This is a genomic window from Chryseobacillus diguaensis, assembly GCF_049220665.1.
Classification (GTDB): domain Bacteria; phylum Bacillota; class Bacilli; order Bacillales; family Bacillaceae; genus Metabacillus_B.
The window spans coordinates 1-56,958 of record NZ_JBMKNV010000015.1 but is presented as its reverse complement, the minus strand read 5'-3'; the positions used below and the strand labels follow the sequence as shown (position 1 = coordinate 56,958).

The window sequence follows — 56,958 nt, the reverse complement described above, 5'->3', positions numbered from 1 at the left end:
GCAGAAGAGAAGCCATCTCCTGAAAGAGAAACCGGTATTTCAGAAAAAAGCCGCATCGAAAACAAAAGCTTTCCTGTAAGCCCGCTTACTGGATTAAAGGCTGATCAGACGGATCACAGGCCTATAGCCGTTGTGATCAATAATCATACAAAGGCGCGCCCTCAATCAGGGATTTCTGAAGCAGATGTGGTTTATGAAATGCTGGCAGAAGGAAATGTAACGAGGTTTCTGGCTATTTTCCAAAGCCATAAGCCTAAGATTATCGGCCCAGTCCGAAGTGCAAGAGAATACTTTGTTGATCTAAGCAAAGGATACGACGCCTTGTTAATTTGTCACGGATGGAGTCCAAGCGCTAAGAAAAAGCTCGAAGCAGGTGAAGCAGATTACCTGAACGGATTATTTTACGATGGTACTCTTTTCAAACGGGATTTATCCAGAAAAGCACCGCATAACTCGTATATCTCATTTGTGAATATTCAAAAAGGTGCTCTGGAAAAACATTTTTCGTTTGTGGAGAAAGTTGAGCCATTGCCGTTTTCCGCTTCTGCCGAAAGTGAAGGAAGCCAAAAAGAATCAGCCCCTCATGTCTATGTTCAGTACAGCAAAGATGATGCTTACAACTCCCTTTATCAATATGACTCGAATAAAGGGAAGTACATACGCTCAAGCGGCGGTGTACAAACGGAAGACAGAGAAACTCATCAGCCTATCACGATTGATAATCTGCTCATTGCAGAAATGCAGCATAAAGTCACTGACAGTGCAGGCAGACGGGAAATTGATCTAACCTCTGGAGGAAAAGGCTTGCTCTTTCAAAAAGGATCCTACCGGAAAATTGAATGGAAAAACTATAACGGAAGAATCCTTCCTTATCTTAATAATAAAATCGTCCCGTTTGTTCCGGGGAAGACATGGATCAATATTGTTCCAAGCCTCGAGAAAGACATTCTGTTTGGACAAAGGAGAATAGCACATGCAAATTGAAAAACTACGAGGAAAAGAACTCGACCAGCTTTTTGAGTCGATTTTATCTTTAAAAGATCTTGAAGAATGCTATCGATTTTTTGACGATCTTTGCACAGTAAATGAAATTCAGTCATTGGCACAGCGCCTTGAAGTAGCAAGAATGCTTCGCGAAGGCAACACTTATCATAAAATTGAAACTCAAACAGGTGCAAGCACGGCTACGATCTCAAGAGTGAAGCGCTGCCTTAATTATGGAAATGATGCCTATACAATGGCACTTGACCGCGTTCACAAACAGCCGAGCGAGTCTTGAGGAAAGCGGAAAGAAAGGTCCAAAATGCAAAAGTGCATTTTGGACCTTTTTTTCGCAACAAGCACTTAGCTTGCGGATTTTGAACAAGAGGATCAGTGGTGTAAAAAGGTTCCGGCTCGTAGAATTAGGAGTTTGGACAGAAGGTAGCCCTCTTTGGACAGTTAAACCGCTGTTCCTGACAGTAAGCTCTTTTATAAGGAAAAAATAATCGTGAAAATTCTATTATCGGGCTTTAAAAGACAGGAATAAATACGAGGCAGCTAGTCTCAGTTAGAACCTTGCTCCTTTTGGTGAAAAAAGAGTTTAAAAAAAGGTGAAAAAGTGACGTTTATAAGCAGGTTCATTAACCTTGTCCCTCCAGTTCGCATTTGCCATTTCAACCATTAAGCTAAATCTAAAGAAAAAGTTAAACGTGAAAATCCCCTTGCAACACCTCAAAAGTCAGAAATGAACTCCCGTTTTTTTTCACATCCGCTTCTATATGTCATTTATCAAGTTTAGAAAAACAGAATAACTCAATTTTCCACTGCTTAGAAATTTCAGCCAGTGATGTTCCTGCTTAGTGAATTTGATATAATAAACGAATGGAAAAGCTCTTTTCTTTCTTTTGAAAAGAGATTGGAGGTATTTATGTACGATGTTAAAGAATGGCGCCATGTGTTTAAGCTCGATCCCGATAAAGAGATCAGCGATGAACAGCTGGAGCTTGTTTGTGAATCAGGCACTGATGCCGTTATTATTGGCGGAAGTGATAATATAAATGAGGAGAATGTGCTGAATTTAATGGCCCGCGTTCGCCGTTATCTGCTTCCCTGTGTCCTGGAAGTGTCAGCTATTGAGGCCATTGTGCCAGGATTTGATTTGTATTTCATCCCAACAGTATTTAATAGCCGTGATCCGAAATGGATAGTGAATTTACATAAAGAGGCTGTCAAAGAGTTCGGAGAGCTGATGAATTGGGAAGAATTGATTGTAGAAGGCTATTGCATCTTAAATCCTGATTGCAAAGCAGCAGCGATGACCGACGCTGAAACGGAATTGACAGCAGACGATGTAAAGGCATATGCCCAAATTGCTGAGAGGTTTTTCTCCTTGCCTATCTTTTATCTGGAATACAGCGGAGCTTATGGAGATCCACAGCTTGTAAAGGAGACGAAATCCGTTTTGAAGAACACAAGGCTGTTTTACGGGGGTGGCATTGAGAGAGCAGAACAGGCTAAGGAAATGTCCGAGTTTGCTGATACAGTCGTTGTAGGAAATATCATTTATACCAATTTTGAAGCAGCACTTAGCACAGTCACCGTTTTAAAAGACTGATTGCATAAGGCTCTTTTCATAAAAATTTGTTATTTTTTCATCTCCATCCGTGAATACAGATCATGAATATACATCTGGAAATTTTAAGAAAAGATGCCGCGAAGCCTATAATTTGTGTATTTTTTATGCCCATACAAATAGCAGCTATCTTAGCGGAGACAGCCTTGCATTAAGGACTGCTGTCAAGCTATTCTAATATATAAGAACATATGTTTGATATAGGATGTGAAACTATGCAATTCATTACAAATCAATTATTGAACGGGCTGAATGAAATGCAGCAAAAAGCGGTAAAGGCAACAGACGGACCGCTTTTAATCATGGCCGGGGCAGGAAGCGGAAAGACAAGAGTGCTGACCCACAGAATTGCCTATCTCATGGTGGAAAAACGGGTAGCCCCTTGGAATATTCTTGCGATTACATTCACCAATAAAGCTGCAAGAGAGATGAAGGAGCGGATTTCGACCCTGCTCGGCCCTGGTGCTGATGAAATCTGGATTTCAACATTCCACTCCATGTGTGTGCGCATTTTAAGAAGAGATATTGACCGTATCGGCTTTAATCGGAACTTTACCATACTTGACTCAAGCGACCAGCTGTCTGTCATCAAAACGATTTTAAAAGAGCGGAACCTAGACCCTAAAAAATTTGACCCGAGAACACTCCTCGGTGCGATCAGCTCTGCGAAAAATGAGCTGAAAACGCCTGAGGATTATGAGAAAACGGTTGGCGGCATGTTTGAACAAGTCGTTAATACCGTTTATCAGGACTATCAGAAAAAACTGCGGAAAAATCAGTCGCTCGATTTCGATGACTTGATTATGACGACAATCAAGCTGTTTCAGAGAGTGCCCGAAGTTCTTGAATATTACCAGCGCAAGTTCCAATACATTCACGTTGATGAGTATCAGGATACAAACAGAGCGCAGTATATGCTTATTAAAATGCTCGCATCCCGCTTCCAGAACCTTTGTGTAGTAGGGGATTCAGACCAGTCCATTTACAGGTGGAGGGGAGCGGATATTGCGAACATCCTCTCATTTGAAAAGGATTATGCACAGGCAGAAGTCATTCTTCTGGAACAAAATTACCGTTCCACACAAAGAATTCTGCAGGCAGCCAATGAAGTCATTAAAAACAATGCCAACCGGAAAGCGAAAAATCTGTGGACAGAAAACCTTGAAGGACAGAAAATCTTCTATTACCGTGCAGACTCGGAGGCCGTTGAAGGCCAGTTCGTTGCAGGAAGAATCAAGCAGCTCTCAGACAGCGGTTCAAGGAAGCTATCAGATATTGCCATTTTATACAGAACAAACGCCCAGTCCCGTGTAATAGAGGAAATATTGCTGAAGTCAAATATCAACTACACCATCGTTGGCGGTATCAAGTTCTATGACAGAAAAGAGATCAAGGATCTTTTAGCTTATTTAAGACTTGTATCCAATCCTGATGATGATATCAGCTTTGCCCGCATCGTAAACGTTCCGAAAAGAGGTGTCGGGGCCACTTCTGTTGATAAAATTGCTGCCTATGCAGCGGAGCATGATCTCTCTTTCTTCCAGGCAATTTCTGAGATTGAGCATATTGGTGTCAGCGGACGCGCCATTAATGCTCTGACAGAATTCAAAGCGTTAATTCAAAACCTGGTTAACATGCAGGATTATCTGACGGTTACTGAGCTGACAGAAGAAATTCTTGATAAGTCAGGGTATAGGGAAATGCTGAAAGCAGAAAAAACAATCGAATCCCAAAGCAGGCTGGAAAACATCGATGAGTTTTTATCCGTTACGCAAAACTTTGAAAAACAAAACGAAGAAGATAAGAGTCTTGTCGGCTTTTTAACAGACCTTGCTTTAGTGGCAGATATTGATCAGCTTGATAAGGATGATACAGGCAAGCAGGATGCCATTACCTTGATGACTCTCCACTCTGCCAAAGGGCTTGAATTCCCGGTAGTCTTTTTGATCGGCCTTGAGGAAGGTGTCTTCCCGCACAGCAGATCTCTTATGGAAGAAGCGGAAATGGAAGAGGAAAGACGGCTTGCTTATGTTGGGATCACCCGTGCTGAGCAGGAGCTTTACATGACCAATGCACAGATGCGGACTCTTTATGGCCGTACTAACATGAACCCTGAATCACGTTTTATCGGCGAGATTCCGGAAACACTAATAGAGAATTTAAATGAAAAAACAGATAAACAGCTGCACAACCCGTACAAGCGTCCGGAAAAAAGACCGCCTGTATCCAGACCTGCTTCAACAGGTGGAGACGGCATTGACTGGTCTGTCGGAGATAAAGCCGAGCATAAAAAATGGGGTACCGGAACAGTTGTTAGCGTAAAAGGAGAAGGTGAAGGCAGGGAGCTTGATATTGCATTCCCGAGTCCTACAGGCGTGAAACGGCTTATGGCGAAATTTGCGCCGATAACGAAAGTGTAGATTGAACTTATGGAAAGGGCTGGAGTAACAATGGATATGGAAGCGGCTCAAAAGAAAGTTCAGGAGCTTCATGAAAAGCTGAATCGATACAGCTATGACTATTACGTCCTGGACAAGCCAAGTGTTCCGGATTCGGAATATGACCGTCTGCTGCAGGAACTCATACAGCTTGAAGAAGAATTTCCGGGACTCAAAACCCCAGATTCCCCGACGCAGAGAGTCGGCGGAGAGATTCTGGAAGGATTTAAGAAAGTAGAGCATAAAACACCGATGCTAAGCCTTGGCAATGCATTTAATGAGCAGGATCTCCGGGATTTTGACCGCCGTGTCCGCCAGGCAATCGGAGATGATTTTCAATATGTGGCAGAGCTTAAAATAGACGGTCTCGCTGTTTCCCTCCGGTATGAGGACGGGCTTTTTGTACAGGGGGCGACACGCGGAGACGGAACGATCGGAGAAGACATTACTGAAAATCTTCGCACCGTTCATTCCATTCCACTCAGACTGAAAAGAAGCGAATCGATTGAAGTTCGCGGAGAGGCCTTCATGCCAAAACGGTCGTTTGAACGGTTGAATGAAAGCAAAATTGAAAAAGGGGAAGAGCCCTTTGCAAACCCGCGCAATGCGGCTGCAGGCTCTCTGCGCCAGCTGGATCCGAAAATTGCCGCGAAACGAAATCTTGATATTTTCGTCTATGGTATTGGAGACCTTGGTGACACAGGAGTCCAAAGACAAAGTGAAGGCCTTGATCTTTTGGATGAACTCGGGTTTCGAACAAACCATGAGAGAAGAAAGTGCGAAACAATTGATGAAGTGATTGAGCTTTTGCATAATATGCAGGAGAAAAGACAGTCTCTTTCTTATGAAATTGATGGGGTTGTTATTAAAGTGGACCTGCTTGAGCAGCAGGAAAAGCTTGGGTACACAGCAAAAAGTCCTCGCTGGGCAATTGCCTATAAGTTTCCCGCAGAAGAAGTGATGACGAAGCTGATTGATATCCAGCTGAACGTTGGCAGAACGGGTGTTATTACACCGACAGCGATCCTAGAGCCGGTAAGGGTAGCGGGTACGACAGTCCAGAGGGCATCCTTGCACAATGAGGATCTGATCCGTGAAAAGGATATAAAAATCGGAGACTATGTGGTTGTAAAAAAAGCCGGAGACATTATCCCTGAAGTGGTCAATGTGCTTGAGGATCAGCGGACTGGGGATGAAAAGGATTTTCACATGCCGGCCGAATGTCCTGAATGCGAAAGCGAGCTCGTGCGCATTGAAGGTGAGGTTGCGCTCCGCTGCATCAATCCGAAATGTCCAGCTCAGATCCGCGAAGGGCTGATCCATTTTGTATCCCGCAATGCGATGAATATTGACGGCCTTGGAGAGCGCGTTATTGCCCAGCTTTTCAAAGAAGGATTAATTACAGATGTAGCAGATCTTTATGAACTATCAAAAGAACAGCTGATTCAGCTTGAACGCATGGGTGAAAAATCAGTTGAAAACCTGCTGAGGGCGATTGACCGTTCAAAAGAAAATTCCCTCGAAAAATTGCTTTTTGGTATTGGAATTCGCCATGTGGGCTCAAAGGCCGCAAAGACCCTTGCCCAGCATTTTGAGACAATGGACAGATTGCAAAATGCTTCAAGGGATGAGATTATAGCGATTAGCGAAATCGGCAACAAAATGGCAGATTCCATCGTTACTTATTTTGAAAAGCCTGAAGTGATGACGCTGATACAGGAACTGAAAGGTCATGGAGTAAATATGGAATACAAAGGGCCGAAACTTGCTGCAGCGGCAGAAAGTACGTCCTATTTTGCTGGGAAAACAGTAGTTTTAACAGGGAAATTGGAAGAACTGACGCGCGAGGAAGCGAAGGAGCAAATTGAAGCCTTAGGCGGTAAAGTTACCGGAAGTGTAAGTAAAAGCACGGATCTTGTTATTGCCGGGGAAGCGGCAGGCAGCAAACTGTCGAAAGCGCAAGAATTGAATATAGAAGTCTGGAACGAAGCCAGACTCGTAGAAGAGTTAAAGAATTAGGCTCTTTTCTTATAGCATCTGGAACTGATAGAAGGTTTGCAAAGAGGGCATATCTGGATTGATCACCTGATTGCCCTGTAAACCTGTTTATTTCTCAGCAAGCTTTTGAAAAAAGCTATGAATTAAGAGGAGTGTTAACCCTTGAAAAAGTGGGCCATTTTATTGGCATGTATGCTGATGCTTTCAGCATGTACGCCGAATTTTGGAAATCAGGATGAAGTTGTAAAAAATACTGAAACTGATTCCAAGCAAAAAGCGTTTATACCAAAGTATAATATTTCAGATTCCTACTATAAAACCATCCTGCCTTTTACTCCTTCAAAAGCTAGAGGCTTAACAGCAAGCAGACTTAATACTCGCTATGATGTAAGCGAGTTTGAAACAGGATTAATGAGAATTGCCCAGGAATCCTTTCCAGCTGATAAGTATGTGTATCAGGAAGGCCAGAAAATAGACAAAAATGTGATCAGCGGCTGGCTTGGAAGCGAATTGAGCGGAAAGGAACTCGCAAACGCCCAAAAAGATAAGAAGTTTGTCAATGGATTAAATCCTCCTCAATCCACTGGTACAGATAAAAAAAATCCTGCGTACCTGGCAAGTGTTATGGAACAGGATTACCTTGCCAAAAAGGATCAGGATACAGTCGAACTTGGCGGAGTAGTTATCGGCCTAGCGCTGAACTCGATTGATTACTCAAGGGACGCTCAGTTCAATACACATCAAACCCTTCTCGATGATAAAACTGTTCGGGCAGAGGGCGAAAAAATCGCAGATAAAGTGCTTCAGCAGGTGAGACAGACAAATGGCCTAGAAAATGTTCCGATCGTGATAGGCCTTTACAAGCAGGCACCGAAGTCCTCCATCGTACCGGGTAATTTTATCGCAAAGGCAGAGGCGCGTCCTGGAAGCAGCAATCTAGGAAACTGGAATTCTATTGATGACCGATACTATTTCTTCCCATCGGCAGAAGCGACATCCAAGTACCGCGATGATGCCCAGAACTTCAGCCGGTTTAAAGATGACGTCGCAACGTTTTTCCCGAACTACACTGGTGTCGTTGGAAAAGCATTTTATAAAGGCGGAGAAATGAAAAGCCTGAAAATTGATATACCAATGCAATTTTACGGTAAGGCAGAAGTTATTGCCTTTACTCAGTTTATTACTGGCAAGGTCGTGGACTATTTCCCGAATTACATTGATTTGGAAGTAAATATTTCTTCGACTGATGGTCCTGAAGCTCTAATTGTAAGAAATGCAGGGCAGGACAAGCCGGATACTCATATTTATCAATAAAAAAGGGAGCTGACCCATCTGTGCTCAGGCACAAATGGAACAGCTCCTTTTTTATTGGCTGTTTTCGCATAGATTGTTTTCTTAAAGTTCTTGCAAAAATTGAGGGTATTGTAAAAGATGTTTATTGTGAAAAGCAACAAAGTTTAAGGAAAGAGCCTTTTTATTTTGTTTTGCCGTTTTTCATTTAGGTAATTTAATTTAGAGCTTGAATACATCTGAGAAGTTTACTATCCTCGAGATATCGGCGGTAATCTGGAATATATCGGCGGGAAACTTTAAGATATCGGCGGTGACAAGGAATAACGCTGGATACCCCGAATTAATCGGCGCCAATCCCCAATTTATCAGCGGCAACTCAGAAGAAATCCGCTCAGCTCTAATCATAAACGTTAAGTTCAACAGCAACGCTGACAATTCTCTTCAAAGAATACAATATCAAATGAAAAGGACATGGGGACGACAAACATAAAGCAAGGCAGATAATTATCCTAAAAAACATAGGGCCAATTCAATTGCTGTGGAGGATAAAAAATAAATAGAAAGAATTTTACTTATAAATAGACTTAAAATTGCGACTATTCTTCATTATTTGAAGGCTTTCATTTTATAAGTTAAAATATAAATTGTAAACGTTTTAGTTTAAGAGGAGGCGTATTCAAATGGTATTACCTTACAAACATGAACCTTTCACTAACTTTTCAGACGAGTCTAACAGGAAAGCGTTTGAAGAAGGATTGGAAACTGTAAAATCCTACTTAGGCAAGGATTACAACCTGGTTGTCGGCGGAGAGCGCATCTCTACGGACGAAAAGATCGTTTCTATTAATCCTGCAAATAAAGATGAAGTAATCGGCCGCGTCTCTAAAGCCAACAAGGAAATTGCCGAAAAAGCAATGAAAGCTGCTGACGAGGCATTCAATACATGGCGCAAATCAAAGCCCGAAGTTCGTGCGGACATTCTTTTCCGTGCTGCAGCGATTGTGCGCCGCAGAAAACACGAATTCTCTGCTATTCTTGTAAAAGAAGCAGGCAAGCCATGGAATGAGGCTGATGCAGATACAGCTGAAGCAATTGATTTCATGGAATACTATGCTCGCCAAATGTTGAAAATAAAAGACGGTCATCCTGTTGAAAGCCGTCCTGGCGAATACAACCGTTATGGCTACATTCCAATGGGAATCGGAATCGTTATTTCTCCATGGAACTTTGCTTTTGCGATCATGGCCGGAACAACAGTTGCTGCTCTTGTAACAGGAAACACCGTACTATTAAAACCGGCATCTTCAACTCCGGTTGTTGCTGCAAAATTCGTAGAAGTGCTTGAAGAAGCAGGTCTTCCAAAAGGCGTCTTAAACTATGTACCTGGAAGCGGCGCAGAAGTGGGCGATTATCTGGTAGACCATCCTCGCACACGCTTCATTTCCTTTACTGGTTCACGTGATGTAGGTACACGCATCTACGAACGTGCTGCAAAAGTGCAGGAAGGACAGCTTTGGCTGAAGCGCGTTATTGTCGAAATGGGCGGTAAAGATACGATTGTAGTAGATAAAGAGGCTGACCTTGAGTTAGCAGCACAGTCCATTGTGAAATCTGCTTTCGGATTCTCCGGACAAAAATGCTCTGCTTGTTCCCGTGCGGTTGTATTGGAAGAAGTATACGATCAAGTTCTTGATAGAGTAGTAGAATTAACGAAAGAGCTGACTGTTGGTGAAACAACAGATCAATCCACGTTCATGGGTCCTGTAATCGACCAGGCTGCGTACGACAAAATCATGGAATACATTGAAATCGGCAAAGGAGAAGGACGCCTTCTTGCAGGCGGAGAAGGAGACGACTCTAAAGGTTTCTTCATCCAGCCGACTGTTATTGCTGACGTAGATCCGCAAGCCCGCATTATGCAGGAAGAAATCTTCGGACCTGTTGTAGCGATTGCGAAAGCAAAAGACTTTGATCATGCAATCGAAATTGCCAACAACACAGAATACGGATTAACTGGCGCTGTTATTTCGAATAACCGCGAACATATCGAACAGGCTCGCGAAGATTTCCAAGTCGGAAACCTTTACTTCAACCGCGGCTGTACAGGTGCCATCGTTGGATACCAGCCATTTGGAGGATTCAACATGTCCGGTACAGATTCCAAAGCGGGCGGACCAGATTACCTTGTGCTTCATATGCAAGCAAAAACAACTTCTGAACAGCTTTAATAGATGGAAAAAACGGTCTCCGTGGGGCAATGTCATTAAGTTAAGCCCAGAGACACCACCGGGAATAAAATGGAATCAGAAACGGCATGGGAAAAAGCCCTGTGCCGTTTGTTTTTTTGTGCAAGCAAGGAAAAAGCGTACAGCAAACAAAGCGGATGGAATATCCGCTTAAAAAATGTTCATGGGAACCAATTATGCTACTCTGTAGACGAAGCTACCGTTATATTCAGAGATGCGTGAGGAAGTTTCCCCCTATTCAGGTAGTGCTTTCTCATTTTATTAAAGACGAATAAGTGGCTTATAAAATGGAGACGATCTGTTCTGTGGCGTGTGTGAAAAGGGTGTTTCGCCCGTCAAAAGGAGGCCAAGATGAACGAAACAGCAAAGCTTCAGTTATTTGAGAACTTAAAGCCTGAGTTAACATCGTTCTGTTACAGAATGCTAGGATCCATCGATGAGCAGACGATGCTGTTCAGGAAACATTTATTCGTGTTTGGCAAAGTTGGCATTCATTCAGGCAGGATTCCTCATTCAAAACATGGGTTTATCGTATTGCATCAAACTTATGCCTGGACAAGCTAAGACAAGCGAAACTCCGCACTCGTCCCGTTGACTTTTCCGATCCCGCGACATCTATTATCGCACCCAGCGAAACGTTGCCTGACTCATCCTGGGTCTGGCCTGCTCCCGCCTTTTCGGAAAATTCCGTAAGATATCCTCATTCGCAAAGATACGCTTCAACTGTGTTTTATAACGCTCTTGCAAACCTTGCCTCCACGTCAACGTGCTGTTCTCCTTTTGAAGGACGTATTCGAGTGGTCATCTAAGCAGATTGCAGAAACGTTAAGAATGTCGCCGGCAGCCGTTAACAGCGCGCCTTGCAAAAGGCCAGAAAGACGATGGATCGTTCGAAACATCGTTCTGAAGAATATAGCTTGATGGATCTCGAGCCCGATCAAGAATTGCTCTCACGGTAAGTGGAAGCGTTTGAACAATTTGATATCAATGCGCTGGTAGCTTTGTTTCATGAGGAAGGCCGTCTGTCAATGCCGCCTTTTGCAATGTGGGTACGCGGCAAAGACGATTTGTTCAAGTTTTTTGCGCTTACACGCTGGCATTGTGAGGGCTCCCGGTTTTTGCCGATTACGGCGAATGGGGGTTAACCTGCTTTCGCACAGTATGTGCCAAGCGGTGAAGACTCCTACTTGGTACCCTGGGGTATTCACATTATTGAAATAAAGGACAAGCAAATATACCACTTCCAAAATTTCATTAATACAAAATTATTTTCCCGGTTTGGGCTTCCTGCACAAATACACCGATGAATATCGTAATCTAATTTCGTCTAAATAAATGAGAAACAAAATTACGATTATCAAAGATAGAAAGGACGATAGTTCATGCGTAAAATCATTCTATTCATTCACAGTACTTTTAATGGAGTTGTCACTGGCGACCCAAGCGAGGACAAAACCAACTGGGCGGTCTGGAGAAATAGCGCTGGCATTGAGGAAGGTTCTCAGTATCTATTAAATATTTTCGAGACAGCTGATACCATTTTGCTTGGCCGCGGAACCTACGAAGACCTCTCTAGAAAGTGGCCGACTAGTCGAGGGTCCAAACGGGACGATGGAGGTTCAAGCCTGGGTGATAAGATAAACAACGCCCACAAACTAGTTGTAACAAGCGCCCGCCCGCTCGACAAGCTAAAATGGGGAGAATTTGAAGCTCCAAAACAATTGACCGGCAGTAATATAGAAGAGCAAATTATGGACTTAAAAAATGGTGACGGTGGCGACATTGTTATTTTCGGTAGTCCAACGCTCGTGCGAACACTTGCAAATGCAAATCTTATTGACGAATATCAGATAGTCATGCACCCGGTTGTGGTCAACGGAGGTGAGCATTTGTTTGACAATCTTAAGGAGCAGAAGGAATTCCATCTCGTGGACGTCAAAACACTTAAGGTGGGTTCTCTCTTGGTAACCTACAGACCCGCTAAAGCTTAGCTCAACCGGGCAGATCATTACTGTCAACACAAAAACAGCTACCCAGTTGATAAAGTGCAATGGACCGTCTGTTAACACAGCACGCCGACAGGCAGCTCACCTTGACTACCTACGAAGGAACTTTTGATCAAAAACACGAACATACGCCCAGTGAGTGATCGCGCATGCTTTGAAAAAGATTGATGTTATGTTGTCGCAAGCTTTAGCCTTTAGGCATAGTCGTATCCAAAATGGCTAGGAAGCACATATAGATAACCCTTCAACGTGTTCAACTAATGATTCGGGGATGGTTTTGGCACTATATAGGTCGAAGACGTCCTGCCAAGTTTTAATGGTTCGCATGTAATCTCTCCTTAAAAAATGACCCCCTCGAAAAGCTCCGTAGGGAGGCCGTTATTTGTTGGGGAAGGTGTTCGGGGGTAACGGGATTCAATAGCCATGCATTTGGCTTAAAAACCCGTGCATCCCTGCAGCACCTTTCAAAAATCATATGATAAAGCGCTTCTAATCTTGAACAAGTTCTTTTTTTAATTCAAAACAGATGAAAAGTGAATGGAAAATCCTCTATAAAGGTCCCAAAACCCATACTCAGATAAGTACTATTGGAAACTTTTTAATCTCTAAACTTCCATAAAATTCATAAAAGCTAAGATTGGACCGTCGGGATTGCCCTTCGCTCACTTGCGGGAGAAGGAGCACTTTTTACAGGTACCGCCTGTGTCGGTCTTGCCATCTCTGTTTGCAATGTTTTAATGCCAAGTGTTATCAAACAAAAATTCCCAATGCAGGTCGGCGTCATGACAGGTGTTTATTTTGTTTCTATGAATCTATGCGGAGCCGTTGCTTCAGGCATGAGCGTCCCGATCGGCAACCATTTTGGCCTCGGATGGCACGGGGCACTTGGAATTTGGGGAGTGCTCGCATTCGTTTCGATGCTTTTATGGCTTCCGCAAATGAAAAACCGGAACAAGCAGCCGGCAGCCGTTGTACCAGTAGCCTCTGAGACTGTTAGCCTGTGGAGATCACCGCTCGCATGGCAAATCACACTGTTCATGGGACTGCAATCAATGATGTTTTACATTATAGTGGCTTGGCTTCCTGAGATTCTTGAACAAAGAGGACTCAGCTCCGGACAGGCTGGCTGGACGCTTTCTCTTGTCCAATTTTCACTATTGCCATTTACCTTTGTTGTTCCCATCCCCGCAGGACGCATGAAGAGCCAGACATGGCTTGTAGCGATAACAGGCATTCTGTTTTTAGGAGGAACATCCGGATTATTATTCGGAAGCACATCACTTGCTCCGATTTGGGTGATGATGATTTGAATAGCGGGGGGATCAGCCTTCAGCTTAGCCATGATGTTCTTTGGACTCCGGACAAATAATGGCCAGCAGGCTGCAGAACTTTCCGAAATGGCGCAATCGATCGGATATCTTTTAGCCTCCATCGGCCCAACTCTTTTCGGCTTTCTGCATAGAACAGGGGGCTGGTCAGTGCCGCTTGGTTTACTTATCGCCATTTCTCTCTTGATTCTAATCTTCGGCCTCGGAGCAGGAAAGAACCGAAAAGTCACTAGCCGTATCAAATAGGGGAAGCTCCCCTTTATAAATTTAATAGAAAAAACACTCGAAAGAGCATCAGAAAATGATGCTCTTTTTACATAATGGAATGAGCGTGCAGGACAGTTTAAGCCTAGTGTTGAATTAAAATCTGAAGAGTCCTAATTAGAGGTGAATCAATGTCGAAATCAAAATCGGTCGGGATGGGTTTGGGGGCATTAACCGTTATTGTGGGGTTAGGGTATGGGCTTGTTTTTGCACTTGGCAGGTCTTTAGGGAAAGCACTCAGTTCTTCTATTGATAATTCAGCAGCTGATACGCTTCCTTTAGCCATATTTTTCAGCCTGATCACAGCTGGTTTAATAACCGGAGCAGGCTCATATGGATTAAGCGGAAATGGAGGGCGTAAAGTTTACTTTGCCTTCTGTGTGCTGGTGGGGGTATGCTTTCTAGTATCGTTTCTTATTTTAATCGGATCCTTAGGGGAACTATATGAAGGATTGATTTTGTGCCTTAGCATACTGTATTTTTTGCTGGGGTATTTAGTAGTCAAGAAGTTATGAAATAAGTAACGTGAAGGTACTTATATTTTGAAAGTATAGAGGAACTTAGTTGAATTACTATGAAAAAAGGCAGTCAGCGTTTCTTAATCTTGCAGGAACGCTTTTTGTGTTTTAATTCTGTCCAGGATTAAAAAATGCCTGTCACGAAAAAAAGTGGAAATACCATGCTGATCCTCATTTCATTATGTAAGCCGGAAATGGGCTATTATCTCCTATCAGCGGTGCATGAATGGTTAAACAAACGTTTAATTACCTGAGTTAAAACAAAAAAGGGAGCTTTCACAAGAGAAAACTCCTTAATTTTCTAAAGGAAACGATATCATAAATCGTGTTCCTTTATTTCTGGTACTTTCCACTTCTACCGTTCCTTCATGGCTTTCGATAATTTTGTAGCTGACCATCAGACCCAGGCCGTTTCCGGTTTCTTTTGTCGTATAAAAAGGTTCGCCCAGTCTTCTAAGCTGGTCTTCACTCATGCCGATGCCGTTATCCTGGATAGTGATGCAGACCTTGTTATTCTCTTTTTTCAAAAGAATATCAATCACTCCTCCAAGAGGCAGAGACTCCATGGAATTTTTAATCAGGTTCAAAAAGACTTGAGTAAGCTGATTTTTTTCCCCGAAAATAATCGCCTCATTCACTGTTCGATGGTACGACAGAACAATATCCGTATTAGCAGCTTCTGTCCGTAAGAGATGGATAGCCCCTTCAACGAGGTCAACCACGCAGCAATCAGTAAAGTAAACGGCATGCGCTCTTGAAAAAACCATCAATTCACTCACAATAAAGTTAATTCGTTCAATCTCCTCAAGGATTGTTTTGGAATAGAGGAGCTTCTTATCATCTGAAAAATGGCTGAAAATCTGCATAAAGCCTTTAATAGTTGTAAGAGGATTGCGGATTTCATGAGCCAGTCCCGCAGCCATCTCTCCGACAAGGGAAAGCTTTTCAGATTTTAACAGAGCTTCTTCAGCGTGCTTTTTATCAGTAATGTCATGCTGGATGGATATGTGCTGATAGGTTTTTCCGTTCCCATCAAGAAAAGGAACAATCGTCGTATCAACCCAATAAAAACTGCCGTCCTTCGCCCGATTGCAGATTTCTCCTTTCCAGACCCTTCCCTCTTTAATGGCCTGCCTGATTTGCTGGAAAAATTCAAATTTATGATAGCCGGAATTCAGCAGGTTATGATGGTTTTGTCCGATGAGTTCGCTTTGTGTGTATTGGGTGATTTCAGCAAATTTATCATTTGCATAGCGGATGTTGTCATTTTTATCAGTAATCGCAAAGATTGTAGCTTCTTTTAAAGCGCTTTTAAAGTCCCGCAGCTCCTGAAGTGTAATTTTTTCTTCTTCATATAAAGCCCTTAGGCGATTGGCAATCTGATTTTCTTTTTTGTGCTTGCTTAAGGAAAGAGTGGCGCTGTTCGTAATTCTATCCGTTACTTTTACAGCATGAAGAAAAGTCTTAGGGGCTAGGGAAAGTTGTAATGTTTCCTCTTCAAGAAAGTCCATAACAGAAGATTTCAGATGAAAAACGTATTGAATAAAAGCCTGAAGCGGAATCTTATAGGCAGCCATTTCTTTTCCGAAAAGCCCTGCAAGCTTGGCCGATGCATCTGCTTGATCTTCAGACATTAGTGCATCTCCGATATATTGTAAAAGGAGTGTGCTCCCATATAAACATTCGGAAAAATACAACTCGCAGCGATAATCCTGTAAGAGCCTATGAGCGAGTTGAGGGGTCTGAAGTTGCAGCTTTTCACCCAATCGCTTAAGTTCTTTTTCCATACTTTCCTCCTGAGTGTTAAAAATAGACATTATGAACTACCTACTATTTAGACAGAGAGCAGGAATATCCTCTTTATTTCTAATATTCGGTTAATTAAAGTTATCATTTTGTTCGTTTAAGTTGACAATGAACCGTCTTTTTCAAAAAAATGTAAAAACAGATCGTAACCCATGGAAAAGCAAGGAATCCTCCGCTCCCAAGCCTTGCGCTCACAGTCTTCATTTTGGTATCATCAGAGTATTGTCTTAGTACGAATCTTTACGGAGGTGAAGTGATTATGTCACGCATATCAAATGAACAGGTAAAACACGTTGCACACCTTGCACGTCTTGCGATTACAGAGGATGAAGCTCAAATGTTCACGAAGCAGCTGGATGCGATCATCGGGTTCGCTGAGCAATTAAATGAACTCGACACGGAGAATGTTGAACCAACGTCTCATGTTTTGGATATGAAAAATGTTATGAGAGATGATGTACCTGCAAAAGGGCTGCCAGTCGAGGACGTTTTGAAAAACGCACCTGATAAAAAGGACGGCTATGTACGCGTACCAACCATTCTCGAATAAGGGAGGGAAAAAGAGATGTCTTTATTTGATCATAAGATTTCCGAATTAAAATCACTACTACATAAAAAAGAGATTTCTGTTACAGACTTAGTCTCTGAATCTTACAATAGAATTCAAGAGGTTGACGGCAAGGTTCAGGCGTTCCTTACACTCGATGAGGAAAAAGCCCGTTCTTACGCGAAGGAGCTTGATGAAGCACTAAGCAGCCGCTCTGACTTCGGACTGCTTTACGGTATGCCGATCGGTGTGAAGGATAACATCGTAACGAAAGGACTCCGCACAACGGCAGCCAGTAAAATTCTTGAAAACTTCGACCCGATCTATGATGCGACGGTGGTTAACAAGCTGAAAGCAGCAGAATCCGTTACAATCGGGAAGCTGAACATGGACGAGTTCGCGATGGGTTCTTCCAATGAAAACTCCAGCTTCCAAGTGACAAGAAACCCATGGAACCTCGACACTGTACCGGGCGGATCAAGCGGCGGTTCAGCAGCTTCTGTAGCAGCTGGAGAAGTTCCGTTTTCACTCGGATCTGACACAGGCGGATCCATTCGCCAGCCGGCAGCATTCTGCGGCGTTGTCGGATTAAAACCGACTTATGGCCGTGTATCCCGTTTTGGACTCATTGCATTTGCGTCTTCTCTGGACCAAATCGGACCAATCACTCGTACAGTTGAAGACAATGCCTTTTTGCTTCAGGCTATTTCCGGTACTGACGAAATGGATTCCACTTCCGCAAATGTGGACGTGCCTGATTTCCTTTCGTCCCTTACAGGTGATGTAAAAGGCTTGAAAATTGCTGTTCCGAAAGAATATCTGGGAGAAGGTGTTGGCGAAGAAGCGAAGAATGCTGTCCTTGAAGCATTGAAAGTGCTCGAAGGTCTTGGTGCAACATGGGAAGAAGTATCTCTTCCGCATTCCAAGTACGCTCTTGCAACCTATTACCTGCTGAGCTCTTCTGAAGCATCATCCAACCTTTCCCGTTTCGATGGAATCCGCTACGGCTACCGTACAGACAACGCGGAATCCTTATTGGACCTGTACAAGCAAACACGTTCTGAAGGCTTCGGAAACGAAGTGAAACGCAGAATTATGCTTGGTACGTTCTCTCTAAGCTCAGGCTATTACGATGCTTATTACAAAAAAGCGCAAAAAGTCCGTACTTTGATTAAAAAGGACTTTGAAGACGTTTTTGAAAAATATGATGTCATTATTGGACCGACAACTCCAACTCCAGCCTTTAAAATTGGCGAAAAAATCGATGATCCGCTAACGATGTATGCAAATGATATTCTGACGATACCTGTGAACCTTGCTGGAGTACCTGGAATTTCGGTTCCATGCGGACTTTCCAACGAACTTCCTTTAGGTCTTCAAATCATCGGAAAGCATTTTGACGAAGGTACCGTTTACCGAGTAGCACATGCATTTGAACAGGCAACAGAACATCATAAAGCAAAACCGGAACTGTAAGGGGTGAGATAAATGAATTTTGAAACGGTTATTGGACTTGAAGTCCATGTAGAGCTGAAAACAAACTCAAAAATTTTCTCCGCTTCACCGAACCATTTCGGAGCGGAGCCGAACACAAATACATCTGTCATCGACCTTGGCTATCCAGGTGTTTTGCCTGTATTGAACAGGGAAGCTGTTGACTTTGCGATGAAGGCTGCGATGGCACTAAACTGTGAAATCGCGACAGATACTAAATTTGACCGCAAAAACTACTTTTATCCTGATAATCCGAAGGCTTACCAAATCTCTCAATTTGATAAGCCGATCGGGGAGCATGGTTGGATCGAAATTGAAGTAGAAGGCAAAAAGAAAAAAATCGGCATTACCCGTCTTCACCTTGAAGAGGATGCAGGCAAACTGAATCATACAGGCGACGGATACTCCCTAGTTGATTACAACAGACAGGGTACTCCGCTTGTGGAGATCGTTTCAGAGCCGGATATCCGCACACCTGCAGAAGCTTATGCTTACCTTGAAAAGCTGAAAAGCATCATCCAATATACAGGCGTTTCTGACTGCAAAATGGAAGAGGGATCCCTTCGCTGTGATGCCAATATTTCCTTGCGCCCAGTAGGACAAGAGCATTTCGGAACAAAAGCTGAGCTAAAGAACCTGAACTCCTTCAACTTCGTCCGCAAAGGCCTTGAGCATGAAGAAAAACGCCAGGCTGAAGTATTGCTTTCAGGCGGAATCATTGAGCAGGAAACACGCCGCTTTGATGAATCAACAGGCAAAACCATTTTGATGCGTGTGAAAGAAGGCAGTGACGATTACCGTTATTTCCCTGAGCCGGATCTATTGGATCTTTATATTGATGAAGACTGGAAAGCCCGCGTGCGCGCAGAAATTCCTGAGCTTCCGGATGAAAGAAAAGCCCGTTATGTATCAGAGCTTGGACTTCCTGCCTATGATGCAATGGTACTTACACTCACAAAGGAAATGTCTGATTTCTTCGAAGCAGCCGTTGAAAAGGGTGCTGACGCAAAGCAAGCCTCCAACTGGCTGATGGGTGAAGTATCTGCTTACCTGAATTCAGAACAGAAGGAGCTTGCTGATGTAGCCTTAACTCCTGAAGGACTTGCCGGAATGATCAATCTGATCGAAAAAGGGACAATCTCTTCTAAGATTGCGAAAAAAGTCTTCAAAGAATTGATCGAAAACGGCGGAAACGCTGAGCAAATCGTCAAAGACAAGGGACTTGTCCAAATCTCTGACGAAGGCTCTCTTCGTACGATGGTGACAGATGCCCTTGATTCAAACCCTCAATCCATCGAAGATTTCAAAAACGGAAAAGACCGTGCAATCGGCTTCCTCGTTGGACAAATCATGAAAGCCTCCAAAGGTCAGGCAAACCCGCCGATGGTGAATAAGATTTTGATGGAAGAAATTAATAAGAGATAAGATGGAATGCCGGGGATGAGTCCCCGGCATTTTTATTTGGAGAATTATAGACAAATCAGGCTCTGGCTCTTGCACCAATACATAAAGTATAATAATAAATATAGTAAAATTTACCATAAATCATGTAATCTGAAAAATAAAACGGGGGCACATACTTTTGTTTAAATCATTAGTAAGCTTTCTAGGTTTACTGGTTATAGTTTTAGGAATTTCTGGCTGCGGTACAACTCATAAGGCAGAGAGCAACACTGCGGCTCCCTCGATGCCTGATGATCAAACAATTGGCACTGTCACCTCCAAGGAGCAGGGAGAGTTAACAGTGGATTATTCCGAATGGTATTACAGAGGCATTGATGGACCAATTGCAGGGACTGGACATTCGGTAAAGCTGCCGTTGGCCGATTCAGTCACTGCGACAAATAAGACGGGGAAGAAAGTGGCCCTGAAGGATATCAAGATTGGCCAAAAGCTCTCTCTCGTGCCAGCCGTTCAGGATCAGACAAAATGGAAAGCAAGCAAAGTCACTCTTTTACCCATGACCAAAAAGGAAATTTGGCATGACTTCCTTGCAGAAGGAACTACTTCTTTTCAAACGAGTGTCTTTTTTGAGGAGGGTAAACCGATCGGCAAATACGACATGGAAAACCTTCTTGATAAAGATAATCCCAGTCCGTTTGCAAATGGAGGAATTAGCTGGGTACACTATGAACCCGATTATGTTGTTGATGTGAAGAAGGAATTAAAAATCAGCAAAATGCCTGTGATTCTGATTTTTAACCAAGAAAAAGAAGTATTCAGGACTTACAAAAAAGAAGAAGCGGAAAAATATTTGAATGAGCATTAAGAGCCGAAGACTATCTGTCTTTGGTTTTTGTAATTGGTTATAGTAAAGGTAAATGGCTAAAATAATAAGAAACTGAATGGCCGAGGGGGCAGTGATCGTGGAGAAAAGAAGACCTGTTATCGGAATAACAAGTTCAAAAGTGCTGCATAACAAATTGCCGAGTGTTCATTTGAATGCAAGATATTATGAATCGATAGAGGAAGCAGGCGGTACCCCGGTTGTCATCCCTATTGGCGATGACGAAATGGCAGAAGCTTGGGCAGCGCTCTGCGACGGGATTTTGCTTAGCGGAGGGGAAGATATTGATCCGAGTGGATACGGAGAACAGCTTCATCCTCTAACAGGAGCTACTTCTAAGGAAAGGGACGAAACAGAGCTGGCTCTTATCCGAATGGCTAAAGAAAAAAAGATTCCATTACTGGCGATTTGCAGGGGAGCTCAGCTATTAAATGTGGCACTTGGCGGAACGCTGATTCAGGATATTGGAAGCGAAATTAAAGGATCCCTGGAGCATAAACAAATCAAGCCCCGTCCTGAGCCTTCTCATAAAGTTAAGCTTTTAGAAGGCAGCAGACTTTATGAAATCCTTGACGGACCTGATATAGAGGTAAACAGCATGCATCATCAAACCATTGGAAAGCTTGGAGAAGGAATGAAGGCTGTAGGCACTGCGCCCGACAGCATCTCTGAAGCATTCGAAGTAACAGATCCTGATTGGAAGGTGCTTGCAGTACAATGGCATCCGGAGGAAATGGCTTCGGCAGATGAAAGAATGAGGCGGCTGTTTGAGGCTTTTATTGAGGACTGTCGCTGAAATTTTGGATTGAAAAATAAATGAATTATCGAAATTTTTCTAAGGTACTGGAATATTGTTAAATGCCGTTCTTAATAATCGGACGGCACTGAAATATCAGAGGCGATTCTATTATTATTAAGGGAAGAGAGCAGTATATCGGAGTAAGAACCCATTATATCAGCGGTCAGTCCAGAAATATCGGCGGATCAGTCCAATATATCAGCGCTAAGTCGAGAAATATCAGTGGATCAGTCCAATATATCAGCGCTAAGTCGAGAAATATCGGCGGATCAGTCCAATATATCAGCGCTAAGTCGAGAAATATCAGTGGAACCCCCTTTAAAGAATGGACAAATCAATAATAGCTTTTTTAAGGAGCAATCGATAGAAGTTGCTTCTTTTATTTTGCCATTACTGGAGGGGGAAGACAAAAGACTTAATTTCTCTTTTTTATGATTTTTTCTTGTTAATATACCCCCTATAGGTATATTATTTAAAATAAGCAAACATAAAAGTTAGAGGAGTGTTCTAATGAAAAGACAGCTAATGTTTCTTGGTGCAGCAGCAGTCATTGCTTTAAGCGGATGCGGAAATGAAGCAACCCATAAAATGGGATCTGATCATCAATCAATGGATCACAGCATGCACTCGAGTTCTGGTGAATTGCCAAAAGGGCTAAAGGAAGCCGAAAATCCCACTTTTAAAGTTGGCAGTGAGGCCATAATGAAGGCCGATCATATGGAAGGCATGAAAGGGGCGAAAGCAACGATTGCAGGCGCATACAGTACAACAGCTTATGCTGTAACCTATACACCGGCAACGGGCGGAGAAAAAGTCACCAATCATAAATGGGTGATTCAAGAGGAAATAAAGGATGCAGGGGATCAGCCACTAAAACCAGGCGCAGAAGTGATGTTAGAGGCTGACCATATGAAAGGGATGAAGGGAGCAACTGCTAAAATTGACTCAGCCGAGAAGACGACTGTTTACATGGTGGACTACACGCCTTCTGAAGGGGGAGGAAAAGTGAAAAATCATAAATGGGTTACGGAAAGTGAGCTTTCAAAAGAGTAAATGTATCAGATTTAGAAAGCCAGCTCTCCTCTTTTTAAGTGAAAGCCCATCCTCTTGGCATAATACCACCCTAAGAGGCAAAACATACTTGTATCTAGTTTTACAGGAAGTGATTAAAGGGTAACTTATAGTTGCTGAGAAACTTAAAAGGAGGAGCTGGGTTTGATAGGAGCTGTGCTGACACTTGCTGTCTCATTTTTTGCTGTAATGAATCCTCTTGGAAATATTCCAATCTTTATCTCGCTGACAAGCGGCTATACAGACCAGAGCAGAAGGAATACGGCAAGAAAAGCAGCGGTCGTGTCGTTTATCATTCTGACCGTTTTCCTGATCCTCGGAAATCTGATCTTTTCTGTCTTCGGCATTACCATTCATGCCTTTCGAGTTGCAGGAGGTATTCTGATCTTTGGAATCGCGTTCAATCTCCTTCATGCAAAGCCGTCAAAGGCCCAAAGTCCGCATGGGGATGAAAAGATGGAGGCAGAAGTGAAGGATGATATCTCGATCACACCGCTTGCTATTCCCATTATGGCTGGACCCGGTACCATTGCCACTGTTATGGCTCGGACATCAGAACATCACGTTGTGAACCTGCTTGGGGTTCTGATAAGCTACACTGTCATACTCGTTGCAACCTATTTTCTCTTTGCTTACTCAACCCCGATTATTAATAAAATCGGCAAAAATGGCCTGAATGTTGTTTCAAGACTGATGGGTTTAATTCTTGCGGTTATGGCGATTCAAATGATTGCAGACGGCGCACATGGGTTGTTTCCGAATCTTTAATAGATGAATGCAGAGCGAAAAGCCCAGACACGAAACTGTCTGGGCTTTTCTATTGATGGCTATTATTTTAAATAGCATCTCCTAACATAGACCGTTTTTGAAGATTCTCAGAAAGCAGGCTGTAGGCGAAAACTTTCTTTTTTACTTGTTTGACGACATCTACATGATCGCTGTAGCTGTAGACAAATAAGCGGACATCCTTTTTGCCTCTCTTTGTCTCAATCACGATCGGGGTTCCGCCGTTTTTTGGATGAAGATAAAATTCTTGGTTACCCGGATGGACATAATATTTCTCTATAAAAATCGCTTCATTAAAATCATGGATCACCTGAAGTTTTTCTTCCTCTGCTAAGTCTTTTCCATTGATCGTTAAGGCAGCGTCTGAGTCGCTAAGCTTTGAATGCAGTTCAAATTTGCTGACAAGCCATTCGACAACAGGTGTTGGAAGACATGTCATAAAAATTTTAACAGCACTGACAAGAATGATGGCAAGCACAACTAGCCATGTCATGTATCATCATCTCCGTTATGTTTTCAATAAGTAGTAGTTGGACATCCTTATTTTAACATAGAACGGAAAGCTGTTTTTTGTCCATTATGTGAAAGTTGATTATAGATTTCGGAAAGCACTCTTTGCATCTACTTTGTTTTTCGTGATCTTATTATCATACAGCCATTGAGAGACATTGTTCCAGGTTTCTTCTTCCTGGTAACCGAATGGCTTTCCTTTTTCCTCCATCAGAGGGAGCAGAATCTTTAAGCTTTTCGTTTCCACTTCTTTATCAAGCGGAGAGGATTCTTCCTCGTGATTCATTAATATCGAAAGGCCTTCTTCAGGATGTTTCTCCACATACTGCTGGCCTTTTGTCATGGCAGCCATGACCTTCTTGTAAACCTGCGGCTTTTCTTTTAATGACCTCTCGCTTGCCGCAAGAACGAGTTCATAATAATCCGGGACGCCATATTTTGTTGGATCAAGTGTGCGAACGGGATGATGTTCTTTATCCAAAAGCAGTTTTTCATGATTGATAAAGCCGCCCATCAAGGAATCGATCTTGTTCGTAACCATGGATGGGATCAGATTGAAGCCGATATCTGTCATCATTACCTTATCGGGATTGCCGCCGTCGGCTTTTACCATTGTACGAACTAAAGCTTCATCCAATGGACTGGAAGGATAACCAACTGATTTTCCTTCGAGATCCTTAGGTGAGTGAATGTTCCCGTTTTTCGGAACCATCAATTGATTCAGCGGATGGCGGACGATGGCAGCAAAGGATTGAACGGGAATGCCTTCACTTCTCGCCATAAGGATTTCAGGCTGATAGCTAAGGGCCATATCAATCTGATTGGACGCTGTCATTTTGAGGGGATCATTCGTATTTGCCGGCATTTTGAACTCGACATCAAGCCCCTGCTCCTTGAAGTAGCCTTTTTGTTCAGCTGTATAAAGAAAAGAGTGAACAGCATTCGGATACCAATCTAGCATCAGGGTAATCTTTTGCAGGTGATCGGAGCCTTTTCCGGAAGCACTTCCGTTTGGGCCTGAACTGCATCCTCCTAAAATAAGCACGAATATGCCAAATAGAATTAATAACGATTTTTTCATCTCAACTCTTCCTTCCAAAAATGTATTTAAACCGGCCACTCTTCTCCTTTGTAAACCATGTCCCAGAAGAGGAATTCAAGTTTTGAAGAGGTGAGGAATTGCTCTTCTAAGATAGCTAGATCCTTCTCGCTTTTCCTTTCAGTCAGCTTGTCCAGCAAATCAATCAGCCAGACAGCGAGGGAACCAAATTCTTCTGAAGCATACATGGTGACCCACTTACCGTAGAAAGGATGCTCGCTTGAGCCTGGGTACTCTGCTTTAAGCATTTTTCCGATTTCCCAGTAGCTCCACATGCATGGCAATAAAGCAGAAATCAATTCCTCCAGGGAGCCGCTCTGGGCTGCGCTCAGCATGTATCGCGTATAAGCAAGATTGAGCGGAGCGGGTTTGACTGCCTCCAGCTGTTCTTTTGTAATGCCGAACTGTTCTGCATATTGGCGGTGCAAATCCATTTCTTCATGCAGAGTATCATTCAGAATCTTTGCAAATGCGGCCATTGTTTCGATATCCTTTGCTTTTGCAGCACCGAGCGCAAACATCTTTGCGTAATCAATTAAAAAGACATAATCCTGCTTCATGTAGCGGATGAACGATTCCTTAGGAAGATCTCCTTTTCCGATTCCCGTTACAAACGGATGCTGATGGGTTTTTAGCCAAATGCCTTCTGCTTTTTGATAAAGCCTTCGTGAAAATGTCATTCGATCTCCTCCAATGGAAAGTTTTCCTGCACAAAAAACCCGCTCTTCTCCGGAGAAGTAAGCGGGTTCGTATAACAAGCCATAGGTAAACAATACAATCAAAAGGCTGGATAGTCGGCCGCTTTCCTCCGCTGGTATAATCCAGTTCAGGTTCAAAGGGTTTAGAACGATGGTTCAATCTCAGCCCATGACAAGGCACCCCTAGCAGAAATAAAATATTCGGTTATGTACTGATGGTAACCATTATTGGATAAATAGTAAAGGGGAAAAAGTGTAGGGCTATTTCCGAAAGGGTATGAAATAAGTCGATAAATACCTAGGAGGAAACCATGGCCAGAAAAGCGATTATTGGCATTACCGGATCTGCTAATGGGATTTAATTGAAACCAATCAACTCCGGTTATTTGTATTTGCGAATAAAGTCAAAAAAATTAGACACGATATATTTATGGAGATCTACAAAAAAAATCATATTTTGGGTAAAATTTTAAAATTTGTTATTATGATTATGGCAATTTCACTTATTTTATTTATAGTTTATTTTAATTTACAGCCTACAACAGTCCAAACAAATAAGAAACTTAATTTCCCGCATGTGATGCCTTCAAAACGGGTCGTTCTTATAATATTAGACTCTCTTATGGATAAGCCGCTTCAATCTGCTCTAAAGGAAGGAAAAGCACCTGCTTTACAATATTTAATCGATAATGGACGATATTACCCAAGAATGGTGAGCAGCTACCCCACGATGTCAATTACAATTGATAGTACACTCTTAACTGGAACGTATCCTGAAAAACATAAAGTGCCAGCACTTGTTTGGTATGATGAACACGAAAAACGTTTGATCAGTTATGGGAGTGACAAAAAAGAAATTTTGAAATTAGGAGTTAAACAAGTCTTATTTAAAGAGACCTTGTTTCATTTAAATGAACATCATTTGAGTGATCACGTAAAGACAATTCATGAAGAAATAAGTGATAGAGGATTACAATCTGCTTCAATCAATACACTGGTTTTTCGTGGAAACAAAACACAAATGCTCTATGTTCCAAAGTTATTACAGGTATTTCACTTTCTGAATAAAGATGCTTCTGTTAGAGGACCTTCCTATTTTTCCTATGGGATTTTATCTAAATTAAATCCAAATAATAAGTATACCCACTTCTGGCAGGCGTTCGGTTTTAATGATAAATATGCAGCAGAAGAATTGAAATATTTAATCGAACAAAATAGAGTCCCCTCCTTTTCATTGGTGTATTTTCTGGATAATGATAAAAAAGTTCATAAAAATGGAGTGAATGAAACGAAAGGAATTGAAGAGGCTGATAAACGGCTGCAGACCATCTTTAATACTTATGGTTCTTGGGAAAAAGCGTTAAAGGATAACGTTTGGATTGTAATGGGGGATAGCGGCCAAACTTCAATTGGCAGCGATAAGAAAAAGGCCTTAATTGATTTAAGAAGGGTGTTAAAAGAATATAGAATTCATAAAATTAGCGGGCCAATTCAGAAGAAAGATCAAATCGTACTGGGATTAAATGAGCGAATGTCTTTTATTTATCTTCTAGATGAATCGATCAAAGTAGAGTCTATTGTTAAACAACTTCAAAAAGAGAAACGCATTGATAATATTGCTTGGAAGGAAGGGGAGGCAGTTAAGGTTTTATCAGTTGACAAGAAAGGCGTGCTCTCTTATCAGCCAAATGGGAAATTTATTGATCAATACGGACAAAGCTGGAAAATAGAGGGGGATGTTTCTATTTTAGATATTAAGATGAAAAATGGTCACTCTATTATATATGGAAATTATCCAGATGCACTTGCACGCCTTTACAGTTCTTTCTATTCTCACCCAGGAAACTTCTTGGTAGTTAATGTAAAACCTGGATTTGAATTCATTGGGGAAGGAACTCCAATAAATGCAGGGGGAGCAAGCCATGGTTCATTGCATGAACAAGACACATACTTTCCCATGATTGTAACAGGAACGGAGCTTGAACCGGAACACTTAAGAATGGTTGATTTAAAAGATTGGATATTACATATTTTGGATAATTGAACGTTCTAACGGGCAGTGCTCGAATATAAAAAATAGAAGGGGCTATATGAGCTCCTTCTGAATTTTTTAAATATTTTTCATATAAAAATTTATTGAAGCTGGTTATTAGACGCTTGATTATTTTGTTGGGTGTTTTGCTGCATTTGCTGGCCTTGGCAACCCATTCCTGCAACAAGCGGGACAAACTGCTGCATGCTTTGTCCTATGCTTTTTTGGCCCTTAGTCATGCTATAAAAAGCAGCTGCACCGATACCTGCAGCTGCGATCAAAGGCAGCCATATTTGTTGTTTTTCCATGTTTTTCACCCCCTGGTGTTAACGATATAGCCTTTTTAATGTTTGTTTTTCTGCATCGAATTATGTTGGTTGAAACTTTCCAAATAAAATATAGTCTTTTTTAACAGAGAAGCTAGGGCAAAAAAGGGTTCTGAATTGCAAAAACATGCCACCAATAATATCCAAACCTTCAGTAAGAAATTGCAGTTTTTCAAAGTACTTAAAAGGATTGGATGAAGACAAAAAAATTTTCATATGTATAAATCACTAATAAAATTATGGGGTGGCATGATGAAAAATACTCATCAGTCTTCAGTAGGGCCCTTTCTAATGACAAGGTCTCTAAAACCTGAAAATCAGGAAACGCCAATTCAATTCTTGGAAAGAAGTATTGTACCTAATCATTTGTTCTACAAACGCAATCACTTTTCTTATCCAAACCTGCCGTCATCATTTTATTTGTTGCCAATAGGCGGATTTGTAAACGTACCAACCATTTTCTCATTACAAGAAGTTATTTCATTGCCATATAAAACTCTAAAAGTCATATTAGAATGTGCGGGGAACAAGCGAGAATTCTTTAATCCAAAAGTGTTTGGCGAACAATGGGAGAAAGGAGCAATTACAAGGAATATGGAGGGGAGTACCTTTAAGTACCCTGCTGCAAATGACTGGTATAAAACAAGGTGCTAAAGAAGTTGTATTTAAGGGTTATGATTACGGGAAAAGAACTGATTCTGACCAATTGGTGAGTTATACGAGAAGTTTACCGCTCGAAAAAGCACTTCATCCAGATACAATAATTGCTTATGAATATAATGAGAAACCAATCCCTTTTCAACATGGGTATCCTTTAAGATTAAACGTTCCTAAATGGTATGCTATGGCTTCTGTAAAATGGATCAAGGAGATAACAGTCATTGACCAGGAATATAATGGCCCCTTTCAAACAATTGATTATGTCTATTATCCATATAAAGAAACAGATGCTGAGAAATTTTCAGTAACGGTGATGAATGTTAATTCGACCATACAAAAACCATTAAACTTGTTGGATACAGGAATTCATTTAATAAAAGGAATTGCATGGACAGGTATAGGGACTATAACCAAAGTTGAAATAAGTTTAGATGAAGGCTATACTTGGAATTCATGTTCTTTAGAAGTACCTATATGAATGGGTTCAATGGCATTTTAATTGGGAGGTTTTTAGGAAAGGGGAATATACGATTATGGTGCGAGCTTCAAATTCCGAAGGTCATATTCAGCCCACCGAGGCATTTTGGAATAGAAAAGGATATGGTTATAATGCCATAGATTGTATTAAAGTAAAAGTGGAATAAATAAAATCACACTACCCCATTCATCTCCTTTCCATTTCGGAATTTTCTAAAAGGAGAAAAGGATTAGTTAAAATGAATATGGTGAAAGGCTTGCTTACATACGACGGAAAGCCATTTTATAATAGCGAAGGGCTAGGGCAGACTGGAATTAATATCCGATTAGGGAGGCGCCCGGAATTGACTATTCACAATCTCACGCTGCCGGCTGTTTTAAAAAAAGGGTGTTTTCGCAAAGATTGTTGCTAATCGTATGGTCTTAAAACACGTATAAAGATTAGCTTCGGGGCATCTTTTCTTAAAATACGCAGGTGTATTCTTGCTATTATTCACTTAATTGCATGAAAAAACAACAAAGTTTAAGAAAAGAGCCTAAAAAAATAATGAGAAAACAGAAGCACTTTAAACCACTCAGTCTTTTTTTCTGCATGAAATTAATCTATGGCGAGAAGAGCCATGACCAAAAAGGAGAAGTTTGCTGAAATTTCGCAAAAGGGAAACAATCTTTACGAGGAATAAGTGACATCTGCTATCCCATCGATGCCACTTAAAAGATAAGCCGTCGAATGCTGCCAGTTAAGTTTGGCGGACCCTAATCTTAAAGCTCATTTTAACAGGGGAGTTAGTCTGTCTAGAATATTGCTTAACCGCTTGGCATTTTTGGTATACATTTTTTTCGCTGACTCTGACTCAGTCTGAAGAGCAAACAGTTCCTGGTCGGCCTGACATTTCTTTAATGCGGCAAGCAGCATTGGTTTTTCCTGTGGAGAAGGAACTTTGATTTTATCATCATAAAGGTCGACCGTTAATTGACCATACGAATCGATTTGCCCAATAAATACATTGTCGATGGTAACCCCCAAATTTTCCAATTGGGAATTCAGCCATATACGGTTATACCCACTGGTTGCCAGTGGCTCGTCCAATAGCTGTCCATCCATAATGATTGTTTGCGTCTCCTTTTCTGGAGCGACCTTGATACCAAGAACTTTAGATGTTACTGGCTGGGATTCTTTCTTTAAAAGTACATCAAGATCCCCGCTTGGCTCAAGCAGTGCAAATTCCACGTCGGCAACATTGTATACGTTTTTTTTTCGAAGCTGTTCAAGAAATTCATCAATAGTAAATTTTTCTTTTTTTAAATTGTCTTCCATTACTTTGCCATCTTTCATAAAAACCGTCGGCTTGCCTTCTACAAAGTTACGGACTGCTCTACTCTTTAGAGAAAGCAAACCCAAAATAAATGGGATCACAGTCCATACTGCCATACTTAATACGCCGTATATGAAGTTTCCCTCTAACCCAGTAGAGACTTCTGCAGCAATGCTTCCAATCGTAATTCCAGTTATATACTCAAATAAAGTAAGCTGGGAGATTTGTTTTTTGCCAAGCCACTTTGTCAATAAAAATAAAATCACCAAAAATGAAAACGAGCGGATAACGATTAACAGCCATTCCGGCATTTTTGATCCTCCTTTTAAAATCCTTTATATTGAGGCTCCTCGCGTTCTAATTCGCCAACTCTTTCTTTTAAATCCGATATAATGGGATCCATATGCATCATGCATTCATGAAATACCTTTTTCGAGTCTTTATTTCCAGTTTTTAAGGCAAAATCACTTAGACTAGCTTGTGCGCTTTTTAAATTAGCCAAGCATTGCTTCACTTCAGAAGAAATGGTCATTTTCCTATCCCCTATCCTTTAGGTTTAAATAGTAAAGCTCCAATAAAGGCAAATACAATTGCTGCTGATATACCTGCACTTGTAACTTTGAACATCCCTGTGACAACACCGATAAGTCCATGTTTTTCCGCCTCTGCCATGGCGCCGTGAACAAGGGAGTTTCCAAAACTTGTGATAGGAATCGTAGCACCCGCTCCTGCAAAGTCGATCAGTGGCTCATACAGGTTAAGACCATCGAGAATTGCTCCAGCTACCACAAAAGTAGTCATTGTATGGGCCGGAGTGAGTTTAAAAACATCAAACATAATTTGTCCAATAACACAAATAGCCCCGCCAATCACAAACGCCCAAAATAAGATGGCCATATTATTTTCCCTCCTCATATTCGATAGATACTGCATGGGCAATACAGGGAATGGTTTCTTTTTGCTGGAAAGTTAAAGGAGATAATAAGGCTCCTGTTGCAACGACCAGCATTTTTTTGAATTCTCCTTTTTTCATTCGATTTAACAGGTGACCATAGACAACGGTTGCCGAACAGCCGCAGCCGCTGGCCCCTGCCAATACTGGCTGGTCTTCTCGATAAATCATTAATCCGCAATCCTGGAATTTTTGATCTGTTAATGACATTCCATGCTTGTTTAACAGATCAATAGCGACTTGATGGCCAATTTGTCCAAGGTCCCCTGTTACGATCAGATCATAATAAGATGAATCAATCCCCCGATCCCTTAAATGAGCTTCTATCGTATCCACTGCCGCAGGCGCCATGGCTCCTCCCATGTTAAAAGGGTCTGACAATCCCATGTCGACAACCCGGCCGATTGTCGCTGAAGTTACATAGGGTCCTTCTCCTTCGTCAGTTAAAATGGCAGTACCAGCACCGGTTACTGTCCATTGGGCCGTTGGCGGTTTTTGTCCCCCGTATTCAGTTGGATAACGGAACTGCTTTTCAACAGCAGCATTATGGCTGACCGTTCCAGTAAGCAAATATTTAGCTCCTTTTCCATTTACAATAAAAGCGCCCATTGCAAGCCCCTCCATTGAGGTTGAACAGGCTCCAAATAAGCCCATGTAGGGAATTTCCAGTGTCCGGCAGGCAAAACTGGAGGAAGTGATCTGATTGATCAGATCCCCTGCAAGAATAAATTGAATGTCCTCCTTATTTAACCCGGCTTTTTCTATTGCTTTTTGGCAAGATTCTTCAAAAAGGACGGTTTGTGCCTGCTCATATGAATCCTGGCCCAGCCATAAATCGCCATGAATGACATCGAAATCTTTCGGAATCCTGCCTTCACCTTCAAAAGGGCCTACAACGGTTCCAGTTGAAAGAATGACCGGTTTATTCTCAAATTCCCATGTACGATGCCCTTTTATCATTTACATCCCTCCCAATTGGATAACGATCGTTTTAATTATGGCGATAACGAATGCAGCAAAAACACCGAATAAGATAACAGAGCCTGCCAATTTAAACATATTGCTTCCAACCCCGAGGACAAATCCTTCAGATCGATGTTCGATTGCAGCGGAAATAACAGAGTTTCCGAATCCCGTTACAGGGACTGCCGTACCGGCACCTCCAAATTGCGCCAAACGGTCATACACCCCGAATCCGGTTAATAACATTGAGATAAAAATCATGGTAGCAACTGTTGGGTTCCCCGCTGATCTCTCAGTAAAATCAAAATACGTAATATACATCATGGAAATAAGCTGGCCAATTAGGCAGATCAACCCACCGACAAAAAACGCTTTAATACAATTAGCAAGGACAGGTCTTTTTAATTCTCTGTCACTTTGAAATTTCTGATACTCCTGTTGTACAGGGGTCATTTTTTTGTTTTTGCTAGACATATGCATCCTCCTCGATTAGAAATTTTTTAAGTGTCTGATTTCATATCTTTTTTAATTCTTTTTAATTCTTTTTGTAATTTTTCTTTATCCATTTTCGGATTGTCGAGTCTCTTTTCCAGCTCGTCCAACTCTGAGAAAATTTTTTTATCAGCACTTACATGAACTTTCATATCCGGAAAAAGGGTCTTTAGTTTCTCTTTTATCTTTTTTTTAATCGGTTTTACTTGAAAGCGATTCATTTGTTTAATTTTTACGGCAATGTAAAGATCTTTGTCCGTATTTACTGCTCTCGCCGCTGTGACTTCTTTTGTGCTTATGGCGTATTTTTTAGCCTTTTCTGCAATGGATGGATTTGACGTGGCATGTACATTCGAGAGATTATATTGAGGTTCTGACTCCTTCTCTTTCCCGCTGCATCCCGATACCAAGAAAATGAAAAGGAAAAAACAATACCCTAACTTTTTAGCACAATTTTTTTTCATTTATATTCACCTGTCATTTATGTAGTTTGGAAAAAAGGGATGAAAGATCATCCCTTTTTCACTGGATAAGATAGTATAAATTTTAACTGAATAAGCTCGGTTTCTATGGGTTAATTTGTCCAGCTCCAGCGCCTAGCCCGAGTCTTTAGGTCATAAGCCGTTCATCCAGGGAAAGGAAAGACCACCTTTCTCCGGCTGACCGTCTTATGCTTGCCTTAGGCTGTTCAAGGCGCTTGCGCTTTTCTTGTGTTATTGCTGCTTATACTGTGGCTCTTCGTTTTCAATCTCCTGCATACGCGGAGATAAGGAATCAACAAGAGATTGTGTTTGTTGTGCAGCGTTTTGAAAAAGCTGCTTTGCTTGCTGATTTTCTGTTTCCAAAGCAAATCCTTCCAGACTGGCCTGAGCGCTTTTCAATCCTGCAAGCGTTTGTTTGAGCTGACTTGATACGGTCATATTGGTTCCTCCTAAAGAAATAACTTCTTTATATATGATTCCAATCTTTTTCCTTATTACAAATGCCAAAATTTGGTGGACATTAACCTATTTTCATGCATTCAGTATTACCGGGATGAATTGCTGCAGAAAGCCATTCAGATTCAAGCAACAACTACGCTGTTTATGCACGGGTTCCGGGGATTTATGCACGGGTTTCGGAAGTTTATGCACGGGTTTTCAGAAATTTATGCACAGGGAAAAGTGTTATGCACAAGACATAAGGGTTATGCACGACTTTCAAAGATTACGCATAGGTTTCTGCGTTTATGCACACCCCCGTCCCATCCGCAAAAAAAGAGCCTGGAATTTCCCCAGGCTCTTACTCTTTCATTGCGTTAACAGCTTCTTATAAATCCTAATCGCCGTCAAATGCATCCCTTCATGATACAGCTGGAAAGTCAAAAACTGCTCTGCTGTTTCGAGCTTCATGCCGGCAGATGTGGTATATGGAGGATCAATTTTTTCCTCCAGCCGATGAGCCAACGCTTCCTTTATTCTTCCATGCTGTTCGCCAAGCAGGGTTTTCAGCTCTTCCAGAGAAGGCACTGTAACACCAGCGGGCTTTTCTAAAGGAGAAGTTCCGTATTCAAATTGTTCCTTAAACCCTTCCGGCACATGAAGCGGAAGACCGATATACTGAAAAGCATGCCTTTCGAAAACAACATAGATGTGACCAAGGTTCCAACGGATTGAATTGCGAAAGCCATCAGGAATTTGATCAGCGAGTTCCTCTGTGACGCCTTCTGTCATTTTCAGCGTCTGTTCCCTTACAAATGCAAGCTGTTTAAATAGAAAGTGTTCCATCAGTCCAACTCCTTTAAACTTTATCCAGCGCTTTGGTCTGCAGGCACTGTGATTTTTTCTCCAGCGTGCAGATGACGCTTGGCTACCCACAATAAGAATAGCACAGGAATGGTTAATAGGCTTGTCACAACTAAGCCCATTGAAACAGATGACAAAGCTATGAATCCGACAAGCGGTCCTCCGGCAATTTGGCCGACTGCATCAAAGTGTCCGAACAGAGAAAGCATGGTTGCTCGCCCTTTTGATTCAAGCTTTTGATTCAGCCAGATGGTGTAAAGCGGATGATTTAATCCCCGAAGTATGGCACATGCCCAGTAGGTCGCTATGGCGAGCCAAAATTCTCCGGCGAGCGCAAAAGCAATCATGCTTATGACGAGCAGTCCGTTGATTGCACCAAGCAGCCAGATGAATAGCCGTTCGCCAAGGCCTTCGCCTTTTCGCTGAATCCATTGCACCAGCCCAATATGGAGAATGAAGGCAACTGCGTTGATGACGCCAAACCAGAAAACGGCTGAATCTTCCGTGAGCTTCAGATTGTTAATTAGATGAACCTCCCATAGCCTGTCAAAGCCTTCACTTGCAAGACCCCACATAAGGGAAATGCCTGCCATGCTGAATAATATGGCTGAGCTCCTCACTGTTTTATAGCCTTTTGTTATCACACTCGCAAACTGACGGACGTGTGAGGCTTCTGTCCTCTCGAGTTTCACAAAGTGGTGCTCCGGCATGTAAAAGATAAGCCATATTCCGAAAAGAATAAAGGCTCCGCCTGAAAGCAGGATAGCGATTTGCACAGAAAATAAGAAAGAAAGGGCAACGCTGACAAAAATACCGGCAAAGCATCCTAATGAAGAAAATTGCGATCCCTTGAAAAACAGCTTTTGCAGCCCTTCACTTTTCACTTCATCTGCAATCCAGGCTTCTTCGGCACCGCTGAAAAAGGTATATCCAAGCCCCCAGAGGGCATAAGCACAAATAATCGCCCAAAACTCAGGATAGAAGCCTTCCAGCAGATGGGCGGCGCCGACAATAAACATCCCGATAATGACAGACCATTTACGGCTGAGATGATCAGCAATAAAGCCTGTCGGAATTTCAAAAAGCATAATAGAAATCTCCATCACCGTTCCAACAAGAACGAGCTGCAGAGGATCAAGGCCTGCTTCTTTAATAAAATAGATGGCACTAACCGTGAAGACGATATACATCAGAAATGCCCGGACTCCTGACAGTAAATAATACACCTTTCTTGCACTCATTCAATTGTTCCTCCGATTCTTCTATTCTCTTATATGCAAATGAGAGAATCTGAAACGGAGATCTCGCTTTAACCTCCCCGTTCAGATTATGAAACAGGTACCTTTCCCTGTCGCATCAATGTCGTCCTCCTTTTTTGGGATAAATCCATTATATGTTTATTTGGAATATTCCTTCAACTGCTTTAAGCTTTTATTTCCGCCTCTGTAGATAACGAAGCTTCGTTTTTTCGGCTCAGAGCAGGAAGAACAATTAAGTAATAAATGCCTACCGCAAGCAGCACGATGCCAATCAGAAGGTATATGCCATCCGGTGAAGGCAAAATGGTTGGGGAAATCGCAGCGATCACTCCTAAAGCTGCAGACTGGGCCAGCATCATCACCGGTTCAATCAGCCCGTTCACCCGCCCCATCAGCTTCGGATCAACAATCGAAGGGAGCCAGCCGGCAAAGGCGACGTTCAACGGAGCCAGGAAAGCCCCTGTCAAAACAGTAAAGAGAAAATAAATCCATGTATTGCTGATATAGCCCATCGACCCAATCAGGAGACCCGTAACGAAGAGGCCGAAAATAATCGTGACATACGGTTTTACCTTGTTCGCGATCATCGTTCCGATGCTGCTGCCAATTATAAAGCCGATCCCGACAAAAATAGAAAATAATGAGGCATACCATTGATAGTGCTCTGGCTCCAGCTTAAATTTCATAGAATAGAGAGGAATAATGGCTAAAGCCCCGTTAATGAATCCGAAAAAGAAAAAGCCGATGATGATGGACAGGAGCAGCTTGTTTTGGCCGACATAAAGTAGACCCTCGCGAAAATCCCTTAAGGAAGCAGCAGGATAAAGATCTTTCATTTTAGCCGGTCCATTCGGAAGATTGACCTCCTGGCTGATCCGGCACCACTGAATGAGAAGGGCAGAGATAACAAAGCTGATTCCATCTATCACGACAGCCCCCTGAATGCCGATTGTCTGATAAGCAAGAGCTCCCATGCCCATTCCAAAAATCATAAAAACGCTAAAGAGCATCTGATTCAATCCAGCTGCCTTTTGGTACTCTTCTTTTTGCAGCACCCCTTGAAGAATAGCCATCTCTGCCGGAGCAAAAAATTTGGAAACCCCAGCTCTCAGAAAAAGTATTAGGAAAATAACAAAAAGAGAATTGTAAAATACAGCAATCAGCAAGAGCACGGTCAGGCCGGCGCGAATCCAGTCAGACCAGATTGCGATCTTCTGCCTGTTCACTCTGTCCGCTAAAACCCCGGTAAACAGAAACACAAAAAGAGTCGGGAGCGCATACATCAATTCAGCCGCCGCAGCCAGATTCGGCTGGTGTGCAAAACGATCCAGCAGATAAAAGGCAAACGCCATATTACCGATGGTAGTACCAAGCTGTGAAGCAAGGGAAGCCAAGAAAAGCCTTGTGAAAATTCCATTTTTAAAAATACTCATCGCAATCCTCCAAAAATTGTAATCAATTCTTATCTATTATAAGAGGATCTGAGTATAAAATGGATATTTTTAGAAAAAATTCTGGATTTACGATTAGCTGAAAACAACGAGAGGGTATAGTATGCTAAGAAAAAGGGAGATGAGAATATGGCAGGAATCAATCTGCTGAAGGACAAAGCCCGCATCGTGCTGGAAAAGAGAATTATTTAAATGCCATTTTCGCTTCAAATCCCGGAATCTGGTTTTGAAATCATCTATTTCGGGGATGTTAAGAAAGTATGTCTTTTTTTAAGCAAAGCAATTTACCATATTATGAAGTAGGATGATGGGGAAATGAAACGAGCAAGAATCATTTATAATCCAACCTCTGGCAGGGAAGCGTTCAAGCGTTTTCTTGCTGATGTCTTAATAAAATTTGAAGCAGCAGGCTATGAAACGTCCTGCCACTGCACAAAATGCGAAGGGGATGCAACAAAGGCAGCAAAGCTTGCTGCTGAAAGGGAATACGACCTGGTTGTAGCGGCAGGGGGAGACGGCACCGTCAGCGAAGTGATCAACGGACTGGCAGGCTACGAAAAAAGGCCGCAAGTCGGTATTATCCCTGTTGGAACGACAAACGACTTTTCTCGGGCAATCGGCATACCGCGCGACGATATCCTTGCCGCGGCAGATGCTCTCCTTGAAGGAAAAGCACATGCCATTGATATCGGCAAAGTAAACGGCACGTATTTTATCAATATTGCCGGCGGCGGACGCCTGACGGAGCTTACATATGAAGTGCCAAGCAAGCTGAAAACCATGATGGGCCAGCTCGCTTATTATCTGAAGGGAATTGAAATGCTGCCGAGCATCAGGCCGGCAGAAGTTGTGATCGAGTATGACGGCAACAAATTTGAGGGAGAGGTCATGCTGTTCCTCGTTTCGCTGACAAACTCTGTTGGAGGCTTTGAAAAACTTGCACCGGACTCAAGCCTTAATGACGGGCTGTTTGACCTGATTATCCTGAAAAAAGCCAATCTCGCAGAATTTATCCGCGTAGCATCTGCTGCCATGCGCGGCGAGCATATGAATGACGATCTGATCATTTACACAAAAGCAAACCGCATTAAAGTCACTTCAACTGAAAAAATGCAGCTCAACCTTGACGGCGAATATGGAGGCGACCTGCCTGCTGAATTCGAAAACCTCTACCGCCATATCGGGATTATTATGGGCAAAGAGAAATCGGAGGAAATGGAGCACCAAAACCAGGAGCATGATGAGATTGAGCAGTAAAAAAGCAACCGCGGGGCTGGAAATAAAACCGTGATGTTTCTCTGTTTATCGGGTGCAAGTGTACAGGCCGGTCTGGCGCTTAACCCTTATATTGACTATGCCATGACAGCTGGTGCCGGGCTGCATATCATCTTTTTATTGCTGCGCTTACTCGTTAGGTAAAAGCAAAGAAAACAGGATTCAGTGATTCCTGTTTTTTTATTGTTAAGTAAATTATAAATTTTCACCCTGTTGATAACTTTCAACAAGTTTATTGAAATCCAGCTCCAGCGCCCAGCCCGAGTCTTTAGGTCGCTTCGGTCCTGTCAATGAAGTCAAAGAACGACTTCACAGCCAGGCCCTCCAGCGCTTGTCGGGGCTAACCAGGGCGCCTGCGCCTTTTGTTCCGTTCTTTAAAGTTTTCTATTATGCGCAGTTCTGGATTAATAAAGCCGGAATAGCTAAACTTAAATAAGAGATCTTCTAAGATGTCATAATTTATAGGATTCTTTGCACTTATCAAACAACGAAATAAAGAGGAGATCATGAAGGAAAATGGACAAACAAGAAAGCCGCTACAGATGGTTAGTTCTTAGTATTTCTTTATTTGCATATTTCGTGATTGTGAGCCAGAGGACGGCTCCGGGGCTTGTGACGGATACGCTCATGAGCGAATTTCATGTTTCGGCTGCTGTGATTGGATTGATGAGCAGCATTCAATTTTTTGCGTATGCAGGGCTGCAGATTCCTATTGGACTTTTATCAGATCGTTTTGGTCCAAACCGGTTTTTGATTGCAGGTACGCTATTGAACGGGATTGGGTGCCTGATTTTCAGCTTTGCGCCAAATGAATCCCTGCTGATCTTTGCCCGGTTTTTGGCAGGAATAGGTGATGCGGCGATTTTTGTGAATGTGGTGCTGATTTTAAGCGAGTGGTTTAAGGCAGGGGAATTTATTAAATTAATGGGGATTGTTTCGCTCGCAGCGAGCATCGGCTCCTTGACTGCGACCTTTCCTTATTCTGCTTGGATTTCTTCAACATCCTGGAGGCAGCCGTTCCTTGTGATTGGCATTATCCTGCTAATTACCACTTTCCTGCTGTATTACATTTTGGTGGCGAGGCCGGGAAAAATGTTCAAGGATGAAGCGAAAACGAAGAAAGTTTCTGAGAAAGCCCCGGAAAGCGTGTGGGCGATTTTAAAGCGGATGTTCACGGCCCGCCAGGCATGGGCGACCTTTCTTTGCCACTTCGGAGTTGTCGGAACGTACATAGGATTTATCGGTTCGTGGGGTGTGCCTTACGGAATTCATGTATTTGGACTTTCCAGATCGGCAGCAAGCCAGCTCATGATGTACGGACTGCTTGGAGCGATGATTGGCGGACCGCTAATCAGCTGGATGACAAGCAAGCTTGGGACGATTAAAAAAATATACGCACTCGTTCACCTTATTGTGTTTCTTAGCTGGTGCGGGCTATTTTTATCTGGTGTGAACCCTTCATTTTTATTGGCAGTTTCGCTGTTTTTTATCATTGGGTTTGGAAACGGGGCGAGCTCTTTGACGTTTGCTGCGGTCCGAAGCTCCTTCCGAATCGAGGAAGTTGGGGTCATTTCCGGCTTTTCCAACATGGGCGGCTTTTTGAGCGCCGTCCTGCTGCCGATTGTTTTCGGGAAAGTGCTGGATTTCTTTCCGGGAGATGCGTTAAATGCAGGCTATCATTATGGCTTCCTCATACCGGTCCTCTTTTCGTTCCTTGGATTGACAGGGGCTTTGCTGCTAAAAGAAGAGAGAAAAGAGGAAGTGAGCGCTTGATCTATAATACTTAAGCTACGAGGGAGAAGTGGCTTATGCAAATTTTATTAATTCGTCATGGGGAATCAGAAGATGATTTTTTAGATGCCGATTACAAAGGATCAACTGATTTGCCATTAACGAGCGCCGGAAGAGAGCAGGTACAGAAAATGGCATCTTGGGTGCAAAAAGAATTTCCTCCTGATTTGGTTTGGAGCAGTACCCTGAAAAGAGCGAGAGAGGAGCAGAACTTCTGGCTCCTGCGACAAACTGCCAACCGGACTATTTAGAAGAACTGAGAGAAAGAAGAAAAGGGGAAAGTGAGCTGGAATTCAGACAGGGCGCAGATCTTCCAGCAGAATTTGAGAACCTTATCGTCACATTGAAATTATTATGCCAAAAGAAATCAGAAGAAATGGAAAAACAAAGCCCGAAAGAAAATGATAACCCAAGTAAAATTGAAGAGTAAATTTTTATCCTCGTACTGCTCAGGCAGGACGGGGATTTTTTCATTTAACAAGATGTAAACGGTTGCGATAACCACCAGCATATGATAATTTAGTATTATTAAATCACATATAAAATACAAAATTATATATGTGATTTTAAGTTTTTCAATGAGGAGGGTGAAGATGGACGTTATCAGCATAGGGGAAGCCATGGTTCTCTTTACTCCTGAACGAAAAGGACCGATGAGGTATGCAAGAGAGTTCACCTCCCGGATAGCGGGAGCAGAGGCGAATACGATGATCGGTCTTGCGAAGCTCGGCCACAAAACGGGCTGGATCTCAAGGCTCGGAGCAGATGAATTCGGCTCTATGATTCGCTCTGTTATAAGAGGAGAAGGGGTCGATGTTTCCGGGACCTCTGAAGACAAAGAGCACCAAACGGGCATCTTTTTTAGAGAAAATGTATACGCCGATCATGTGAGGGTCATGTATTACCGTAAAAACTCAGCAGCTAGCAAGCTTCATCCAGGTTTAATCGATGAAGCGTATTTATCAAAAGCGAAATACCTTTACATAACAGGCATCACTCCTGCTTTGTCGAATACATGCTATGAAACCATTTTTCACGCTATGAAACTTGCAAAAAAGCACAAAATGCAAATCATTTTCGATCCGAATATCCGCTATAAGCTTTGGAGCGAAGAGAAGGCGCGGGAAACGATTTTGAAAATGGCGGCTGATTCTGATGTTGTCATGCCTGGGATCAGTGAAGGGCAGTTTTTATTCGGTACAGATGATTGTGAAGAAATAGCGGACCGCCTTCATAAATTCGGAGCCGGCACTGTGGTAGTGAAAAAAGGAAAAGAAGGTGCCTATTACTCTTCTGGTTTGGAAAAAGGACACGCTGCTGGTTATCCGGTTGAAATAGTAGCGGATCCAGTGGGAGCAGGAGACGGCTTTGCAGCGGGAGTTTTGTCAGGACTTCTTGACGGCTTTTCCTTAAAAGAAGCTGTGAGCCGCGGCTGTGCTATTGGGGCAATGGTCACCACAGTCAATGGAGATATTGAAGGGCTTCCCGACCGGAAGACGCTTGAGCAGTTTCTTTCCGGCCAGGATGATGTGAGCCGCTAAAAAGGAGGAAGAAGGATGACAGATACTCGTTCTCTTATTCTCGAAAATAAGATTGTTGCCATTATTAGAGGGGCAGAGGCTAAGGATGTTTTGAAGATTGCAAGAGCTCTTCAGGCAGGAGGGGTAAAATCTCTTGAAATCACGATGAATTCGCCAAGCGCGTTAAAGGTGATTGAAGAAGTTTCAGAGGAAATGGGGAATCAGGTGCTTGTCGGGGCAGGAACAGTGCTCGATCCAGAAACAGCAAGGGCGGCGATCCTTGCAGGAGCAAAGTTTGTGCTGGCGCCAACAGTTAACCTGGAAACCATTAAAATGACAAAGCGCTATGGTGCTGTCAGCATTCCCGGTGCTTTTACGCCAACTGAAATTCTGACCGCCTATGAAAATGGGGCTGATATAGTCAAAGTTTTTCCTGCCTCAATGGGTCCTTCCTTTATAAATGACCTGCGCGGGCCGCTGCCGCATATTCCAATGCTTCCAACAGGCGGTGTGACTCTATCAAATGTAGCAGAATTTATGAAGGCGGGAGCAGTCGGGTGCGGGATCGGAAGCTCTCTGGTGAATACAAAAGAAGACGTTACGGAGGCTTATCTTTCTGAATTAACAAAAAAGGCAGAGCAATTTATGAAAGCTGCGACATTATCATAAAGGGGATAGAACGATGAAAATCACTGGCTATGAACTTTTTCAGGTGCCGCCAAGATGGCTATTCTTAAAAATCACAACAGACGAAGGCATCACTGGGTGGGGCGAGCCTGTCATTGAAGGGCGTGCCGCAACAGTTAGAACAGCAGCAGAAGAGCTGATGGAGAATTTAATCGGAAAGGATCCGCTTCATATTGAGGATCATTGGAACATGATGTACAGAGGCGGCTTCTACCGCGGCGGACCGATATTGATGAGTGCCATTTCAGGAATTGACCAGGCGTTATGGGATATCAAAGGAAAATTCTACAACGCACCGGTACATGATCTCATCGGCGGAAAATGCCGGGATTCCATTAAGGTGTATTCCTGGATCGGAGGCGACCGTCCGGCAGAGGTGGCAGAAGCTGCGAAAAAAGCGAAGGAAGCAGGTTTCACAGCGATTAAAATGAACGACGCAGAGGAGCTTCAGTACGTGGACTCTTTTGATAAAATCGATAAAATTTTGGAAACCGTTTCAATTGTGAGAGAAGCAGGCGGTCCTCACTTTGGCATCGGGCTTGATTTCCACGGCCGTGTGCACAAGCCGATGGCAAAGGTGCTGGCAAAGGAGCTTGAGCAGTTCAAGCCAATGTTTATTGAAGAACCGGTGCTTCCGAATAACAATGAGGCACTTCGCGAAATTGCAAGAGCTACAGTCATTCCAATCGCTACAGGAGAGAGAATGTATTCCCGATGGGATTTCAAGCCGCTTTTAATGGATGGCTATGCGGATATTATTCAGCCTGATTTATCCCATGCAGGCGGAATAACGGAGTGCAAAAAAATCCTTTCCATGGCCGAAGCCTTCGATGTAAGTGCAGCTCCGCATTGTCCGCTTGGACCGATTGCTCTCTCAGCCTGCCTGCAGGTGGATGCGACATGCCACAATGCCTTCATTCAGGAACAGAGCCTTGGCATTCACTACAACGAAGGCAGCGATATTCTGGATTACCTAACGGATCCATCGGTATTTGACTATGAAGAGGGGTATGTCAAAATTCCAAAAGGACCCGGGCTCGGCATTGACATCAATGAAGAGCATGTCCGAAAAATGGCGCAGGAAGGGCACAACTGGCACAATCCGATTTGGCGGCACAAAGACGGAAGCATTGCAGAGTGGTGAGTTTTCACCTTTCTGCAATGAGAATGTAAGCGTTTATAAATGAACATAAGGGGACGGGGGATATGAACCATTCACTGAAAGAAAAGCTGCCTACAAGGGCACGCTACGGGATTTTATCACTGGTATTCATTAACGTTATCATTAATTATATGGACCGAAGCAACATCTCTGTAGCGGCATCTGCTATGGGAAAGGACCTTGCCTTGAATTCTGTGCAGCTTGGCCTCCTTTTCTCGGCATTCGGCTGGGCGTACTCCTTTCTGCAAATACCGGGCGGCTGGATGGTCGACCGCTTCGGTCCAAGAGTCATGTATACGATCAGCTTATGCACATGGTCACTCGTTACATTGTTTCAAGGATTTTCAAGAGGATTCTTCAGCCTGTTTGGACTTCGCCTTGCAACAGGAGCCTTCGAGGCACCAGCCTTTCCGGCCAATAACCGGATCGTCACAAGCTGGTTTCCGGACAAGGAAAGAGCCTCAGCCATTGCGATGTACACATCAGGACAGTTTGTCGGGCTGGCCTTTCTGACACCAGTACTGACAACGATTCAAGCCTATGTCAGCTGGCGGGGTCTGTTTATCATCACAGGTGCAGTCGGAATCATCTGGTCGGTTGTCTGGTATCTAGTTTACCGCGATCCGAAGCAAAGCAAAAAAGCGAGCAAGGAAGAACTGGCCTACATCGCAGAAGGAGGAGGCCTGATTGATCCGAAGGAAAATCAGAAGCAGGATAAACAAAAACTGCAGTGGAAGGATCTAAAGGAAACTCTTTCCCACCGAAAGCTCTGGGGCATTTACCTCGGCCAGTTTGCCGTTAATTCCACACTATGGTTCTTCTTAACGTGGTTTCCAACGTACCTTGTTCAGTACAGAGGCCTCGATTTTATCAAAACAGGCTTTCTTGCATCCCTGCCGTTTTTGGCAGCCTTCATCGGGGTCCTGATTTCAGGCTTTGTTTCTGACTATATGGTGAAGCGCGGGGTTACGATGGGGGTAGCGAGGAAAACTCCGATCATTATCGGATTGCTGTTATCGATCGCCATTATCGGAGCAAACTATGTTGATAATACAGCACTCATTATTGTATTCATGACGATCGCCTTCTTTGGAAACGGACTTGCTTCCATCACTTGGTCGCTTGTTTCACAGCTTGCGCCTAAACACCTCGTGGGGTTAACAGGCGGAGTCTTTAACTTTATCGGAAGCCTTGCTTCCATCATTGTTCCGATTGTGATCGGGTATCTTGCAAAGGGCGGAAACTTTGCGCCGGCCCTCGTCTTTATTGCAGTACTCGCTTTCCTTGGTGCACTGTCCTACATTTTGCTTGTTGGAAAAGTAGAACGGATCGTTCCGAACGAGCTTGCCGAAAACAAAGGGAATCTTCATATGTAATAAAAAGAGGCAGCTTTTAGTGAGCAGCCTCTTTCATATTAAATCCATTTCCATGATCCGGGACACTTCCTTGAAGCCAAGCTCTTCATATAAAAACCGCGCTGGATTCCCGGCAAACACGTTTAACTGAACCTTCTCAAACCCCTGCTTTTTCAGTTCCTCTATTGCTGCAAGCATCAGCTCCTTGCCGATTCCAAGCTTACGATACTGAGGATATACAAAAAGCGAAAAAATCGCTCCAACCCTGGCATTTGAAAAGGAGTTAAATTCTCTTCCGACCAATATCCAGCCAGTCAGCACATTCCGGTCAGCCGAAATCAAATAATAAGCCCCGCTTCTAAGCAGCGGAACAAAATTCTCAAACGTCTTCTTTTCATCATTCTCCTGATACCCCATCGTACTCTCATTCACAGCCTGCGCCATCAGCTTCAGAAGATGGTTTGATTCATCTGGAAATGCCCTTCGAATGAACAAATTCTAAACACCTCGACTTTTGAAGACGAATGCTATCTGAGTTCAATTTATGTTGAGGGGGGTGGAATGATGAACAGGATTTAAGCAAAAGCCTTCATTTCATGCTGCAGATTTAAAAATCAAAGAGGGGTTTTTATAATAAATTTCTCATCAACATCTCCAGGTTCCTCTCCTTAAACACCTCATTATGCGAAGAAACCAATCCTTGACTTAGCTGCGTCCGGCTGAATAAACTGCTTCGCTTTGTTCACAGCGTTTGCTGCATCCTGAAAAGCGCCGGCAATCAGGTTCAGTTTCCCTTCATGCTTTAAAATATCTCCTGCTGCAAAGAGTCCTGGAACAGAAGATTCACTGCTTGAGTTTCCGGCAATGCAGTTGTAGTCGGACAACGCGATATCGAGACTTCACGATCACATCATCTATCGGCAAATAAGAAATTTCTCCATTTTCAATATGAGTTACTTCCACTTTTTCTATGCTATCACCGTTCGCCATCAGCTTGGTGATCGCTGTCTGCGGCAAGGAGATGACCGAGCTTTCCATAATCGCTGCTGCTTGTGCCTCGTGGCCAGTCAATGCTTCCTTCCGGTAAACGAGGTAAACTTTTTTGGCAATTGGTTCAAGAGTTGCGGCCCAGTCCATCGCAGCGTTTCCGCCTCCGGAAATCACAACGGTTTTATGTCGAAATTGTGTTAAGGATTTGACGGTGTAATGCAGATTGGAAACCTCGAATTTTTCAGCGCCATCGATGGCAAGCTTTTGCGGCTTTAATATTCCGCTTCCGATGGCTGTGATCACAGTTTTGGAGTAATGCAGCTTACCTGAAGCAGAGTGCAGCACAAAGATACCGTCTTCACGGGTAATGGAAACGACCTTTTCATTCAGAACAACCTCAGGCTGAAAGGTGAGCCCCTGCTGAATGACCTGCTCCATCAGCTTTGCACCTGTAATTGGCGTGTGCCCGCCAACATCCCAAATTATTTTTTCCGGATAAACATGGAGTTTTCCGCCAAGCTCAGGCTGGAATTCAATGATCTTTGCCTTCATTTCTCTAAGTCCGCTATAAAAAGCCGAATATAATCCTGCTGGTCCTCCGCCAATGATCGTAACCTCGAAAATTTCCTTATCTGCCATGCTTTCCAGCTCCTTACAACACCATTAATGATTCTCATTCTCAATTAATGATAATCTAAATGAGAAACTTTATCAATAAAATTGTTGACGTTCTTCATTCCTTCGTTTTATGATAAATGATAGTGAGAATCATTTTCATTCAATGAAAGGAGATGCCAGTATGGTTCGGCTATACACAGAGCAGCTGAAGGTCGGGTATGGCGAGAGAACAATCGTTTCTGATCTTAGCGTTGAGATACCGGATAAAAAAGTAACCGCCATCATTGGGCCAAATGGCTGCGGCAAATCAACCTTGCTGAAAGCGATGAGCCGGATCCTTGCGCCAAATGCAGGAAGCGTCATTCTAGATGGTCAGAACATTACCTCTGAGAATACAAAGCTCTTGGCAAGAAAGATGGCGATTCTTCCGCAGACACAGGAAAGTGCGAGCGGATTGACAGCAGGAGAACTCGTTTCCTACGGGCGCTTTCCGTACCAAAAAGGCTTTGGCAGGCTTACGAAAGAAGATTATGCCGCCATCGACCGCGCGATGATGGCAACAGGAACGGCTGATTTCAAACACCGCCCTGTAGATGCCCTTTCTGGCGGACAAAGGCAGCGTGTCTGGATTGCCATGGCCCTCGCTCAGGAAACCGACATCATCTTCCTCGACGAACCCACCACCTACCTGGATATGGCGCATCAGCTGGAAGTACTTCTGCTCCTGCAGAAACTCAATCAGGAAGAAGACCGGACGATCGTCATGGTCCTGCATGATCTCAATCAGGCAGCCAGATTTGCCGACTGCATCATCGCAATGAAAGATGGAGCTGTTGTGAAAAGCGGCACTCCAGAAGAAGTGATTCACAAAAAAATATTGAGGCAGGTATTTCAAATAGACGCCGAGATCGGGAAAGACCCTAGAACCGGCAAACCAATGTGCCTGACCTATAACCTCATACAAGGAGAAGAAGAACATGAAAAAATGGTTTCTACCCGTACTAATCGGGATCATCCTACTGATCAGCGGCTGCAGCAGCCAATCCACAGAGAAAAAGGAATCCAGTAACCAAACGATCACATATCAATCAGAAAATGGGGCTGTGAAAGTACCGGCGCATCCAAAACGGGTTGTCGTGCTTGCTTCCCTTGCCGGAAATGTCATGAGCTTAAACGTGCCGATTGTAGGCGTTGATGCCTGGTCGAAAGACAATCCGAAGTTCAAGGATAAACTGAAAAATGCTGAAGTTGTATCAGATGAAAATCTGGAGAAAATCATCGACCTGAACCCAGACCTCATCATCGGCCTCTCCAACACAAAAAACATCGACAAGCTGAAAAAAATTGCCCCAACTGTTACTTATACATACGGAAAAGTGGATTACCTGCAGCAGCATATTGAAATCGGAAAGCTTTTGAACAAAGAAAAAGAAGCAGTTGACTGGGTAAATGACTTCAAAAAGCGTGCAGAAGCTGACGGAAAAGAAATTAAAGCAAAAATCGGCGACAAAGCAACGATTTCGGTTGTAGAAAGCTTCGAAAAGCAGCTGTACGTGTTCGGCAGCAACTGGGGAAGAGGAACAGAAGTCCTTTACCAGGCCATGAAATTGCCAATGCCGGAAAAGGTAAAAGAAAAAGCGTTAAAGGCGGGCTACTATGCGATTTCGCCTGAAGTGCTTCCTGAATACGCCGGCGATTACCTTGTCTTGAGCAAAAACGCGGACAGTAAGGCATCCTTTGAAGAAACCAATACCTTCAAAAACAGCCCTGCCGTGAAAAACAAACATTTAATTGTAGTGAATTCGAAGGAATTTTACTTTAATGATCCAATTACGCTTGATTACCAGCTGGAGACCTTGAAAAAAGGCTTACTTGGCAACTAAACCTTAAAGAAAAGATGAGTGTGTATGACAAAGGAAACCCGCACAGCTTATTCATTTGCCTGGAAGCTCGGCATGAGCCTCGTAATCCTGGCAGGTGCCCTGATTCTTTCCATCGTGCTTGGCGCCAAAGAAATCACTGTACAGGATGTATGGTGCGCCATCTTTACGGATGCTTCCGGTGAACAGCTTGATATCATCCGGGAAATTCGGCTGCCGAGGGAAATCGGAGCGCTTGTCACAGGATCAGCGCTTGCAGCAGCCGGTGCGATCATGCAGGGGATAACGAGAAATCCCCTCGCCGATCCCGGACTCCTTGGCCTCTCAGCAGGAGCGAATGCCGCCCTTGCGATCACAGTGGCGATTCTTCCTTCCGCCAACTACTACGGGCTGATGGTGGCCTGCTTCGTCGGAGCAGGATTCGGAGCTCTTCTGGTTTTTGGCATCGGAGCAGCGAAAAAAGGGGGCTTTTCTCCTTTTCGAATTGTACTGGCCGGAGCGGCAGTAACGGCTCTCCTGTTTGCCGTAGCACAAGGCGTTGGCCTTCTTTTTAAAATCTCGCAAAATGTTTCCTTATGGACAGCAGGCGGCCTTGTCGGAACAACATGGAAGCAGCTCGCAGCGATCGGACCGTTTATTGCGGCCGGCCTCTTTATCGCCATTGTCTTGTCCAAGCAGCTCACAGTCCTCAGCATCAGTGAAGAAGTGGCGGTTGGACTCGGACAGAAAACCTTTGCGGTTAAAGCGATTTTGTTTGTAGTCATCGTTTTGCTCACAGGTGCCTCCGTTGCCCTTGCCGGGAACCTTGCTTTTGTAGGCCTGCTTGTGCCGCATATAGTTAGAGGCATAACGGGAAGCGACTACCGGTTTATCCTGCCGATGTCCGCTGTACTCGGCGGAGCTTTTATGGTGTTTGCCGACACGGCAGCACGGATGATCAATGCCCCTTATGAAACTCCGGTGGCAGCTGTTATGGCAATTGCCGGACTCCCTTTCTTTCTCTTTATTGTCAATAAAGGAGGGAGGACGTTCACATGATTCATCCATCCTTACTGAAAAAGCAAAGAATCGTTGTCCTCTCTCTTATTGTGCTGATTTTCGCGACAATCGTTATCAGCCTTGGGCTGGGCTCGTCCTCTGTCTTTTATGACAGGGTCCTGCCGATTCTTATGGGGCAAGGAACCTACAAGGAAGAGTTCATTCTTTATTCCATAAGGCTCCCGAGGATACTCGTCACGCTGCTCGCAGGAATGGCGTTAGCTTTATCCGGCGCAATTCTTCAGGGCATCACGAAAAATGATCTCGCTGAGCCGGGTATTATCGGGATCAACTCAGGAGCTGGAGCAGCTGTCGCGATCTTCTTTCTCTTTTTCCCGCTCGACGCCGGAAGCTTTGTCTACATGCTGCCGTTTGCCGCTTTTATCGGAGCATTTGTTACAGCAGTGCTGATCTATGTCTTCTCATACACCCGTAAACAAGGACTGCAGCCGGTACGCTTAGTTCTAGCAGGCGTAGGATTTTCGATGGCGCTCTCAGGTCTCATGGTTGTCCTGATCTCCTCGGCAGAAAGGCAGAAAGTCGACTTTATCGCCAAATGGCTCGCCGGAAATATCTGGGGAACCGACTGGCCATTTGTATGGGCGCTCTTACCATGGCTTGTCGTGCTTATCCCGTTCACACTCTACAAAGCAAACCGGCTCGACCTGCTTGGCCTTAGCGAGCAGGCGGCGATCGGCCTCGGCGTACCGCTTGAAAGAGAGCGGCTGCTATTGATGATTGCCGCCGTTGCGCTCGCCGCATCAGCCGTATCCGTGACAGGAGGCATTGCTTTCATTGGGCTAGTTGCTCCTCACATTGCAAAGGCACTGACCGGGCCGAGGCATGTCCTAAACGTTCCGGTCTCCATCTTAATGGGGGGACTGCTGCTTCTAGTCGCAGATACGATCGGAAGAAATGCTGGAGGTGCAGAAGGCATTCCGGCCGGTATCATCGCCGCTCTCATCGGAGCACCGTATTTTCTTTACCTATTATGGAAAAAAGTCTGAAACCGTCTGGCATCTTGCCCGGCGGTTTTTTATGCTTACCTTACAATATTCCCGATATATCAATGCTTATAAATGGTATTGAGGTGAATATCAAATCAGTAACTGAATGCAGTACTCTATTCGGAACATTCGGTGGCGTAGATGCTTTTTTTGAGGAATTTGAGCCTTCAGGTAAGGATGAACAACTGCAGGAGGAGAGTGAAAAGTAAACACACAGGAGTCTTGCAGGAACAGTTGATTCAAACTGCGAACTTATGCATAGGGGGAAAATAAAAACGGTGAATTTTTTCACCGTTAAATTAATCACCTATTTATTTTGTGTTACCTCTTTGTAGTAAAGATAATCGACCTTGTTCTTTGTAGCCAATAGTTGGGAAGCTAAAATAGCAGTATAAAGAGTAGTAAGGATAAGTGCTCCTATACCAATACCTGTAATGTTTAATTTGTTTGAATTGCTCATGCTGCTATTGCTTTTAGTCATCTCGGACATTAGAAATCTTTCCTCCTTATGTGTTTATATTGGATATTTTCTCTTAAAGCCTAAAGTTTATACAGAAGGATTAAACTAATACACAGTTGAAGAAAAAAAAACAACAAAAGGAGCATGAATCATCATAACTGGAGGGAGCATGTAAATGTTACGACATAGCCTGCATTTTAGTTACAATCGCAATGGCATTTGTAATTGCCGGCTACAGAAAGGAAGAGAAGGAATGACATTACGCGGTAATTACAAATAGCTTGCGCATGTCTTCTCTTCTTAGTTTTATACGGAAAGCTGTCAAAAGAAACGCCGTCAATCCTGCTGTTCAGCAGAATTCCTATGTCTATTCGAAATTGGAGCCTGCTTTTCCAATCCCAGCACAAGCCAAAGAAAAAAAGGTGAGGAAAAAATACATTAAATACAGCCTCCCAGGTGTCTGTGAAGAGCGGGGGATTCCCAATGAATTTATGAATCAAATCAAGGCAAATGGCTGGAAAAAGGCTGACCAAATGGGCTTGATGACAGAGTTTATAAAGGATGGGAAATTGATCAAATTGATGAGCCAAACAAATGTCTTCATTCTGATAAAAGTATGAGTTGCCGCATTTTTAGCTGCCGCCTGATTGTGGTAAAATGGGTGAAGCAAATTAAGTAAAGGAAGCGAATCAATGACGAATCGTCAAGCACCCGTGCAAAAAAATGAAATTTACGACGTGACCTTTGAAGACCTGACACATGAAGGCTCAGGCGTCGCAAAGGTGGAGGGATTCCCGATCTTTGTCCCGAATGCCCTGCCTGATGAAAAAGCGAAAGTCAAAGTCGTGAAAGTGAAAAAAGGCTTTGCCTTTGGAAGAATTGAAGACCTTTATCTAAAGAGCCCTGAAAGAACAGCGGCTCCTTGTCCTATATATAAAGAATGCGGCGGCTGCCAGCTGCAGCACCTAAGCTACAAAGGCCAGCTTGACTTCAAGCGCAAGCAGGTCGAAAACGTCCTGACCCGGATCGGCAAGCTGAACCTGGATGAAGTCACTGTTCACCCGACCCTCGGCATGGACAACCCATGGAACTACCGCAACAAATCCCAAGTCCCAGTCGGCGAACGCGAAGGCGGCCTCATCGCAGGCTTCTACCAGCAGCGCACCCACGAAATCATCAACATGGAACGCTGCCTCATCCAGCAAGCTGAAAACGACGCCATCGTCCAAGCAATCATAGACATCTGCGGAAGACATGGCATCAGAGCCTACAACGAAGAAACCCACAAAGGCTGGCTCCGCCACATCATGGTCCGCTACGGTGTTGTATCCGGCGAAATGATGGTCGTCTTTGTCACAAGAACGCCTGACTTTGCCAACAAAGAAGCCATTATAAAGCAAATCACAACCCGATTCCCATCCGTCAAATCCATCGTCCAAAACATCAACACCAAGCGGACCAACGTCATCTTCGGAGACGAAACGAACGTCCTCTGGGGCGAAGAATACATCTATGACAGCATCGGCGACATCCGATTCGCCATCTCAGCCAGATCCTTCTATCAAGTGAACCCTGAGCAAACAAAGGTCTTGTATGACAAAGCCCTAGAATATGCCCAAATCACTGGAGAAGAAACAGTCATCGACGCCTACTGCGGCATTGGGACGATTTCTCTTTTCCTCGCCCAAAAAGCGAAAAAGGTATACGGAGTGGAAATTGTCCCGGAAGCGATTGAAGATGCGAAGCGGAATGCTGCGCTGAATGGATTAGATAATGCAGAATTTGAAGTCGGTCCAGCTGAGGAAGTTATTCCGAACTGGTATAAGCAGGGGATTAAGGCAGATACTTTGGTCGTTGATCCACCGCGTAAAGGGTGTGATGAAGCCTTGCTGAGGACCATTCTTGAGATGAAACCGAAGCGGGTGGTTTATGTGAGCTGTAATCCTGGTACTTTGGCTAGAGATTTACAGGTTTTAGAGCAGGGTGGGTATAAGACGGTTGAGGTGCAGCCGGTGGATATGTTTCCGCATACGATGCATGTGGAGTGCTGTGCGAAGTTAGTTTTAAAATAAAAAATTATGCAGCGGGGAGTGAAAATCTATAAAAGATTTTCACTCTACCCTTCTGCACTATTTCAATTTTTTTAATTAAGCGATGGAGCATTTCAGGAGTGAGTTCTTCAAAACTTGCAAATTTTTTGAGTTCAATCGTTAATTTCTGTAGGTGTCCTACTGATTCACTCTGATTAAGCTTCATCTCAATATTTCTTCTCTGATGTTCTAGGCTTTCAGCTTTCTTATTATTAGCAGTTGTGACTACCTGGTATTCTTCCTTACTAATAGTCCATCAGCAAGAAGGTTAATTAAACTAACTTTTTTTGAAGCTAGATCAGCAATTTCCTTCTCAAGCAAAAGTATTTTTTTCTCATCACTTTTCAAAGTAGGCTTAAGTTTACTTTCTAGCTGTTTTTGGTACTGACCTTTGTTTATTGAGGAGGACAACTCTTGTAATTCTTTCAATACTAAGCTGATTAATTCTTTCTCTTTAATAACGTGATTCCGCAGATACTGGATTTTTTGTCCCCAATTTCCCCATTTGTTTCGCAATGTAGTTATTCTATAGGAGCGTTGGAGTCAATTGGGCATCCCATTATTCCCCCTTCTACTCATTTGGAAAATGAGGGAGTATTGAAACTTAACCCCCTTTATGAACTTAAAGAACCGGAATCAGTTGAGTAAGGGAATAAAGGGAATATCTAGCAAAAGGGATTTAAAATTAAATATTGCTTTGGTTTGTTCCCGCTTTCTTGTTTGTCGAATTTCCTAACATATCCTCTATCTTCTAATTCTTGAATAACTGAGTGAAGCTTCCTGCTATTCATCCGATATTTCACATTCTGTTGAATTCCCCTGAATGGGATCGGAAGATTAGCATTATATTTATCTAATCCCTTCTCATTCTTTTTTTGAATGACTTTTAAAACATAAATTGCCTCTTCAGTATTTTGATTGGCTTTCATAAAACCAAAGGCAGCCTTGGGATGTTCAATAAGATAGTCCTCTAACATTAAACATTTTTTTGTAGTAATCGCATCAATTTCATTAGGAATAGTAGGTGGGTGCTTAATGTGATTTGCCAAATGAATTAACCCTAATAGAGGGGCCATATTGCCGACTATTTTGCCGCCCCACTCTAATATGTCCGCTAAATCTCCATGATCCCTAAGTTTATGTTCAATCCTTTCTTGAAAATCAATAAATAGTGAATCTGCCTCTTCAGATATAGAGAGAGTTAATTCTTGATCTTCAAGGACTTCGAATAAACTTATTAAGTCTTTTTGGTATTCTTTTCTAATCTCTTTTGGAATAGGTTTTGGACGACTCTTTCTGTACCCTCTAAAATCGTTGGGTAAAGCATATAAAAAACGAGCCATTAATCCTCGACCTTGAAAAGCCGCTGGTAACCTTTCTTTAACATTGTTCTGGCCAACGACACCAATAGTAAGTGCTGGGGCCTCTATTGATTCACTTCTGCCTCGCCGATCAACCCGGATTTGATCGCCTGAATGACCTTTCAAATATACTTCTAATTTAATTTGGCCACTGTATCGACCTTCTATCATGCCGAAAATACCAGCTTCAGCCGAGAGAACCCCTAGGCGTTCATTATTTTGTTTAAGAAGGGTAACCAATGTTTCAGGTGTGGAATCATCTGTAACTAATGTTGGTAAATGCATTTCTGGCAAAATTTTAAGTTCCTCATGCAAAGAACGGATTTCTGAGTGGACGTTCTCATCACCTTCTTTTCCATACACACCTTCTAAGTAATCAATTCTTTTGGCTTTCGCTTTTCGATCGGATTCACGTTGCTTTATTGCAATTTCCAATTGATCTCTACGTAACATTTCGTAAGAAAAGACAGGCTTCGTTATTTCCCTAAATACTGAGCTTTTTCGATTTGCTGGACCCATTAAAGTCAAAATATATGTGTTGAGGGGTTCAAACCAATCACCAGACGGATTTATGTTTACCTTTTTTGCAGCTGCAATTGAGAGTGTAGATAATACTGCCATACTTGCCATATCAGGTGGTGTTTGAGTTGATTCAGCAACTGCATTTACATAGTTTTCTAACCAGTCTGGTATTAAAAGTGGGTAGTTCATGGTCATTAAATCGAATAGGCTCATCCCAACCATTTTTAAGATCATCATAATGATTAGTTTGAAAAAGGCTAGAGACATCAGAGTTCCAATTAGTATTTTGCATCTTTTTGTACCTCCTTAAATTAACAAATTGCTGGGTTGCACTTTAACTTACGATAGCTATATTCCATAGAGAGGAAGGCGACACCACTATGCCATGTTCTCAATACACAAACCTTTAACTCAAAAATGAAAAGGGTTCGTTATGTTTATTTTTAGGCTTTATCATTTATTAATTTATCCGCTACTCGTAAAGCATCATCTAGACGCTTAACAAATGATAAGTATTGCGGAGTCGTTAGTGTTTTTAGCCCATGTTGTTTTATAGTTCTCCATAAGCATCGTGATATTGGTTCGGTATGCTGCATTGAAGGCTGCTCGAAAGTCTTTCCATCCTTAAGGCTTATGAGCTAACTGCAGTTAATTTTGTAGAAGGATTTTTGTAATTTAAACAGAATAATTATATTTGCATCCAGGATTTGTAATCGGGTTATTTATCATTAGTATTAATAATTAAGGAGGCGACCAACAATGGTCACGACATTAGAGCAATTTCGAGAAATTTTGGATGGGAATCGTCGTTTAACCATTCGAACAATTGAGGCTTTCCCTGAAGACAAGTTATTCACCTTTGCACCGGTCGAACCGCTGCGGCCATTCTCAAAAATGATTTTAGAGATACTAGATATTGAACGCGCATATATACGCGGTATCGCTCTCGGTGAATGGGAATATAGCCAACCTTTTGCTGGTGTTTCGACCAAAGCGAAACTTTTAGACGGTTGTCATGAAACAAAGGAGGATGTGCAAAAATGGTGGCCAAAAATCACCGAGGAACGGTTGCACACCGTAGAAAAAGATCCATTTTTTGGTGGCGAAATGAGTCATTTCGAACGTCTACATTATGCGTTGGAAAATGAAATCCACCATCGGGGCCAAGGTTTTATTTACTTACGTTTACTTGGAATTGAACCGCCAGCGTTTTGGGAGCGACAATAAAAAGGGACAAAATTTTCATTTAATCCGGATTCGTTCCGGTTTTTTTATATCGGGGTAGTACCTGCGAAGCTGTCATTAGGCCTATTAAGTTACATTCTATTTTCGCTTGATCGTACAGGTGTTACTAAATGATCATACATAAAAAGGACTCCTAAAGGCTTAGGAATCCCTTTTTAATTCTTGAAGTCGCTTGTATTGTTTCTGGCAATTAACTGATGTATGTTTTGTCAGTATGTTTATTAATCTTTATGAATCATTACTTAAAGATAAACCTGTATAAACACTAATATTTATTCATATTTGTGAAGCGATGCTTACTGCACTAACTGGCAGTTTAGCATTCCTGTAGATCTTTAAATATCAGGTTTGAAAAAAATAGAGCCCCTCAGTAAGATACGAGTATAGAGTCCAATCTAACTCAACGTCTTAAGGAGGAAGCCTTACTATGAATTTTAAAATGC

The 56,958-nt window shown here is 43.0% G+C and carries 59 protein-coding genes, 2 pseudogenes and 1 riboswitch (1 of these 62 only partly in view); of the genes and pseudogenes, 40 read left to right on the top strand and 21 right to left on the bottom strand.

Translation table 11 applies throughout. The features are described from left to right. The 14 genes from ACOT8F_RS18180 to ACOT8F_RS18115 form a co-directional block, all read left to right on the top strand. Positions 1-984, top strand: partial view of a DUF3048 domain-containing protein gene (locus ACOT8F_RS18180; protein ID WP_421653357.1) — the 3' portion only. Its footprint begins 63 nt before the window's first position; 984 of the gene's 1,047 nt are visible here — the last part of the coding sequence; its start codon lies off the left edge, out of view; the stop codon is at positions 982-984. Then, positions 974-1,279, top strand: coding sequence for a YerC/YecD family TrpR-related protein (locus ACOT8F_RS18175; RefSeq protein ID WP_421653356.1), 306 nt, complete (start codon positions 974-976; stop codon positions 1,277-1,279). The genes ACOT8F_RS18180 and ACOT8F_RS18175 overlap by 11 nt, the downstream gene beginning before the upstream one ends. 630 nt (positions 1,280-1,909) lie before the next feature. Next, positions 1,910-2,596, top strand: coding sequence for a heptaprenylglyceryl phosphate synthase (gene pcrB, locus ACOT8F_RS18170; protein WP_421653355.1), 687 nt, complete (start codon positions 1,910-1,912; stop codon positions 2,594-2,596). Positions 2,597-2,829: 233 nt separating this feature from the next. Further along, positions 2,830-5,034, top strand: coding sequence for a DNA helicase PcrA (pcrA, locus tag ACOT8F_RS18165; RefSeq protein WP_421653354.1), 2,205 nt, complete (start codon positions 2,830-2,832; stop codon positions 5,032-5,034). 30 nt (positions 5,035-5,064) lie between these two features. Continuing rightward, complete coding sequence (ligA, locus tag ACOT8F_RS18160) at positions 5,065-7,071, top strand: NAD-dependent DNA ligase LigA (RefSeq protein WP_421653385.1); 2,007 nt, start codon at positions 5,065-5,067, stop codon at positions 7,069-7,071. 171 nt (positions 7,072-7,242) lie between these two features. After that, a complete protein-coding gene (locus ACOT8F_RS18155; protein ID WP_421653384.1) occupies positions 7,243-8,364 on the top strand; it encodes a CamS family sex pheromone protein in 1,122 nt (373 codons plus the stop codon). Positions 8,365-9,023: 659 nt separating this feature from the next. Beyond that, on the top strand, positions 9,024-10,571 hold the full coding sequence (gene pruA / locus ACOT8F_RS18150) for an L-glutamate gamma-semialdehyde dehydrogenase (protein WP_421653353.1): 1,548 nt from the start codon (positions 9,024-9,026) through the stop codon (positions 10,569-10,571). A 369-nt stretch (positions 10,572-10,940) separates the two neighbouring features. Continuing rightward, a complete protein-coding gene (locus ACOT8F_RS18145; protein WP_421653352.1) occupies positions 10,941-11,153 on the top strand; it encodes a hypothetical protein in 213 nt (70 codons plus the stop codon). Further along, a complete protein-coding gene (locus ACOT8F_RS18140) occupies positions 11,057-11,398 on the top strand; it encodes a sigma factor (protein ID WP_421653383.1) in 342 nt (113 codons plus the stop codon). The genes ACOT8F_RS18145 and ACOT8F_RS18140 overlap by 97 nt, the downstream gene beginning before the upstream one ends. Further along, positions 11,331-11,510 carry a sigma factor-like helix-turn-helix DNA-binding protein gene (locus ACOT8F_RS18135; protein ID WP_421653351.1) on the top strand — a complete coding sequence of 60 codons (180 nt, stop codon included), beginning with the start codon at positions 11,331-11,333 and terminating at the stop codon, positions 11,508-11,510. Before ACOT8F_RS18140 ends, ACOT8F_RS18135 begins: the two co-directional genes overlap by 68 nt. Positions 11,511-11,971: 461 nt before the next feature. After that, entirely contained in the window at positions 11,972-12,580 is a 609-nt protein-coding gene (locus tag ACOT8F_RS18130; RefSeq protein WP_421653350.1) for a dihydrofolate reductase family protein, read from the top strand. Between the two features lie 665 nt (positions 12,581-13,245). Beyond that, on the top strand, positions 13,246-13,905 hold the full coding sequence (locus ACOT8F_RS18125) for an MFS transporter (RefSeq protein WP_421653382.1): 660 nt from the start codon (positions 13,246-13,248) through the stop codon (positions 13,903-13,905). Positions 13,906-13,935: 30 nt separating this feature from the next. Then, on the top strand, positions 13,936-14,169 hold the full coding sequence (locus tag ACOT8F_RS18120; protein ID WP_421653349.1) for an Inner membrane transport protein YeaN: 234 nt from the start codon (positions 13,936-13,938) through the stop codon (positions 14,167-14,169). 149 nt (positions 14,170-14,318) lie between these two features. Further along, on the top strand, positions 14,319-14,702 hold the full coding sequence (locus ACOT8F_RS18115; RefSeq protein ID WP_421653348.1) for a hypothetical protein: 384 nt from the start codon (positions 14,319-14,321) through the stop codon (positions 14,700-14,702). Positions 14,703-14,998: 296 nt separating this feature from the next. On the opposite strand, the gene ACOT8F_RS18110 is transcribed toward ACOT8F_RS18115, so the two are convergent. Beyond that, entirely contained in the window at positions 14,999-16,339 is a 1,341-nt protein-coding gene (locus ACOT8F_RS18110) for an ATP-binding protein (RefSeq protein ID WP_421653347.1), read from the bottom strand. A 431-nt stretch (positions 16,340-16,770) separates the two neighbouring features. Between ACOT8F_RS18110 and gatC the strand changes: the two genes are divergently transcribed. The 7 genes from gatC (at position 16,771) to ACOT8F_RS18075 (ending at position 23,477) form a co-directional block, all read left to right on the top strand. Further along, positions 16,771-17,061 (top strand): Asp-tRNA(Asn)/Glu-tRNA(Gln) amidotransferase subunit GatC, encoded by a 291-nt coding sequence (gene gatC / locus ACOT8F_RS18105; RefSeq protein WP_421653346.1) that lies wholly within the window; start codon positions 16,771-16,773, stop codon positions 17,059-17,061. A 15-nt stretch (positions 17,062-17,076) separates the two neighbouring features. Further along, positions 17,077-18,534: an Asp-tRNA(Asn)/Glu-tRNA(Gln) amidotransferase subunit GatA gene (gene gatA / locus ACOT8F_RS18100; RefSeq protein ID WP_421653345.1), complete on the top strand. Its 1,458-nt coding sequence runs from the start codon at positions 17,077-17,079 to the stop codon at positions 18,532-18,534. A gap of 12 nt (positions 18,535-18,546) precedes the next feature. After that, positions 18,547-19,977 carry an Asp-tRNA(Asn)/Glu-tRNA(Gln) amidotransferase subunit GatB gene (gene gatB, locus ACOT8F_RS18095; protein ID WP_421653344.1) on the top strand — a complete coding sequence of 477 codons (1,431 nt, stop codon included), beginning with the start codon at positions 18,547-18,549 and terminating at the stop codon, positions 19,975-19,977. Positions 19,978-20,134: 157 nt separating this feature from the next. Next, positions 20,135-20,821 (top strand): hypothetical protein, encoded by a 687-nt coding sequence (locus ACOT8F_RS18090; protein ID WP_421653343.1) that lies wholly within the window; start codon positions 20,135-20,137, stop codon positions 20,819-20,821. Positions 20,822-20,918: 97 nt separating this feature from the next. Beyond that, entirely contained in the window at positions 20,919-21,635 is a 717-nt protein-coding gene (locus tag ACOT8F_RS18085; protein ID WP_421653342.1) for a gamma-glutamyl-gamma-aminobutyrate hydrolase family protein, read from the top strand. Positions 21,636-22,148: 513 nt separating this feature from the next. After that, positions 22,149-22,691 (top strand): YdhK family protein, encoded by a 543-nt coding sequence (locus ACOT8F_RS18080; protein ID WP_421653341.1) that lies wholly within the window; start codon positions 22,149-22,151, stop codon positions 22,689-22,691. Positions 22,692-22,853: 162 nt separating this feature from the next. Then, a complete protein-coding gene (locus tag ACOT8F_RS18075; RefSeq protein WP_421653340.1) occupies positions 22,854-23,477 on the top strand; it encodes a MarC family protein in 624 nt (207 codons plus the stop codon). Positions 23,478-23,544: 67 nt separating this feature from the next. On the opposite strand, the gene ACOT8F_RS18070 is transcribed toward ACOT8F_RS18075, so the two are convergent. The 3 genes from ACOT8F_RS18070 to tenA form a co-directional block, all read right to left on the bottom strand. Continuing rightward, on the bottom strand, positions 23,545-23,988 hold the full coding sequence (locus ACOT8F_RS18070) for a YfmQ family protein (protein WP_421653339.1): 444 nt from the start codon (positions 23,986-23,988) through the stop codon (positions 23,545-23,547). A gap of 99 nt (positions 23,989-24,087) precedes the next feature. Next, on the bottom strand, positions 24,088-25,086 hold the full coding sequence (locus ACOT8F_RS18065; protein ID WP_421653338.1) for an ABC transporter substrate-binding protein: 999 nt from the start codon (positions 25,084-25,086) through the stop codon (positions 24,088-24,090). Positions 25,087-25,112: 26 nt separating this feature from the next. Further along, the gene (tenA, locus tag ACOT8F_RS18060; protein WP_421653337.1) at positions 25,113-25,784 is read right to left on the bottom strand and encodes a thiaminase II; all 672 of its coding nucleotides are present in this window, start codon (positions 25,782-25,784) and stop codon (positions 25,113-25,115) included. A gap of 106 nt (positions 25,785-25,890) precedes the next feature. Then, a riboswitch (TPP riboswitch) is annotated at positions 25,891-25,997 on the bottom strand. A 235-nt stretch (positions 25,998-26,232) separates the two neighbouring features. Between tenA and ACOT8F_RS18055 the strand changes: the two genes are divergently transcribed. After that, the gene (locus ACOT8F_RS18055) at positions 26,233-27,846 is read left to right on the top strand and encodes an alkaline phosphatase family protein (RefSeq protein ID WP_421653336.1); all 1,614 of its coding nucleotides are present in this window, start codon (positions 26,233-26,235) and stop codon (positions 27,844-27,846) included. 89 nt (positions 27,847-27,935) lie between these two features. Here ACOT8F_RS18055 and ACOT8F_RS18050 read toward each other — a convergent pair whose 3' ends face one another. Further along, positions 27,936-28,142 carry a hypothetical protein gene (locus ACOT8F_RS18050; RefSeq protein WP_421653335.1) on the bottom strand — a complete coding sequence of 69 codons (207 nt, stop codon included), beginning with the start codon at positions 28,140-28,142 and terminating at the stop codon, positions 27,936-27,938. Between the two features lie 234 nt (positions 28,143-28,376). On the opposite strand from ACOT8F_RS18050, the pseudogene ACOT8F_RS18045 reads away from it, so the two are divergent. The 3 genes and pseudogenes from ACOT8F_RS18045 to ACOT8F_RS18035 form a co-directional block, all read left to right on the top strand. Then, a pseudogene (locus tag ACOT8F_RS18045) lies at positions 28,377-29,004 on the top strand (molybdopterin-dependent oxidoreductase); the annotation flags it as partial. Next, positions 29,005-29,298: a molybdopterin-binding protein gene (locus ACOT8F_RS18040; protein ID WP_421653381.1), complete on the top strand. Its 294-nt coding sequence runs from the start codon at positions 29,005-29,007 to the stop codon at positions 29,296-29,298. 52 nt (positions 29,299-29,350) lie between these two features. Further along, positions 29,351-29,464 carry a hypothetical protein gene (locus ACOT8F_RS18035; RefSeq protein WP_421653380.1) on the top strand — a complete coding sequence of 38 codons (114 nt, stop codon included), beginning with the start codon at positions 29,351-29,353 and terminating at the stop codon, positions 29,462-29,464. 602 nt (positions 29,465-30,066) lie between these two features. On the opposite strand, the gene ACOT8F_RS18030 is transcribed toward ACOT8F_RS18035, so the two are convergent. The 10 genes from ACOT8F_RS18030 to ACOT8F_RS17985 form a co-directional block, all read right to left on the bottom strand. Next, positions 30,067-30,924, bottom strand: coding sequence for a DUF421 domain-containing protein (locus ACOT8F_RS18030; RefSeq protein WP_421653334.1), 858 nt, complete (start codon positions 30,922-30,924; stop codon positions 30,067-30,069). A 14-nt stretch (positions 30,925-30,938) separates the two neighbouring features. After that, positions 30,939-31,145, bottom strand: coding sequence for a DUF1657 domain-containing protein (locus ACOT8F_RS18025; protein WP_421653333.1), 207 nt, complete (start codon positions 31,143-31,145; stop codon positions 30,939-30,941). Between the two features lie 11 nt (positions 31,146-31,156). Continuing rightward, positions 31,157-31,510, bottom strand: a complete 354-nt coding sequence (spoVAE, locus tag ACOT8F_RS18020) for a stage V sporulation protein AE (RefSeq protein ID WP_421653332.1) — start codon at positions 31,508-31,510, stop codon at positions 31,157-31,159. 1 nt (position 31,511) lies between these two features. After that, the gene (spoVAD, locus tag ACOT8F_RS18015) at positions 31,512-32,525 is read right to left on the bottom strand and encodes a stage V sporulation protein AD (protein WP_421653331.1); all 1,014 of its coding nucleotides are present in this window, start codon (positions 32,523-32,525) and stop codon (positions 31,512-31,514) included. After that, positions 32,526-33,002: a stage V sporulation protein AC gene (spoVAC, locus tag ACOT8F_RS18010; protein ID WP_421653330.1), complete on the bottom strand. Its 477-nt coding sequence runs from the start codon at positions 33,000-33,002 to the stop codon at positions 32,526-32,528. A 26-nt stretch (positions 33,003-33,028) separates the two neighbouring features. Beyond that, positions 33,029-33,484, bottom strand: coding sequence for a YhcN/YlaJ family sporulation lipoprotein (locus ACOT8F_RS18005; protein ID WP_421653329.1), 456 nt, complete (start codon positions 33,482-33,484; stop codon positions 33,029-33,031). A gap of 249 nt (positions 33,485-33,733) precedes the next feature. Continuing rightward, positions 33,734-33,940, bottom strand: coding sequence for a DUF1657 domain-containing protein (locus tag ACOT8F_RS18000; protein WP_421653328.1), 207 nt, complete (start codon positions 33,938-33,940; stop codon positions 33,734-33,736). Between the two features lie 369 nt (positions 33,941-34,309). Then, complete coding sequence (locus tag ACOT8F_RS17995) at positions 34,310-34,786, bottom strand: DinB family protein (RefSeq protein WP_421653327.1); 477 nt, start codon at positions 34,784-34,786, stop codon at positions 34,310-34,312. Positions 34,787-34,806: 20 nt separating this feature from the next. After that, positions 34,807-36,045, bottom strand: a complete 1,239-nt coding sequence (locus ACOT8F_RS17990; protein WP_421653326.1) for an MFS transporter — start codon at positions 36,043-36,045, stop codon at positions 34,807-34,809. 182 nt (positions 36,046-36,227) lie between these two features. Then, positions 36,228-37,496, bottom strand: coding sequence for an MFS transporter (locus tag ACOT8F_RS17985; protein ID WP_421653325.1), 1,269 nt, complete (start codon positions 37,494-37,496; stop codon positions 36,228-36,230). 333 nt (positions 37,497-37,829) lie between these two features. Between ACOT8F_RS17985 and ACOT8F_RS17980 the strand changes: the two genes are divergently transcribed. From ACOT8F_RS17980 to ACOT8F_RS17950, 7 genes are all read left to right on the top strand, one after another. Then, on the top strand, positions 37,830-38,771 hold the full coding sequence (locus ACOT8F_RS17980) for a diacylglycerol kinase (RefSeq protein WP_421653324.1): 942 nt from the start codon (positions 37,830-37,832) through the stop codon (positions 38,769-38,771). Positions 38,772-39,305: 534 nt separating this feature from the next. Further along, positions 39,306-40,562: an MFS transporter gene (locus tag ACOT8F_RS17975; RefSeq protein ID WP_421653323.1), complete on the top strand. Its 1,257-nt coding sequence runs from the start codon at positions 39,306-39,308 to the stop codon at positions 40,560-40,562. Positions 40,563-40,597: 35 nt separating this feature from the next. Next, positions 40,598-40,831, top strand: coding sequence for a phosphoglycerate mutase family protein (locus ACOT8F_RS17970; protein ID WP_421653322.1), 234 nt, complete (start codon positions 40,598-40,600; stop codon positions 40,829-40,831). 342 nt (positions 40,832-41,173) lie between these two features. Further along, a complete protein-coding gene (locus ACOT8F_RS17965; protein WP_421653321.1) occupies positions 41,174-42,121 on the top strand; it encodes a sugar kinase in 948 nt (315 codons plus the stop codon). 15 nt (positions 42,122-42,136) lie between these two features. Next, positions 42,137-42,769 carry a bifunctional 4-hydroxy-2-oxoglutarate aldolase/2-dehydro-3-deoxy-phosphogluconate aldolase gene (locus ACOT8F_RS17960; protein WP_421653320.1) on the top strand — a complete coding sequence of 211 codons (633 nt, stop codon included), beginning with the start codon at positions 42,137-42,139 and terminating at the stop codon, positions 42,767-42,769. A 13-nt stretch (positions 42,770-42,782) separates the two neighbouring features. Next, positions 42,783-43,931, top strand: a complete 1,149-nt coding sequence (gene dgoD / locus ACOT8F_RS17955; RefSeq protein ID WP_421653319.1) for a galactonate dehydratase — start codon at positions 42,783-42,785, stop codon at positions 43,929-43,931. A gap of 62 nt (positions 43,932-43,993) precedes the next feature. Beyond that, a complete protein-coding gene (locus ACOT8F_RS17950; protein ID WP_421653318.1) occupies positions 43,994-45,325 on the top strand; it encodes an MFS transporter in 1,332 nt (443 codons plus the stop codon). A gap of 33 nt (positions 45,326-45,358) precedes the next feature. On the opposite strand, the gene ACOT8F_RS17945 is transcribed toward ACOT8F_RS17950, so the two are convergent. Continuing rightward, positions 45,359-45,799 (bottom strand): GNAT family N-acetyltransferase, encoded by a 441-nt coding sequence (locus ACOT8F_RS17945; protein ID WP_421653317.1) that lies wholly within the window; start codon positions 45,797-45,799, stop codon positions 45,359-45,361. A gap of 133 nt (positions 45,800-45,932) precedes the next feature. Then, a pseudogene (locus tag ACOT8F_RS17940) lies at positions 45,933-46,933 on the bottom strand (NAD(P)/FAD-dependent oxidoreductase). 160 nt (positions 46,934-47,093) lie between these two features. Here ACOT8F_RS17940 and ACOT8F_RS17935 point away from each other — a divergent pair. The 5 genes from ACOT8F_RS17935 (at position 47,094) to ACOT8F_RS17915 (ending at position 51,046) form a co-directional block, all read left to right on the top strand. Then, on the top strand, positions 47,094-47,981 hold the full coding sequence (locus ACOT8F_RS17935) for an ABC transporter ATP-binding protein (protein WP_421653316.1): 888 nt from the start codon (positions 47,094-47,096) through the stop codon (positions 47,979-47,981). Then, on the top strand, positions 47,890-48,795 hold the full coding sequence (locus ACOT8F_RS17930) for an iron-hydroxamate ABC transporter substrate-binding protein (RefSeq protein WP_421653315.1): 906 nt from the start codon (positions 47,890-47,892) through the stop codon (positions 48,793-48,795). Before ACOT8F_RS17935 ends, ACOT8F_RS17930 begins: the two co-directional genes overlap by 92 nt. Positions 48,796-48,819: 24 nt before the next feature. Beyond that, complete coding sequence (locus ACOT8F_RS17925) at positions 48,820-49,830, top strand: FecCD family ABC transporter permease (protein WP_421653314.1); 1,011 nt, start codon at positions 48,820-48,822, stop codon at positions 49,828-49,830. After that, positions 49,827-50,837 carry a FecCD family ABC transporter permease gene (locus tag ACOT8F_RS17920; RefSeq protein WP_421653313.1) on the top strand — a complete coding sequence of 337 codons (1,011 nt, stop codon included), beginning with the start codon at positions 49,827-49,829 and terminating at the stop codon, positions 50,835-50,837. Before ACOT8F_RS17925 ends, ACOT8F_RS17920 begins: the two co-directional genes overlap by 4 nt. A gap of 83 nt (positions 50,838-50,920) precedes the next feature. After that, the gene (locus tag ACOT8F_RS17915) at positions 50,921-51,046 is read left to right on the top strand and encodes a hypothetical protein (RefSeq protein WP_421653312.1); all 126 of its coding nucleotides are present in this window, start codon (positions 50,921-50,923) and stop codon (positions 51,044-51,046) included. Between the two features lie 98 nt (positions 51,047-51,144). Here the strand turns inward: ACOT8F_RS17915 and ACOT8F_RS17910 are convergent, their stop codons facing one another. Then, positions 51,145-51,327, bottom strand: a complete 183-nt coding sequence (locus tag ACOT8F_RS17910; protein WP_421653311.1) for a hypothetical protein — start codon at positions 51,325-51,327, stop codon at positions 51,145-51,147. 461 nt (positions 51,328-51,788) lie between these two features. On the opposite strand from ACOT8F_RS17910, the gene ACOT8F_RS17905 reads away from it, so the two are divergent. Together ACOT8F_RS17905 and rlmD are read left to right on the top strand one after the other, a co-directional pair. Next, a complete protein-coding gene (locus tag ACOT8F_RS17905) occupies positions 51,789-51,917 on the top strand; it encodes a hypothetical protein (protein ID WP_421653310.1) in 129 nt (42 codons plus the stop codon). Between the two features lie 72 nt (positions 51,918-51,989). Beyond that, positions 51,990-53,369 carry a 23S rRNA (uracil(1939)-C(5))-methyltransferase RlmD gene (gene rlmD, locus ACOT8F_RS17900; RefSeq protein WP_421653308.1) on the top strand — a complete coding sequence of 460 codons (1,380 nt, stop codon included), beginning with the start codon at positions 51,990-51,992 and terminating at the stop codon, positions 53,367-53,369. A 4-nt stretch (positions 53,370-53,373) separates the two neighbouring features. Here the strand turns inward: rlmD and ACOT8F_RS17895 are convergent, their stop codons facing one another. The 3 genes from ACOT8F_RS17895 to ACOT8F_RS17885 all read right to left on the bottom strand — a co-directional run bounded on the left by ACOT8F_RS17895 (position 53,374) and on the right by ACOT8F_RS17885 (position 55,492). Next, entirely contained in the window at positions 53,374-53,553 is a 180-nt protein-coding gene (locus tag ACOT8F_RS17895; RefSeq protein WP_421653307.1) for a DUF4368 domain-containing protein, read from the bottom strand. Between the two features lie 59 nt (positions 53,554-53,612). Further along, positions 53,613-53,903, bottom strand: a complete 291-nt coding sequence (locus ACOT8F_RS17890; RefSeq protein ID WP_421653305.1) for a hypothetical protein — start codon at positions 53,901-53,903, stop codon at positions 53,613-53,615. Between the two features lie 149 nt (positions 53,904-54,052). Beyond that, positions 54,053-55,492, bottom strand: a complete 1,440-nt coding sequence (locus tag ACOT8F_RS17885; protein ID WP_421653304.1) for a YfjI family protein — start codon at positions 55,490-55,492, stop codon at positions 54,053-54,055. Positions 55,493-56,029: 537 nt separating this feature from the next. Between ACOT8F_RS17885 and ACOT8F_RS17880 the strand changes: the two genes are divergently transcribed. Beyond that, a complete protein-coding gene (locus ACOT8F_RS17880; RefSeq protein WP_421653302.1) occupies positions 56,030-56,497 on the top strand; it encodes a DinB family protein in 468 nt (155 codons plus the stop codon). The last annotated feature ends 461 nt before the right edge of the window (positions 56,498-56,958 follow it).

What these genes read in the sequence shown, in the direction of transcription:
- ACOT8F_RS18175 (WP_421653356.1), top strand. Translation starts at nt 974, where the DNA reads ATGCAAATTGAAAAACTACGAGGAAAAGAACTCGACCAGCTTTTTGAG.
- pcrB (WP_421653355.1), top strand. Translation starts at nt 1,910, where the DNA reads ATGTACGATGTTAAAGAATGGCGCCATGTGTTTAAGCTCGATCCCGAT.
- pcrA (WP_421653354.1), top strand. Translation starts at nt 2,830, where the DNA reads ATGCAATTCATTACAAATCAATTATTGAACGGGCTGAATGAAATGCAG.
- ligA (WP_421653385.1), top strand. Translation starts at nt 5,065, where the DNA reads ATGGATATGGAAGCGGCTCAAAAGAAAGTTCAGGAGCTTCATGAAAAG.
- ACOT8F_RS18155 (WP_421653384.1), top strand. Translation starts at nt 7,243, where the DNA reads ATGCTGATGCTTTCAGCATGTACGCCGAATTTTGGAAATCAGGATGAA.
- pruA (WP_421653353.1), top strand. Translation starts at nt 9,024, where the DNA reads ATGGTATTACCTTACAAACATGAACCTTTCACTAACTTTTCAGACGAG.
- ACOT8F_RS18145 (WP_421653352.1), top strand. Translation starts at nt 10,941, where the DNA reads ATGAACGAAACAGCAAAGCTTCAGTTATTTGAGAACTTAAAGCCTGAG.
- ACOT8F_RS18130 (WP_421653350.1), top strand. Translation starts at nt 11,972, where the DNA reads ATGCGTAAAATCATTCTATTCATTCACAGTACTTTTAATGGAGTTGTC.
- ACOT8F_RS18120 (WP_421653349.1), top strand. Translation starts at nt 13,936, where the DNA reads ATGATGTTCTTTGGACTCCGGACAAATAATGGCCAGCAGGCTGCAGAA.
- ACOT8F_RS18115 (WP_421653348.1), top strand. Translation starts at nt 14,319, where the DNA reads ATGTCGAAATCAAAATCGGTCGGGATGGGTTTGGGGGCATTAACCGTT.
- ACOT8F_RS18110 (WP_421653347.1), bottom strand. Translation starts at nt 16,339, where the DNA reads ATGTCTGAAGATCAAGCAGATGCATCGGCCAAGCTTGCAGGGCTTTTC.
- gatC (WP_421653346.1), top strand. Translation starts at nt 16,771, where the DNA reads ATGTCACGCATATCAAATGAACAGGTAAAACACGTTGCACACCTTGCA.
- gatA (WP_421653345.1), top strand. Translation starts at nt 17,077, where the DNA reads ATGTCTTTATTTGATCATAAGATTTCCGAATTAAAATCACTACTACAT.
- gatB (WP_421653344.1), top strand. Translation starts at nt 18,547, where the DNA reads ATGAATTTTGAAACGGTTATTGGACTTGAAGTCCATGTAGAGCTGAAA.
- ACOT8F_RS18080 (WP_421653341.1), top strand. Translation starts at nt 22,149, where the DNA reads ATGAAAAGACAGCTAATGTTTCTTGGTGCAGCAGCAGTCATTGCTTTA.
- ACOT8F_RS18070 (WP_421653339.1), bottom strand. Translation starts at nt 23,988, where the DNA reads ATGACATGGCTAGTTGTGCTTGCCATCATTCTTGTCAGTGCTGTTAAA.
- ACOT8F_RS18065 (WP_421653338.1), bottom strand. Translation starts at nt 25,086, where the DNA reads ATGAAAAAATCGTTATTAATTCTATTTGGCATATTCGTGCTTATTTTA.
- tenA (WP_421653337.1), bottom strand. Translation starts at nt 25,784, where the DNA reads ATGACATTTTCACGAAGGCTTTATCAAAAAGCAGAAGGCATTTGGCTA.
- ACOT8F_RS18055 (WP_421653336.1), top strand. Translation starts at nt 26,233, where the DNA reads ATGGAGATCTACAAAAAAAATCATATTTTGGGTAAAATTTTAAAATTT.
- ACOT8F_RS18050 (WP_421653335.1), bottom strand. Translation starts at nt 28,142, where the DNA reads ATGGAAAAACAACAAATATGGCTGCCTTTGATCGCAGCTGCAGGTATC.
- ACOT8F_RS18040 (WP_421653381.1), top strand. Translation starts at nt 29,005, where the DNA reads ATGGCTTCTGTAAAATGGATCAAGGAGATAACAGTCATTGACCAGGAA.
- ACOT8F_RS18030 (WP_421653334.1), bottom strand. Translation starts at nt 30,924, where the DNA reads ATGCCGGAATGGCTGTTAATCGTTATCCGCTCGTTTTCATTTTTGGTG.
- ACOT8F_RS18025 (WP_421653333.1), bottom strand. Translation starts at nt 31,145, where the DNA reads ATGACCATTTCTTCTGAAGTGAAGCAATGCTTGGCTAATTTAAAAAGC.
- spoVAE (WP_421653332.1), bottom strand. Translation starts at nt 31,510, where the DNA reads ATGGCCATCTTATTTTGGGCGTTTGTGATTGGCGGGGCTATTTGTGTT.
- spoVAD (WP_421653331.1), bottom strand. Translation starts at nt 32,525, where the DNA reads ATGATAAAAGGGCATCGTACATGGGAATTTGAGAATAAACCGGTCATT.
- spoVAC (WP_421653330.1), bottom strand. Translation starts at nt 33,002, where the DNA reads ATGTCTAGCAAAAACAAAAAAATGACCCCTGTACAACAGGAGTATCAG.
- ACOT8F_RS18005 (WP_421653329.1), bottom strand. Translation starts at nt 33,484, where the DNA reads ATGAAAAAAAATTGTGCTAAAAAGTTAGGGTATTGTTTTTTCCTTTTC.
- ACOT8F_RS18000 (WP_421653328.1), bottom strand. Translation starts at nt 33,940, where the DNA reads ATGACCGTATCAAGTCAGCTCAAACAAACGCTTGCAGGATTGAAAAGC.
- ACOT8F_RS17995 (WP_421653327.1), bottom strand. Translation starts at nt 34,786, where the DNA reads ATGGAACACTTTCTATTTAAACAGCTTGCATTTGTAAGGGAACAGACG.
- ACOT8F_RS17990 (WP_421653326.1), bottom strand. Translation starts at nt 36,045, where the DNA reads ATGAGTGCAAGAAAGGTGTATTATTTACTGTCAGGAGTCCGGGCATTT.
- ACOT8F_RS17985 (WP_421653325.1), bottom strand. Translation starts at nt 37,496, where the DNA reads ATGAGTATTTTTAAAAATGGAATTTTCACAAGGCTTTTCTTGGCTTCC.
- ACOT8F_RS17980 (WP_421653324.1), top strand. Translation starts at nt 37,830, where the DNA reads ATGAAACGAGCAAGAATCATTTATAATCCAACCTCTGGCAGGGAAGCG.
- ACOT8F_RS17975 (WP_421653323.1), top strand. Translation starts at nt 39,306, where the DNA reads ATGGACAAACAAGAAAGCCGCTACAGATGGTTAGTTCTTAGTATTTCT.
- ACOT8F_RS17970 (WP_421653322.1), top strand. Translation starts at nt 40,598, where the DNA reads ATGCAAATTTTATTAATTCGTCATGGGGAATCAGAAGATGATTTTTTA.
- ACOT8F_RS17965 (WP_421653321.1), top strand. Translation starts at nt 41,174, where the DNA reads ATGGACGTTATCAGCATAGGGGAAGCCATGGTTCTCTTTACTCCTGAA.
- ACOT8F_RS17960 (WP_421653320.1), top strand. Translation starts at nt 42,137, where the DNA reads ATGACAGATACTCGTTCTCTTATTCTCGAAAATAAGATTGTTGCCATT.
- dgoD (WP_421653319.1), top strand. Translation starts at nt 42,783, where the DNA reads ATGAAAATCACTGGCTATGAACTTTTTCAGGTGCCGCCAAGATGGCTA.
- ACOT8F_RS17950 (WP_421653318.1), top strand. Translation starts at nt 43,994, where the DNA reads ATGAACCATTCACTGAAAGAAAAGCTGCCTACAAGGGCACGCTACGGG.
- ACOT8F_RS17935 (WP_421653316.1), top strand. Translation starts at nt 47,094, where the DNA reads ATGGTTCGGCTATACACAGAGCAGCTGAAGGTCGGGTATGGCGAGAGA.
- ACOT8F_RS17930 (WP_421653315.1), top strand. Translation starts at nt 47,890, where the DNA reads ATGAAAAAATGGTTTCTACCCGTACTAATCGGGATCATCCTACTGATC.
- ACOT8F_RS17925 (WP_421653314.1), top strand. Translation starts at nt 48,820, where the DNA reads ATGACAAAGGAAACCCGCACAGCTTATTCATTTGCCTGGAAGCTCGGC.
- ACOT8F_RS17920 (WP_421653313.1), top strand. Translation starts at nt 49,827, where the DNA reads ATGATTCATCCATCCTTACTGAAAAAGCAAAGAATCGTTGTCCTCTCT.
- ACOT8F_RS17910 (WP_421653311.1), bottom strand. Translation starts at nt 51,327, where the DNA reads ATGTCCGAGATGACTAAAAGCAATAGCAGCATGAGCAATTCAAACAAA.
- ACOT8F_RS17905 (WP_421653310.1), top strand. Translation starts at nt 51,789, where the DNA reads ATGAATCAAATCAAGGCAAATGGCTGGAAAAAGGCTGACCAAATGGGC.
- rlmD (WP_421653308.1), top strand. Translation starts at nt 51,990, where the DNA reads ATGACGAATCGTCAAGCACCCGTGCAAAAAAATGAAATTTACGACGTG.
- ACOT8F_RS17895 (WP_421653307.1), bottom strand. Translation starts at nt 53,553, where the DNA reads ATGAAGCTTAATCAGAGTGAATCAGTAGGACACCTACAGAAATTAACG.
- ACOT8F_RS17885 (WP_421653304.1), bottom strand. Translation starts at nt 55,492, where the DNA reads ATGGTTGGGATGAGCCTATTCGATTTAATGACCATGAACTACCCACTT.
- ACOT8F_RS17880 (WP_421653302.1), top strand. Translation starts at nt 56,030, where the DNA reads ATGGTCACGACATTAGAGCAATTTCGAGAAATTTTGGATGGGAATCGT.